We start from the raw sequence: 43422 nt of genomic DNA on the forward strand, positions 1-43422 counted from the left end.
GCGCATGATCGACGACGGCCTGTTCACGCGTTTCCCCATGGAAGCCGTGTTCGGCATGCACAACTGGCCCGGCATGAAGCCCGGCCAGTTCGGCCTGACGCCCGGCCCCATCATGGCGTCCAGCAACGAATTCTCGATCGTCGTGAAGGGCAAGGGCACGCACGCCGGCATGCCCAACCTGGGCATCGATCCGGTCATGGCAGCCGTGCAATTGGCCCAATCCCTGCAAACCATCATCACGCGCAACCGCAACCCCCTGGACGCGGCCGTGCTCAGCATTACGCAGATCCATGCCGGCAGCGCGGACAACGTCGTGCCCAACCACGCCGAATTGCGCGGCACCGTGCGCACGTTCACGCTGGAAGTGCTGGACCTGATCGAACGCCGTATGGAAGAGATCGCGCGGCACACCTGCGCGGCCATGGACTGCGAAGTGGAATTCACGTTCCAGCGCAACTATCCGCCCACCATCAACCACCCCGAGGAAGCCGCGTTCTGCGCCGATGTGCTGCGCGACATCGTGGGCGACGCCAATGTCAACGACCAGGTCCAGCCGACCATGGGCGCGGAGGACTTCGCCTTCATGCTGCAGGAGCTGCCGGGCTGCTACGTCTGGATCGGCAACGGCACGGGCGACCACCGCGACAGCGGCCACGGCCTGGGCCCCTGCACCCTGCACAACGGCAGCTACGACTTCAACGACGAGCTGCTGCCGCTGGGCGGCACCTACTGGGTCCAGCTGGCGCTCAAGCGCCTGGCCAAGGCCTGACGCCCCGCTGAGCGCTACACGCCGTCCGGCGCGCCGACCGCCAGGCACATCGCCAGGAAGCGTTCGGCGGCGCGGGCGGCGGCGTCCGCATGCGGCACCAGGATGCTCAGGGTGCGCGTCAGCGGCTTGGGCAGCAGGCGCAGGGCCGCCAGCGCCCCGTCCTCGTGCCGCATCGACATGACGGACACGAAGCCCACCCCCAGGCCCGCGCGCACGGCCTGCTTCACCCCCTCCACCCCGGCCAGTTCCAGCCCCACCGAAGGCGCAAGCCCCGCGTCGGCGAAGGCCCGCTCCACCAGCCGGCGCACCCCCGAGCCGGGTTCGCGCATGACCAGGGCCGACGCGGCGAGGTCGCGCAGGGTCACCGCGCCCTTGCCCGCCAGGGCGTGGTCCGCCCGCACGATCGCCACTACCTCGTCCTGCCGCCAGGCGTGCACCGCCGTGTCCGCGGGAAGGCCCGTGGGCACATCCCCTTCGATGAAGGCCAGGTCCAGGGCCGGCAGGCGCTCGACGATCTCGCGCGTGTTGCCGTCGGACAGATGCAGGCTGACCGCGGGAAAGGCATGGCGGAAATCCGCCACCAGGCTGGGCAATAGATAGCTGGCGGGCGTGGTGCTGGCCCCCAGCCGCAGGGCGCCCGTCTCCAGGCCGCGCCAGGACTCCCGAACGGCCTGCGCCTGCCGGTACACCTGGCGCAGCTGCCGGGCCTGCTCGGCCAGCCTCTCGCCGGCCTCGGTCAATGCAACGCCATGTCCGCTGCGCCGGTACAGGGGCTCGCCGAACCATTCCTGCAGCATGCGCAACTGCCCGGACACCGCGGGCTGGGACAGATTCAATGTCTGGGCGGCCCGGCTGATATTGCCGGTATCCGCCACACAGGCGAAGGTAAGCAGCTGGTCCGGGGTCATGTCGCGCCAAATATCTGAATCTCCGATATTACATATCCAAAATAACAATTTTTCAAATAACAGGGCGGAAATTAATATTTCGCCTAGTTATTTAGATATGCCCCAAGGCCAACCATGAGCAATTCCTCCAGCACCGCCGTCCCCCTGCCCGCCACGCCGGCCGCGCCCGCCGCGACGCCGGCGGCCACGCCCTGGCGGGACAAGCTCAATGGGGTGTTGTTCGTCGGGCTGATGGCCGGCGCCGTGATGCAGCTGGCCGACCTGCCGGCCATCAGGCAACTGGGCTTTTCGCCGCTGGTCGTGGGCATCGTCTGCGGCATGCTCTACGGCAACTTCCTGCGCGGCACCATGCCCGCCGATTGGGGCGTAGGCGTGAATTTCGCCGCAAGGCGCCTGCTGCGCATCGCGGTGGCCTTCTATGGCCTGAATATCAGCATCCAGCAGATCGCCGCCGTGGGCTTGCCGGGGCTGGCCGTCTCGGTGGCCGTGGTGGTGGGCACCCTGCTGATCGGCACCGTCGTCGGCCAGCGCCTGCTGGGCCTGGACCGCGACACCGCCATGCTTACCGCGGCCGGCAGCGCCATCTGCGGCGCCGCCGCCGTCCTGGCGTTCGAACCGACCCTGCGCGCCGCCCCGCACAAAAGCGCGGTGGCGGTCGCGACCGTCGTGCTGTTCGGCACCTTGTCCATGTTCCTGTACCCGGTGTTCTATCACGCGGGCTGGCTGAATTTCGACACGCAGGCGCTGGGTATCTACATCGGCGGCACGATTCACGAGGTGGCGCAGGTCGTCGGCGCCGCCAGCAATATCGATCCCGCCACCACCGAAGTCGCCACCATCGTGAAGATGACCCGCGTCGCCCTGCTGGTCCCGGTCCTGCTGGTGCTGGGCATGTACCTGCGCAGCGCGGCCTCCCACGCCAGCGGGCAATCCAAGGGCGCCAAGCTGCCCATTCCCTGGTTCGCGGTGGGCTTCCTGGCGCTGGCCATCGTCAATTCGCTGGACATCATTCCCGCCGACGCCGTGGCCGCCATCCGCCGCCTGGATGTCTTCGCGCTGACCATGGCCATGACGGCGCTGGGCATCGAAACCCGTTTCGCCCAGATCAGGAAGGCCGGCCCGCGCGTGATGGCGCTGGGTCTGATCCTGTACGGCTGGCTGCTGGTGGGCGGCTACGCCATCGTCAAGTTGGCCTACTGATTCCCCGCCCGTCGCGGCAAAGCGCCGCGGCGGGCCTGCCGCCCACGCGGGTGTCTCGTTTTTCCTGCATAATCGGCTGGTTCTCTAGCAGTGGAGTCAGCCGCATGACCTCCAGCAACAAAACCCCTTTCACGACTTTGCCCGCCGACCGCGATGCGGTATTGCGCGTCATGCCGATGCCGGCGGATGCCAATATCCACGGGGACGTTTTCGGCGGCTGGATCATGTCCCAAGTGGATATCGCCGGCTCGATTCCCGCCGCGCGCCGCGCCGCCGGCCGCGTGGCCACCGTCGCGGTCAATGCCTTCCAATTCAAGCAGCCCGTGTTCGTGGGCGACCTGCTCAGTTTCTACGCATCCATCGTCAAAACCGGCACCACCTCGATCACCGTGTCGGTAGAGGTCTACGCGGAACGCCAGCGCCTGGACGCCGAGATCGTCAAGGTGACGGAAGCCACGCTGACCTACGTCGCCACGGACGAAGCGCGGCGCGGCCGCCCCCTTCCTACCCTTTGAGCCGTAACGCATGACGCAGTCCGCCGCCGCGCAGAAACCGCCCGCGACGCCCCGCCGCCTAGACCCGGAAGACGCCCAGCACGCTTTGGCGGAGGTGCAGGAGCGCCTGCGCCGCCAGCAGCTCGTCGCCGACCTCGTGCATCGCCAGGAAGAAGGCGACTCGAAGGCATCCCTGGTCGAAGACCTGGTGCACCGCCAGCACGAAGCCGAACTCAAGACCCTGCTGGACGGCCTGCACCCCGCCGACATTGCCTTCATCCTGGAGTCGTTGCCCAAGGACGAGCGGCAGGCCATCTGGGCGCTGGTCAGCCCCGAGCACGACGCGGACGTCCTGCTGGAGGTCGAGGACTGGGTGCGGGAATCGCTCATCGAAGCGATGGACCGCCAGGACCTGGTCGCCGCCACCGGCAATATGGACGCCGACGAGCTGGCCGACCTGGCCCCCGACCTGCCGCCCGACGTGGTGGCCGAGGTCCAGAAGGGCCTGACCGAAGAAGAGCGCGCGCAACTGCTGGAAGCCATGGGCTATCCGGAAGACAGCGTGGGCGCGATCATGGACTTCGAGATGGTCCGGGTGCGCGAGGACGTGACGCTGGAGGTGGTGCTGCGTTATCTGCGCCGCCTGCACGAGCTCCCCGACCACACCGACCAGATCTTCGTGGTCGACCGCCAGGACAGGCTGCAAGGCATCCTGCCCCTGTCCCGCCTGCTGGTCAGCGAACCCGAAACCGAGGTTCGCGCGGTCATGAATGCCGACTTCCTGGCGTTGAACCCGCTGGACTCCGACGCCGACGCCGCCGGCGCGTTCGAGCGCTACGACCTGGTGTCCGCCCCCGTCATGGACGACCAGGGCCGGCTCATCGGCCGCGTCACCATCGCCGACGTGGTGGACGTGATGCGCGAAGACTCCCAGGAACAGGCGCTGTCGCGCGCGGGCCTGCAGGAAGAAGACATCTTCGCGCCGGTCGCCACCGCGCTGCGCAACCGGGCGCCCTGGCTGCTCTTCAACCTCTGTACGGCGGCCACGGCATCCTTCGTGGCCTCCCAGTTCGAAGGCACGGTCAGCCAGATCGTCATCCTGGCGTTCCTGATGTCGATCGTGGCGGGCATCGGAGGCAACTCCGGCAACCAGACCATGACGCTGATCATCCGGGCCCTGGCCATGGGCCGCATCACCGGGCGCAATCTCTGGCAACTGGTCAAGCGCGAACTCTTCGTGACCCTGATGGTAGGGCTGTGCGGCAGCCTGGTGGCCGCGCTATTCGCCTGGGTGATTTCGCATTCGGTGTCCATCGCCCTGGTGATGATGGCCGCCATGGTCTGCAATATGCTCGTGGGCGCCTCCGTGGGCGTGCTGGTGCCGATGGTGCGCGCCCGTTTCGGCAAGGATCCCGCGATGGGCTCCTCGGTGCTGCTCACGTTCGCCACGGATTCGCTGGGCTTCTTCATCTTCCTGGGCTTGGCGACGATCTTCCTGCTGTAGCCCTTCCGCAACAGATGCCGGCGCGCTGGTCCTGTTTCCCCCGGGGATGCGCCGCTTGACAGCTGGCTGACAGGGACGAAGGCGACTGTTCCATTACAGTAATGGGATTGTCATCTTCATCCCTTCCGTGCCCGCAATGACCGCCAGACTCCAGGCAGCGATCCTGTGCCTGCTGCTCTTCTTCCCCTTCGCCCCCGCCGTCCAAGCCTGTGAAAGCATGCCCTCGTGGGCGCAATCCGCCTGCAAGCGCCTGGACCAGATCTGGACCGAGGGCGGCAACGATCTCTACCTGACCGGCTACTCCTGGCATAACCGGGCCACCTACAGCAAGGAGAAGATCGACAGCTTCAACGAACTGGCCTGGGGCGGCGGCTACGGCCGCAGCATCTACGACGAGGACGGCGACTGGCAAGGCCTGTACGCCATGGCCTTCCTGGATTCGCACAGCAAGATCGAGCCCATCGCGGGCTACGGCTTCCTGAAGATCGGCCAGGTCAGCGAGAACTTCCGCCTGGGCGCGGGCTACACCATCTTCCTGACGGCGCGCCACGACATCATGAGCTATGTGCCCTTTCCCGGCATCCTGCCGCTGGTGAGCGCGGGCTACAAGGACGCCATGCTCTACGCGACCTACATCCCTGGCTCCAGCGGCGCGGGCAACGTGCTGTTCATGTTCGGCCGCTGGCAGTTCTGAGCGGCCCGGCGCCCGGCCTCAGCAGGCCATGCCCAGCCTGCGGACGAGGTCGCCCAGGCGCCAATCGTCGATGCCGTGCGCGCGCAACGCCCGCGCCGTTTCCACCACGTAATCCAGGCAAGGCCCCGATTGCCCCACGGCGTTGCGCACGGAGGCCAGCAGGCGGTCGTCGCTGATGCCCGCGGCGTATTCCTGGCAGGCCCGGTTCAGCAGAAACACCAGCCCGCGCACGGGCGCCGCCTCGGTGTGACAGGTGAGCCAGCGGGGCGAATACGCGCCCGTCACCATTTCCCGAAGCCAGAGCGCCCGGAATACCGCAGGCACGTCGCAAGCGGCCACCAGGAACGCCACTCCGCGGCAGCAGCCGCCGCGGTCCAGTCCAAAGACCAGGCCGGGGTTGTCCGGCGAACCGCGGTGATCATGGGACCACAGGCACAGGGACCGGTGATAGCCGCGCACGGTGGCCAGGCGGCGTTCGCGCCACGCGAAACCGGGATGCCAGATCAGGGAACCATAGGCGAACACCCATAGATCGTCGGAGCCATTCCAGCCGGCCAGCAGGTCGTCCACCGAAAGCGCGCGCCTCGTTTTTGCCGGGCCGGTGCAGCCGGCGGGTACTGCCAACGACATAAGGTCCTCTGATATTCCGTTCGTTCCATGCCTGGAATGCCGGATATCCTACGCCCTTGCCCGCGCAAAAGAATTGCGAGATGGGAGGCCTTGGCGGCCCCGGACGGAATTTGCATCCCCGGCGGCGGCCGCCCGGGAAATAAAATTGCGCCCCCGCCTACAGCGAGTCCAGCGGCAATTCGGTCGTGCTCTTGATGACCTCCATCGAGAAGCTGGCGCTGACGTCCAGCAGGTCCACGGCGCCGATCAGGCGGCGGTAGAAGCGGTCATAGGCCGCCATGTCCTCGACCACGACCTTGAGCAGGTAATCGACGTCGCCCGCCATGCGATGGAACTCCACCACATTGGGCAAGGCCGTCACGGCGTTGATCAGGCGCTGCGTCCACTTCTCGTTGTGCTGGCTGGTCCTGATGGACACGAAGACGGTCAGGCTCAGGCCCAGCGCGCGGGGATCCAGCAGGATGGCGTTGCGCGCGATGACTCCGTCATCCTTCAGTTTCTGGATGCGGCGCCAGCACGGCGTCACGGACAGGTGCACCTGTTCGGCGATCTCGGCGACCGAGCAGGCGGCGTCCTTTTGCAGCAAGGCCAGTATCTTGATGTCGGTCTGGTCCATGGAGAGTCCTTACGCGATCGGACCCAATCTTGCCTGTTCGGTCCGCCCGCGTCCAGCCATCCGGCCCTGCCGTCAATATGTGCCCGGGTAGCCGCCGCCATCGATCAGGATGTTCTGCCCCGTCATGTAGCCGGCATGGGCCGAACAGACGTAGGCGCAGAGCGCTCCCAGTTCCTCGGGCTGGCCGTAGCGGCCGGCCGGATTCGAGCGCCCGCGCTCGTCCCACAGCTGTTCGAAGCTCTTGCCGCCGGACTGTTCCAGCATGCCCTGTATGTGCCTGACCTGCGCGTCGGTGGCGAACGCCCCCGGCAGCAAATTATTGATGGTGACGTTGTGCCTCACGGTCTGCCGCGCCAGCCCGCCCACGAATCCGATGAGACCCGAGCGCGCGCCGTTGGACAGCCCGAGTTCGGCATGCGGCGCCTTCACGCTGCGGGAAACGATATTCACGATACGGCCGAAGCGCCGCTCGATCATCCCGTCCACGACGCGCCGGATCATGTCGATGGGCCCGAGCATCATGGCGTCCAGCGCGGCGATCCAGTCCTCGTGCGTCCAATCGCGGAAGTCCCCCGGCAGCGGGCCATCGGCGTTGTTGATCAGGATGTCGGGCTGCGGACAGGCGGCCATGGCCGCGTCCCGGCCGCGCGGCTGCGTCAGGTCGGCCGAGACCCAGCCCACGCCTATCCCGGTTTCCCGGGATATTTCCGCGGCGGCCTGCTCCAGGGTCGCCGGATTGCGGGCGGCGATCGTGACCGCCACGCCCTCCCGCGCCAATTGCAGCGCGCATGCCCGGCCCATGCCGCGGCTGCCGCCAAATACCAGTGCCGTCTTGCCGCCGATCCCCAGATCCATGCCTGACTCTCCTGTCTTTGCGGACGTTCCCCGGTGGCTCGCCCTGCCGAAGCGGTTCAGTATAGGTCTGGCGCCGCCCCGAAAGGCGGCGCCGCGCCGGCGCGGCCGGTCAGGTCAGCCCATCCACTGGCTGACGGGCGCCGCGGCGTCCTGCAGCGGTTGGGCCACCACGTCGATCAGCGCCGGGCCGTCGTGCTCCATCGCCGCCTTGATGGCGGCGTCCAGCTTGGCCGGATCCTCCACGCGCCATGCCTTCACGCCATAGGCCTCGGCGATGCGGGCATGGTCGGTACGCTCGAAATCCACGCTGTAGTAGCGCTTGTCGTAGCCCGCCTTCTGGCTGGCCTTGATCCAGCCGTAGACCGAATTCGAAAACACCACCATCAACAGCGGCGCCTTGTGCCTCACGATGGTTTCCAGCTCGCCCACGGTGAAGCCGAAGCTGCCATCCCCCATCACCGACACGCACTTGGACTGGGGCCTGCCCACCCATGCGCCCAGCGCGGCGGACATGGAAAAGCCCAGCGCGCCGTGCGCCCGGTTGGTGATGAAGTGGCGGCCGGGCCGCGACACATCGTAGTAGGCCGAAAAGTACGGGCAGGGCGTGCCGGGGTCCGCGCAGACGACCGCGTCGTCGGGCAGCAAACGGTTCAGCGACTGCACCACGCGCTCGGGGCGGATGGGCGTATCCAGGCTGCTGGCCAGCGGCTCCAGCTGGGCCTGGCGGGCCGCCTTCGCGCGGCCGGCCAGCACCGCGCCGTCGGTCGCGTCCGCGGGGCGATGCGCCAGGCGCTCCGCCACTTCCGCGCCCAGCGCTTCCAGCGTCAGCTTGGCGTCGCCGACCATGCCGACTTCGGTCAGGTAGTTGGCGCCGATCACCATCGGGTCGATATCGATGTGCAGGATCGGCACGCTGCGGTTGGGGAAGCGCCAGTGCTCCGTCGACGTCGATCCGGCCCGGCATCCCACGAACAGCACCACGTCCGCGGCCGCGACGACATCGCGCGTCGCCATCACGCCGCCATTGGAACCTACCACGCCCGCGTTCAGGGGATGGGTGTCGGCCAGGCTGCCCTGCCCGCTGACCGTCACGCAGACCGCGGCCTTGAGCGCCTCGGCCAGCTGCTGCAGGGCGCCGCTGGCGCCGGCGATGACCACGCCGCCGCCGCAGATGATCACCGGCGCGCGCGCGCCCACCAGGCGCTGCGCCGCGCGGGCGACATCGGCCGGGTCCGGCGCGAAGCGCATCGCCGGGAAATTGCCGTGCTCGGGCTGCGCCCAGATGTCCGACGCATCCACCTGCTGCTTCATGACGTCGTACGGAAAGCACAGATGGGCCGAACCGGGCTTGCCGGTCGTCATCGCGCGGAACGCGGCCCGCACCATGCCCGGAATCTGGTCCGCGCGGTCTATCGTGCGGTTCCATTTCGTCAGCGGGCGGTACAGCGCCTCCTGGTCCAGTTCGGTCAGGGGATACTTGCCGCGCGAGCCCACGGCCACGTCCGACGTGATGCCCAGTACGGGAACCGAAGATTCGTTGGCCTCAACCAGGCCGGGCAGCAGATAGGTCGCGCCGCCGCCGCTGGGGCCTTCGCACACGCCGACCTTGCCGGTCACGCGGGCATAGGCGTCCGCCATGTAGCCGGCGCTGCGCTCGTCGCGCGTCAGGATGTGCCGCATGCCGTGGTCCAGGCGGTACAGCGCATCGTAGAACGGCAGGCTGGTGTCGCCGCACAGGCCAAAAATATGTTTGACGCCGTTGTGCTGCAGCATCCGCACCATGGCTTCGGCGCCGGTCAGGTTTTCCATGTCATCTCCACGTGTTGCTCGCGCGCGGCCGGGATGTCCGGCCGCGCGTCGTTCAGTTGTCCAGATTGATGTTGCTGCTCTTGATGAAGGCGCTCCAGCGCTCGTATTCCGACTTCACGTAGGCGTCCAGCGCCGGGCCGTCGGAAGCCACGATCTCGAAGCCGGCCTCGGTCACCTTCTTCCTGATTTCGGGATCGGCCAGCACGGCCTGGAAATCCTTGGTCAGCTTTTTCACGGTGGCTTCGGGCGTGCCCTTGGGCGCGAACATGCCGCTCCAGGAGTAGGCGACGAAGCCGGGGAAACCGGATTCGGCCACCGTCGGCACGTTCGGCAGGTCGGGCAGGCGCTTGTCGCCCGCCACGGCCAGCGGCTTGATCTTGCCCGCCTGGATCTGGCCGCGCAGCGCGGCGAAGCTCAGCCAGGTCATGTTGGCCTGTCCGCCCACCACGGCCTGGATGGCCGGCCCGCCGCCGCCGTACGGCACGTGCAGGAGCTCCACCTTGGACAGCCGCTTCAGCTCCTCGGGCGCCAGATGGTTCAGCGAACCGACGCCGGTGGATGCGTAGTTGAATTTATTGGGCGGCTGCTTGGCGGCGGCCGCCAGGAATTCCTTCAGGTTGTTGCCGGGCACGCTCGGGTTCGCGCCGATCACCAGAGGAAAGCGCACCGTCTGCGAGATCGCCACGAAATCCTTGAAGGTGTCGTAGGGCAGCTTGGGTTTCACGGCGGGATTGATGCCGTGGTTGTCGAAGCTGACCAGCAGCGTGTTGCCGTCGGGCTCGGCGCGGGCCACGAACGCGGTCGCGATCTGGCTGGCCGCGCCGGGGCGGTTTTCGACGACGACCGCGCGCCCGCCCAGTTGCTCGGACAGGCGCGGCTGCAGGATGCGGGCCAGGATGTCGGTGCTGCCCCCGGGCGGATACGGCACGACCAGCACGAGCGGCCGTTCTTCTGCCATGGCGGGCGCGGCGGTGAATGCGCCCCCTGCGGCGGCCAGCATGCATAACGCCGCCAGACCGCGTTTCAACCTGTGGTTCATTGCTTTTCCCCTGCTGATATGGTGTTGGCCGGCACTGCCGAGGCGGGTTCGGCCTGATCCCGCATGTAAATCGTGGAAAAACCGGTGCGTATGACGTCGGTGATCTGGTCGAGCCGGCGGCCGATGTGCGCGTTCATGAGCCCCGGCAAGGCATCGATGTCGCGCCGCTGCAGCGCCTCGACGATGCGCAGGTGCTCGCCCTGGGTATGGCCGCGGCGCCCCTGCTGCATATCGATCCAGCGCACGAAGTGGATGCGGGCATTGACGCTTTCCAGCGCCCGCACGAATTCATCGTTCCGGGAATAGCGGGCAAGCATCAGGTGAAAGCCTTCGTCCAGCTCCAGCAGCCGCGTCGCCTCGCTGTCCTCCGGCACGTCCCGCGACCGCTCGACGAACGCCCGCAGGCTGGCCAGCTCCTCATCCGTGGCGCGCTCGCAGGCGGCGCGCACGATGCCGGCCTCCAGCACCGCGCGGTATTCGTACAGGCTATGGATCTGTTTCGCGTCGAGCAGGCGGGCGATGAAGCCCCGGTTCACCGAACGGGTCAGGAAGCCCTCGACCATCAGTTGGTTCAGCACCTCGCGCAATGGCGTGCGGCTGACGTTCAGCCTGCGGGCCAGCTCCACTTCGTTGATGCGTTCGCCGGGCTTGAATTCGAAGCGCACGGCCATCGCCTTGACGGCGCCGTACAGCTCGGCCTGGGCCGCCTGGGTGCGGGCGGCGGGACGGATCGCGTTGGAGGTATGCATCGTGCCGGATCGCTGGCTGCGATATGGTCGTCGGTATAAAAGTGCATACTAAAGTGCATACACTTCACGGGCAAGCAGGGTTTGCCCGGAATCCAGAGGACGAGTTGGGTAGGATGGGTATAGCGTGCGGGCAGTGCGCAAAAGAACCCTGCTCCTGAACGCGCGACACCCATCGGGCGGCGGTCAATGCATGGCTGGCTCAGCCTAGCGCCACGGCTGCTTGATGGGTGCCGCGCGTTGGGGACGCTATTCTTCTGCGCACTGTCCGCGCGCTATACCCATCCTACGAGCCGGTATCCAGCGTGTAGTGGGCGCCGTCCCGGTTTTCCAGGGTCAGCGTGGAAAGCGCGGGCGTCGTCGCCGCCGCGTCCTGGCGCACGTGGATGCGCAGGTTTGCAAGCGGCACGTCCCAGCCGTCGCCCGCGGGCTCGGCGGCCACGTCGGCGACCAGCGCGAGCCGTTCGGCAACGGCGCGGGCGTCGGATGCCCGGGCGTCGATGCGCAGCATGCTGCGCGCGCCGTTGGGATGCGCCATCAACTCGGGCGACCACACGCACTCCGGCGTCAGATGGCGGCAGAAATACATGCGGATGCCGGGCAATGGCTGCTCGGCGAACCGCAAGGTGTGGAAACGAGCCTGGACTTCCTCGCCGTCGAGCATCGCCGGCCGGGTCAGTTCCTGGACGGGATTGACGGCGAACCCCGCGGCGCGCAGCCGTTCGTAGGTAGCCTCGGCGTCATGGGTGCGGAACACCAGCGCCTCCAGCCCGAACGGCGAATCGGCGATCTCCTTGCGTGCGGGCGGCGCGCCCGGCGGCCAGCCCAGCAGCTCGACGTAGGTGCCTTCGAGCACGATCAGGCGGTTGCACGATCCCAGGTTGTGCACCGACTTGTCGCTCAGGTGAAAGCCCTGGCGTTCGAAATGCGGGGCCAGCGCATCCAGCCGGTCGCGCACCATGACCACGGCGTGATCGAATTCAGTACGGCCGACGGAATGCAGCATGATCATCTCTCCTGGCTCAGACGAGCTTGCCGTGGCACTGCTTGTACTTCTTGCCGCTGCCGCAGGGGCACGGATCGTTGCGGCCGACCTTGGGCACCACGTTGCGCACGGGTTGCGCGCCGCTCTGCGATTCCGATTGGGCCAGCGCCTCGTCGTAGTCGGAGTGGTGGTACTGCACGTTCTGCACGTGCGACTGCGCCGCTTCGGCCTCGGCCTGATCCACTTGTTCCTGGGACTGCACGCGCACCGTCATCAACACGCGGACCACGTCGTCGCGGATGCGGTCCAGCATGCCCGAGAACAGTTCGAAGGCTTCGCGCTTGTATTCCTGCTTGGGGTTCTTCTGCGCATAGCCGCGCAGGTGGATGCCCTGGCGCAGGTAGTCCAGCGCGGACAGGTGCTCGCGCCAGTGCGTATCGATCGCCTGCAGCATGATCGAACGCTCGAACTGCGACCACGATTCCAGGCCGACCTGGTCGACCTTGGCCTGGTAGGCGTCGCGCGCGGCGGCCACCACGCGTTCGCGCAGATCCTCGTCCGTCAGGCTGGTTTCCTTTTCCAGGATTTCCGTCAGCGGCAACTGCACGTGCCAGTCCGCCTCCAGCGCCTTCTGCAGCGCCGGAACATCCCACTGCTCTTCCACCGACTCCGGCGGAACATGCACGTTGAACATGTCGGTCACGGCGGCATCGCGCAGGTTCTGCACGGTCTCGCCCACGCTGGCGGCTTCCAGCACGTCATTGCGCTGCGAATACAGCACCTTGCGCTGGTCGTTCGCCACGTCGTCGTATTCCAGCAGCTGCTTGCGGATGTCGAAGTTGCGGCCTTCCACCTTGCGCTGCGCGGTCTCGATGGAGCGCGTCACCATGCCGGCTTCGATGGGCTCGCCCTCGGGCAGCTTCAAGCGCTCCATGATGGCGCGCACGCGGTCGCCCGCGAAGATGCGCATCAGCGAATCTTCCAGCGACAGATAGAAGCGGGACGAACCCGGGTCGCCCTGGCGGCCGGCGCGGCCCCGCAGCTGATTGTCGATGCGGCGCGATTCGTGGCGTTCGGTGCCGATGATGCGCAGGCCGCCGGCGGCCTTGACCTGCTCGTTCAGCGGCTTCCATTCGGCGCGCACCTTTTCGATGCAGGCTTCTTTTTCCGCCTCCGACAACGACTCGTCGGCACGGATCAGGTCGACCTGCTTGTCGACGCTGCCGCCCAGGACGATGTCGGTGCCACGGCCGGCCATGTTGGTGGCGATGGTGATGTGGCCCGGCTTGCCGGCCTCGGCCACGATCTCGGCTTCGCGGGCGTGCTGCTTGGCGTTCAGCACTTCGTGCGGCAGCTTCGCCTTCTTCAGCAGGCCCGACAGCAGTTCGGAGTTCTCGATGCTGGTGGTGCCCACCAGCACCGGCTGGCCGCGCTCGTGGCAGTCCCGGATGTCGTTCAGGATGGCGTTGTACTTTTCCTGGTCGGTCTTGAAGACCTGGTCGTTCTGGTCTTTGCGGACCATGGGCTTGTTGGTCGGGATGATGACCGTTTCAAGTCCGTAGATTTCCTGGAATTCATACGCTTCCGTGTCGGCCGTGCCGGTCATGCCGGACAGCTTTTCGTACATGCGGAAGTAATTCTGGAACGTGATCGAAGCCAGCGTCTGGTTCTCGTGCTGGATTTTCACGCCTTCCTTGGCCTCGACCGCCTGATGCAGGCCATCGGACCAGCGGCGGCCCACCATCAGGCGGCCGGTGAATTCGTCGACGATCACCACTTCGCCGTCCTGCACCACGTACTGCTGGTCGCGGAAGAACAGCGTGTTGGCGCGCAGCGCCACCATCAGGTGGTGCATCAGCGCGATATGGCGCGGGTCGTACAGCGATTCGCCCTCGGGCAGGATGCCCAGGCGAGCCAGGATGCCTTCGGCGTTCTCGTGCCCGGCCTCGGACAGGTAGACCTGCTGGCTCTTTTCGTCGACCCAGTAATCGCCTTCGGGTTCCGGCTCCTGCGGCTTGGGCTCGCTCGCCATGCGCTTGAGCAGCGGCGGCACCGCGTTCATGCGGATGTAGAGCTCGGTATGGTCTTCGGCCTGCCCGGAGATGATCAGCGGCGTGCGGGCCTCGTCGATCAGGATCGAGTCCACTTCGTCGACGATGGCGTAGAACAGGCCCCGCTGGCGGCGGTCTTCAACACGGTATTCCATGTTGTCGCGCAGATAGTCGAAGCCGAATTCGTTGTTGGTGCCGTAGGTGATGTCGGCGACGTAGGCGGCCTTCTTCTCCTCGTTGGGCTGCTGCGGCACCACCACGCCCGTGCTCATGCCCAGGAAGCGGTACAGGCGGCCCATCCATTCCGCGTCGCGGCGCGCCAGGTAGTCGTTCACCGTGACCACGTGCACGCCCTTGCCGGCGATCGCGTTCAGGTAGACGGGCAGCGTCGCCATGAGCGTCTTGCCTTCACCCGTGCGCATTTCGGCGATCTTGCCGTTGTGCAGGGCGATGCCGCCCAGGAGCTGCACGTCGAAGTGGCGCATGCCGAACACCCGCTTGCCGGCCTCGCGCACCACGGCGAAGGCTTCGGGCAGCAGGTCGTCCAGGGAGGTGCCCTGGGCGTGGCGGGAACGGAATTCCTCGGTTTTGGCCGCCAACTCCGAATCGGAGAGCGCGGAGATCTTGGGCTCCAGCCCGTTGATCTGGGTTACCAGCTTGCGATACTGCTTAAGCAGCCGGTCGTTGCGGCTGCCTATGAGTTTTTTGAGCAGAGAAACCATGCGTATGTCGGCCGCACGGGACACGCCGCCCTCGCGTAAGGGCTGGGCAGCGTCGCCCGTGACTTGATGTTATTGGTTGAGCGGGGGTCCGCTGGGAAACGAACCAGTTTAACGCACCTGGAGCGCAATAGCCTGGATCTATCACCAGGGTAGCACTGTTGGCCGGTTTGACCGACCTGCGCGCCGGCGGTTCAACGCGCGGCGTGGGCCACGGCGGGCGGCGCGTTCTGCTGGGGCCCCAGGAACAGGCGGGGGTCCAGGGGCTGCCCCGCAAGGCGCACCTCGAAATGCAGGTGCGGGCCGGTGGAGCGGCCGGAGCTTCCCACGCGGGCTATCGGCTGGCCCCGGTCGATCAGTTCCCCCTGCTTGACCAGCAGGGACGAGGCATGGGCATAGCGGGTGATCAGCCCGTCGCCATGATCGATCTCGACCATGTTGCCGTACCCCGGCTGGAACTTGGATTCCAGCACCACGCCGCCCGAGGCGGCCAGGATCGGCGTGCCGGGAGGCGCGGCGAAATCCAGCCCTTCGTGCATGGCGCTGCGGCCCGTCACCGGATTTCGGCGCCAGCCGTAGGAAGAGCTCAGATAGGGATAATCGGTGATGGGCATGGCGGTCGGCATGCGGGCCTGGTCGGCGGAACGCCGGGTCAGCGCCGCGTCCAGCAGTTTCAGATTGTCCGTCTGCTGCGACAGCCTGGCCTGGATGTCATCGAGCTGGCGGCCCAGGGCCTCGGCCGACGCAGCGCTGGGCGGCGGATGGTCGGTGAACAGGTCGTCCATGACCTGGGTGGCTTCCGGCTGGGTCAGCGCCTCCGGCTGCGCGATCGCCAGTTGCTTGGCCAATTCAGGGTCGGTATAGGCAACGCCGGCGACCTTGGCCACGCGCTGGCCCAGGCCATCGATGCTGACCAGCTTGGCCTGCAGGGCGCCCACCTTGGCGGCCAGCAGGTTCATGTTTCCGCGCAGGAAATCGGCGTCTCGCCCCGGCTGGTTCGACAAGGGCCAGCCCACGGTATGTACGGTCGGCAGGATGGGAGTAAGGTATCGTTGCAGCGCGGCGCCGAAGATGGCCGCCGTGATCAGGGCGAGCCCCAGCAACAGGGCCAGGTGCCCGCCGCCCAGGGTGAAATGCCCGTCCTGCCCGTCGCGGGCGTGCATAATCACGATTTTCAAGGTTTGCTTCCTAATTCTTAGAGCCGGGATGAATAGACCCACTTCATACCGTCAACGTTCCAGTTCCAGCCGGCGCGAAGAAAATACCGCCCTGGGATGGCTGGGTCATGACATGCGGGGAGCCGGCGTTCTGGCAACCGCCCGCAAGCACTTGCAAATCCAGTACGCGGTGGCGGCGATTCTGCCCGCCCCGCTGGGCGCCGTCTGCCAGGTGGGCAAGCTGGAAAACCAGTGCCTGCACCTGGTGGTGCCGAGTGCCGCTCATGCGGCCAAGATGCGTCAGTTGGCTCCGCGCATCGCGCGGACCTTGGCAGACCAAGGCTGGAACCTTAACGAAATCGCCGTCAAGGTACAAGCGGGTTTGCCCAAACCCGGCGCCCGCCAGCCGCGCCCTCCCAAAGAGGCGCAACCCCTGGGCGAAACCGCCCTGGGCGCCTTCGAGACGCTGCGTGGAAACCTGCGCCCCGGGCCGTTGGCCGATGCGGTCGCCAAACTCCTGAAACACCACAAGAGTAGCTGAAGCCACGGGGCTTGTCCGACGGAAAGCCCGTTCCGAAACGAAGCGAAACCAAGTTCTCGGACGGATCGATACTATGGTTTGCCGCCGGTTTGCGCCTTAGGCATGAGAGGATGACGACCGTCATCTCCTCGGAAAGTCCTCAGGACCTGGCCGCGCAAGATGCTGGCGCGGACGTCGCCCCCCTTGAGGGGGCCCGCGTCAGCGGGTAGGGGGTGGTCCTATCAGGCCAGCTTCCATTCGTGGCGGAACGCCTGCGGCGCCTCCGCCTGGGATTCATACGTGACCAGTTCCCAGGCATCGCGCTGCTCCAGCAACGCGCGGGCCAACTGGTTGTTCAGGCCGTGGCCCGACTTGCACGCGACGTAGCGCGCCACCAGAGGCTTGCCCAGCAGATACAGATCGCCGATGGCGTCCAGGATCTTGTGCTTGACGAATTCGTCGTCATAGCGCAGCCCGTCGCTGTTGAGCACGCGGTACTCATCCATGACGATGGCGTTGTCCAGGCTGCCGCCGCGGGCCAGGCCCATCGAGCGCAGGGCCTCGACTTCGTTGACGAAACCGAAGGTGCGCGCGCGCGCGATCTCGCGCACGTAGGAGTGCGTCGCGAAATCGATCTCGGCGAAATTGGCCGTGGAGTCGATCGCGGGATGCCTGAAGTCGATGGAGAACGCCAGGGCGAAGCCTTCATGCGGTTCCAGGCGGGCCCATTTTTCATTGCGGCCCTCGCCTTCGCGCACTTCCACGGGCTTCAGCACGCGGATGAACTGCTTGGGCGCGTTCTGTTCGACGATGCCTGCCGAGCGCAGCAGGTAGACGAACGTCGCCGCGCTGCCGTCCATGATCGGCACTTCTTCGGCGGTCAGGTCGATATGCAGGTTGTCGATCCCCAGGCCGGCCAGCGCCGACATGAGGTGTTCAACCGTGGACACGCGGACATTGCCCTGCTGCAGCACGGACGCCATGCGCGTGTCGCCCACGCCGGCCGCCTGGGCGGGCAGGTCCACGACCTGAGGCAGATCGACGCGGTGGAAAACGATACCCGTGTTGGGTTGTGCCGGGCGCAAGGTAAGCTCGACCCGCCGTCCGGAGTGGACGCCGACGCCTGTCGTGCGGACGAGATTCTGGATGCTGCGCTGTCGGAACATGAGACTTGGGTGATTTGAGCCAGGAAGCCGGCAAGATGCCAATAGATTGCCGGCGTAACTGACGTATTGTAACGCTGTCCGATCCCTGGCGCCATCGAGCGTCCGGGTCGGTCTATACCTCCGTCCCCTATTTTTACCGTGCAAGGGAAACACGGACCGCTCCGCCTCCGGCTCGCCCGAGGGGACAGGCGAGCCGGAGATGAGGGAGTGTTTTAGAGCCTGTGGCCGGCTCTTTGGTTCAATCCGCCTGCTTGCGCAGGAATGCCGGGATGTCGAAGTGATCCATGCCCGAGCTTTCCAGCGCGCGCACCTGGGCCGACGCCTGGCTGCGCGGGTTGCGCATGACCGAGGGCATGTCCAGGTTGCGGTAGTCGCCTTGACCGGCCGGCATCGCGCCCATGGGCATGTTGTCGGTACCGGTGCGCAGCACCTCAGCCGTGTTCTGCACCAGTTGCGGACGCGATTGCGCACGGCCCAGGCCGGTCGCGACCACGGTCACGCGCAGGTTCTCGCCCATGGATTCGTCGTAGGCGGTGCCGAAGATCACGGTAGCGTCGTCCGAAGCGTAGCTGCGGATCGTTTCCATGATTTCGCGCGTTTCGCGCATCTTCAGCGAGCGGCTGGCGGTGATGTTGACCAGCACGCCGCGAGCGCCGTTCAGGTCCACGCCTTCCAGCAGCGGGCAAGCGATGGCGTGCTCGGCGGCCACGCGGGCGCGGTCCGCGCCCGAAGCCGATGCCGTGCCCATCATGGCCTGGCCCTGCTCGCCCATGATCGTCTTGACGTCTTCGAAGTCGACGTTGACGTTGCCTTCGACGTTGATGATTTCGGCGATACCCGCGCACGCGTTGTGCAGGATGTCGTCGGCCGAACGGAAGCAGTCTTCCTGCGTCGCGTCCTCGTCCATCAGTTCATAGAGGTTCTCGTTGAGCACCACGATGAGCGAATGCACGTGCTTGGCCAGTTCCGCGATACCGTCCTCGGCCATCTTCAGGCGCTTGTTGCCTTCAAAGGTGAAGGGCTTGGTGACCACGCCCACGGTCAGGATGCCCAGTTCCTTCGCCACTTCGGCCACGACCGGGCCCGCGCCGGTGCCGGTGCCGCCGCCCATGCCGGCGGTGATGAAGACCATGTGCGCGCCGTTCAGGGCGGCACGGATCTCCTCGCGCGCGGTTTCAGCCGACGCACGGCCCTGCTCGGGCTTGGCGCCCGCGCCCAGGCCGGTGCGGCCCAGGCGGATCTGCACCGGGGCGTTGGTCGCCGCCAGTGCCTGCGCATCGGTGTTGGCGCAGATGAAATCCACGCCGTTCACGCCGCTGCGAATCATGTGCGCAACGGCATTGCCGCCCGCACCGCCCACACCAACGACCTTAATGACGGTCCCTTTGGTGGTGTTCTCAAGCATCTCAAAGTTCATCATGATGACTCCCTCACAAGTCCGATTTGCAAATCACAAAATTCCCCAACAACCTATTTTTTGTGAATCGCCTCAAACACGTCGCCGGCATGGCCCGCAACGGGTTTGAAGCGCCTCCCCTCTTCTGGCCCGGCCTGCGATACCGCCAGCCGACCGGACCAAGGAGCAGGCCCCAACCTGCCCCCCTCTACCTAATTCATGAACCATTCCTTCATGCGCGCCAGCAGGGTCTTGAAGTTGCCGGTCTGGGCGGCGACCTTGCGGCCGCGCACCCGTTGCATCCGCGCTTCCTGCAGCAGGCCCATCACCGTCGAGAAGCGCGGGTTGCGCATCACGTCGGCCAGGCTGCCTTCGTATTCGGGCACCGCCACGCGCACCGGCTTGAGGAACACATCCTCGGCCAGCTCGATCATGCCGGGCAATTGCGCCGAGCCCCCGGTCAGGACCACGCCGGAGGCCAGCAGATCCTCGTAGCCGGAGTCGCGCACGACCTGCTGCACCAGCGTGAACAGTTCCTCCACGCGCGGCTCGATCACGGCGCCCAGCGCCTGGCGCTTGACCTGGCGCGGGCCGCGGTCGCCCAGGCCCGGCACTTCCACGGACTCGTCCGGACTGGCCAGGACCTGCTTGGCCACGCCATAGCGCAGCTTGATTTCCTCGGCATCGGGCGTGGGCGTGCGCAGCATCGCGGCGATGTCGTTGGTGATCTGGTCGCCGGCGATGGGCAGCACGGCGGTGTGGCGGATCGCTCCGCCGGTGAAGATCGCCACGTCGGTGGTGCCTCCGCCGATGTCGACCAGCACGACGCCCAGCTCTTTCTCGTCGGCCGTCAGCACGGCCAGGCTGGAGGCCAGGGGCTGCAGGATCAGATCCTGCACTTCCAGGCCGCAGCGGCGCACGCACTTGACGATGTTCTGCGCGGCGCTGACGGCGCCGGTCACGATGTGCACGCGCACTTCCAGGCGCAGACCGCTCATGCCGATCGGCTCGCGGATGTCTTCCTGGCCATCGACGATGAACTCCTGCGTCAGCACGTGCAGCACCTGCTGGTCGGTGGGGATGTTCACCGCCTTGGCGGTTTCGATGACGCGGGCAACGTCGGTGGCGGTGACTTCCTTGTCCTTCACGGCGACCATGCCGCTGGAATTGAAGCTGCGGATATGGCTGCCGGCGATGCCGGTGTAGACGTCTCGAATCTTGCAATCTGCCATCAGCTCGGCTTCTTCAAGCGCGCGCTGGATGGAATTCACAGTGGTCTCGATATTGACGACCACGCCCTTGCGCATGCCGCGCGATTCGTGCTGGCCCAGGCCTAGCACTTCGAAGCGGCCTTCAGGCAGGATTTCAGCCACCACAGCCACCACCTTGCTGGTGCCGATATCGAGGGCGACGATAAGGTCCTTGATGTCACGGGTCATGGCGTTAGCGTTTCTTCGGAGGTTTCGGTGTGGATTTGGTTTTGGTTTCCGACGGTGGCAATGGAGCCAGCGCCAGGGCGAAACCATTCGGATAGCGCAGGTCGGCCTGCGTCACGGTGCGCCCTTCCAGGCGCCCCGCCACGGCGGGCCACGCCTGCACAAAGCGTTGAATACGGGCCGCGAACGGCAATGCGCCGGGCAAGCCATGCGGGTCGGGCGCATCGGCGCCCGGATCTCGTCCCAGGTCCAGCGACATGCCGTTGGACAGCACGACGCGCCAGGCATAGCGCGGGCTCAGTTCCAGCTGCTTGACGTGCATGTCCAGCGGGGCGAACCAGCGCGCCAGCTCGGCATAGCGCTGCACGACCAGCGACTCGGTGCCCTCGGGACCGAAGAATTGCGGCAGCACGGTCTCGTCGTCCACCTCGCCCGTGTTGGCCGTGAACGCCTCGCCCCAGGTGTTGATCATCTGGTTCTCGTTCCACAGCGCCAGGGGCTGCTGTTCCTCGATCCGCACGCGCAGCACGTTCGGCCAGATCCGCCGCACGGTCGCATGCCGGACCCACGGAACCGACTCGAAGATCTCCCGCGCGTCGTCCAGGTCCACCGTGAAGAAGTTGCCCTTGAAGCGGCCGGCGATCGCCGATCGCACCGCGCCCGGCGACACATAGTGCAGCTCGGTGTCCGGCATCGATTCCAGCTCGATGGCCGACAGCGTGAAGAACGGGCGCTGCGCTACCCACACCACACCCGCGACGAGCATGGCGCAAACCGCCAGCACGGCCAGCGTGTTGGCGATCAGGTTGGTAGTGCGAGCGTCGTTCCACACAGATTATCCAGGTCAAGCGTTGCGGGCCGGGCTGCGCACCTTGCACGCAGCCTCGGACAAAATTGCCACGCACAGATCGGCATAGCTGATTCCCACCGCCTTCGCGGCCATGGGAACGAGAGAGTGACTGGTCATGCCGGGCGAGGTATTCATTTCAAGCAGCCACGGCCGGTTGTCCCGGTCGAGGATGAAGTCGGCGCGGCCCCAGCCTTCGCAACCCAGCGCCTGGTATGCCTTGACGGCGATCCCGGCGACTTCCTCCGCCACTTCGGGAGGCAGGGCGGCCGGGCAGAAGTACTGCGTGTCGTCGGAGAAATACTTATGCTCGTAGTCGTAGTTGCCGCCGGGTGCGGCGATCTCGATCACGGGCAGCGCGCGCGCGGCCTTGCCGGAGCCCAGCACCGCCACGGTCAGTTCGCGGCCCGAAATGAACTGCTCGGCCAGCACCTCGCTGTCGAAGCGAGCCGCCGCGGCATAGGCTTCCTTCATGTCGGAATAGCCCACCACCTTGGTGATGCCGACCGTCGACCCCTCATGCGGCGGCTTGATGATGAGCGGCAGGCTCAGGCGATCGGGCACCAGGCGCAGCTCGGTGTCGGCGTCCAGGACTTCGAACCCGGGCGTGGGCAGGCCATGCTGCAGCCACACGCGCTTGGTCATGGTCTTGTCCATGGCCAGCGCGGAAGCCAGCGGACCGCTTCCGGTATAGGGAATGCCCAGCAGCTCCAGCGCGCCCTGGATCGTGCCATCCTCACCGTAGCGGCCGTGCAGGGCGATGAACACGCGGTCGAATCCCTGCTCCGCCAGTTCGGACAGGCTGCGCTCGCCGGTGTCGAACAGATGGGCGTCGACGCCGGCGCTGAGCAGCGCCTGATGCACGCCCGCCCCCGACATCAGCGACACCTCGCGCTCGGCGGAACGCCCGCCGTACAACACCCCCACCTTGCCGAATTGCGTGTTCATGCCAGCTCTCCTACTTGGGCGGGGACCTTGCTGATCGACCCCGCTCCCATGACAACCACGACGTCGCCGTCACGGACGAAGTCCACCACCGCTTGCGGTAGCTCCGTCACGTCTTCGACGAACACCGGTTCGACCTTGCCGGCCACCCGCAGCGCGCGCGACAGGGCCCGGCCGTCCGCCGCCACCAGCGGCGGCTCGCCCGCGGCGTAGACCTCGGTCAGCAGCACGGCGTCCGCCGTGCCCAGCACACGCACGAAATCCTCGAAACAATCCCGGGTTCGCGTGTAGCGGTGCGGCTGGAATGCCAGCACGATGCGGCGGTCGGGCCAGGCGCCACGCGCGGCAGCCAGCGTGGCCGCCATTTCCACGGGGTGGTGGCCGTAATCGTCGATCACCGTGAAGGTGCCGCCGCCATGGCTGGCGGGCACCGGGAACTCGCCGGTCTGGGTAAACCGCCGGCCGACGCCCTTGAACGACGCCAGCGCCTCGCGGATCGCGTCGTCGGACACGCCCAATTCGGTCGCCACGGCGATCGCCGCCAGCGCGTTGCGCACGTTGTGCAGGCCGGGCAGGTTCAGCTCCACTTCCAGCGGCGGCAAAAGCGTGTCCAGATAGGTGCGCTGCACGTTGAAACGCATGCTCGTGCCCGCCGGCTGCACTTCGTAGGCATGCACCTGCGCCTCGGGGTTGAGCCCGTAGGTGGTGATCGGCCGGGATACGAAGGGCATGATCTCCCGCACGTTCGCGTCATCCAGGCAAAGCACGGCGCTGCCGTAGAACGGCAGGCGCTGGGTGAACTCGATGAACGCGCTCTTCAGGCGCGCCACGTCGTGCCCGTAGGTATCCATGTGATCGGCATCGATATTGGTCACGATGGCCATCACGGGCAGCAGGTTCAGGAACGAGGCGTCGGATTCGTCGGCCTCGACCACGATGTAGTCGCCCTGGCCCAGCCGCGCATTGGCGCCGGCGGAATTCAGGCGGCCGCCGATCACGAAAGTGGGGTCGAGATCGCCTGCGGCGAGCACGCTGGCCACGAGGCTGGTCGTGGTCGTCTTGCCATGGGTTCCGGCAACGGCGATGCCGCGCTTCAGGCGCATCAGTTCGGCCAGCATGATGGCGCGCGGCACCACGGGAATGCGGGCCGAACGGGCCGCGATCACCTCGGGGTTGTCGCCAGCCACGGCCGTGGACGTCACGATGGCGCCGGCGCCGGTCACGTTGCTGGCCACATGGCCGATGGAGATCTTCACGCCCAGGGCGGCGAGGCGGCGCGTCACGGCCGATTCGTTCAGGTCGGAGCCGCTGATCGTGTAGCCCAGGTTGAGCAGCACTTCGGCAATGCCGCTCATGCCCGAGCCGCCGATGCCTACGAAATGGATATGTTGGATTCTGTGTTTCATGATGAACGCCCCGCTGCTTGTTCACAGGCGTCGGCGATATGGGCCGCCGCCTCGGGGCGCGCATGCGCACGGGCCCGTTCTGCGACGGCTTGGAGTTCCTGTCGGGTGCGCTGGCCCAGCCACTGCGCCAGCCACTCGGGCGTCAAGGCGGTCTGAGGCTGGAGCCAGGCGGCCTGCGCATCGCTCAGGAAGCGCGCGTTGGCGGTCTGATGGTCATCGATGGCATGCGGGAACGGCACGAACAGCGCCGCCACGCCCGCCGCGGCCACTTCGGACACCGTCATGGCGCCCGCGCGGCAGATGAGCAGGTCGGCCGCCCCCAGGGCGCCCGCCATGTCGTCGATGAACGCGCGGCAGTCGGCCGCCACGCCCGCCTGGGCGTAGGCCTGCTGCAGCGCGGGCAAATGCGGTTCGCCGGCCTGGTGGACGACCTCCGGCCTGCTTTCCTGCGGCAGGAGCGCCAGCGCCTGCGGCAGCGTGGTGTTCAAGGCTTGGGCGCCCAGGCTGCCGCCCACGACCAGCACGCGCAGCGCGCCGCTGCGGCCGGCATAGCGCGCTGCCGGATCCGGCAGCGCGCACATATCCGCCCTGACGGGGTTGCCCATGGCCTCGCCCTTGGGCAGCACGCCGGGAAAACCGCTGAGCACGCGGCGCGCCATCCTGGCCAGCCACTTGTTCGCGGTGCCTGCCACGGCGTTCTGTTCATGCACGACTAGCGGCGTCCCGCGCAGCGCGGCGACCACGCCGCCCGGAAAGGCCACGTAACCGCCCATGCCCAGCACCACGTCGGGGCGCACGTCTGCAAGACGCGACCACGCCTGCGCGAACGCGCGCAGCAGCAGGAACGGCAGCTTCAGAAGCGCCGACACGCCCTTGCCGCGCACGCCCTGGAAGCGCAGGGGCACCAGCTCGATGCCGCGCGGCGGCACCAGCCGACCTTCCATCTTTTCGGGATTGCCCAGCCACAGCACGCGCCAGCCGCGCTCGCGCAGCACGTCGGCCACCGCCAGCCCGGGCATGATGTGCCCGCCGGTGCCGCCGGCCATGATCAGGATGGTGCGGGACGCGGTCATACTCGTCCCCCCCGCATCATGATGCGGTTTTCGACGTCGACCCGGATCAGCATGGCCAATGCGCACAGGTTCATCACCACGCCCGAGCCGCCGTAGCTCATCAGCGGCAGGGTCAGGCCCTTGGTGGGCAGCAGGCCCAGGCAGACCCCCATGTTGATGAAGGCCTGCACGCCGAACCACATGGCGACGCCATGCGCCACCAGGCCCGCGAAAGTGCGTTCCATGGCGATGGCCTGGCGGCCGATATCGAAACCGCGGTACACGATGATGGCGAACAGGATGATGACCAGCATCACGCCCGCGAAGCCCAGCTCCTCGCCCACCACCGCCATCAGGAAGTCAGTGTGCGCCTCGGGCAGGTAATGCAGCTTCTCGACGCTGGCGCCCAGGCCCACGCCCAGCCATTCCCCGCGCCCCAGCGCGATCAGCGAATGCGACAGCTGGTAGGCGCTGCCGTAGGCGTTGTCTTCGTTCCAGGGATCCAGATAGGCGAACAGCCGCGCGCGGCGCCACGGCGACAGCCAGATCAGCATCAGGAAGGTGCTGACCAGCACCGCCAGCAGGCTGCTGAAATACTTGCCGTTGATACCGCCCAGGAACAGGATGCCGATGGCGATCGCCACGATCACCATGAAGGCGCCCAGGTCGGGCTCCAGCAGCAGCAGCATGCCCACGCCGCCCAGCGCGACGGCCATGGGCAGGAAGCCCCGGGCGAATGCCTGCATGTGTTCCTGCTTGCGCACCGTGTAGTCGGCGGCGTAGAGCAGCGCGGCCAGCTTCATCAGCTCGGACGGCTGGAAGTTGAGCGGGCCCAGCGGGATCCAGCGGTGGGCGCCGTTCACCTCCCGGCCGATGCCCGGGATCAGCACGGCGACCAGCAGTGCCATAGCCACCCCGAACAGCGGCACCGCCAGGCGCTGCCAGACGCGGATGGGGATCGCCAGCACCACGGCCGCGCCGACCAGGCCGGCGCTGATGAACAAGCCGTGGCGGATCACGAAATAGTAGCGCCCATAGGACGCGTAGCGCGGGCCGTCGGCCAGCGCGATCGACGCCGAATACACCATCAGCAGGCCGAGCAGCAGCAACGTCGATGCCGCGATGACCAGCGGCAGATCGAAATTGCGCATGCGGGTACGGCCGGGCCGTACGGCGTTGACGCTGGCGGTGAGGTCGGCGATCAGGCTCATGCCACCTCTCCTTGGTCGCGGGCGAGGTCTTCCACCTCTTCCACGAACACCTGCCCGCGGTGCGGATAGTTGCGGAACATGTCCATGCTGGCGCAGGCAGGCGACAGCAGCACGGCATCGCCCGGCTGAGCCAGTTCGGCCGCGCCGCGTACGGCGTCGCGCAGCGTCTCGACCGTAATGCACTGCACGCCGGTCGGCGCCAGCACGCGTCCGATCTCGGGGCCGTCCTGGCCGATCAGCATCACGGCGCGCGCATGGCGCGCCACGCCCGGAATCAGCGGCGAAAAATCCTGGCCCTTGCCCAGGCCGCCGGCGATCAGCACCACCTGCTGGCCCAGGCCCTCCAGCGCGGCGACGGTGGCGCCCACGTTGGTGCCCTTGCTGTCATTGATGTAGTCCACGCCCCCGATCGTGCGCACGAAGGCCGCGCGATGCGGCTCGCCCGTGTACTCGCGCAGCGCGCGCAGCATGGCGCCCCAGCCCAGGTCCAGGCAGCGCGCCAGCTGCAGCGCGGCCAGCGCGTTCAAGGCGTTGTGGATGCCGCGGATGCGCAGGGCGTCCACCGGCATCAGGCGGCTCATGCGACCCTTGGCGCGCACCGGTTCGGGCGCGTCCTTCTTGCGGCGCGGAGGCGGCGCGGGCTCATCGAAATCGTTGGGCTCGCAGGCCGCCAGCCAGGCCACGCCCTGGCCCAGCTCCAGGCCCATGTCGCCGACGAGTTCCGGCACCTCGCGGCCGAAACTGCGCACGTTCAGCGCATTCAGGGTGGCGACCATGCCGACGGTGTGGGGATCGTCGCGGTTGACGATGGCGATCCGGGCCATTGTCAGCAGACGCGCCTTGGCCTGCGCATAGGCTTCCATGCTGCCGTGCCAGTCCAGGTGATCCTGGGTGACGTTCAGCACGACGGCCGCGTCGGCCATCAGCGAGCGCGTGGTTTCCAGCTGGAAACTGGAAAGCTCCAGCACCCAGGCCTGCGGCAGCGTATCGGCGTCCAGCGCCGCCATCAGCGCGGCCAGCGCCGCGGGGCTGATGTTGCCCGCCGCCATGACCGACAGCCCGCTGGCTTCGATCAACTGCCGCGTCAGCGCGGTCACGGTGGTCTTGCCATTGGTGCCGGTCACGGCCAGCACGCGCGGCCGGTACTCGCGCGTTTCGGCCAGCTCGGCCAGCGCGCGCGCGAACAATTCGATCTCGCCGACGATCTCGATGCCGCGGGCCTCGGCCTCGCGCAGCAGATCGGCCGCCGGGGCCTGGGCGGGCGCCAGGCCGGGGCTCAGCACGACCTGGCTCACGCCATCGAGGAGCGCCGTCTCGAAGGACGCGTCGCAGCCCAGCCGGTATTCCACTTCGCTCTGCGCCAGCGACTCGCGCAGCGCAGCCAACCCGCCCGGCTCGGCGCGCGTGTCGGCCACGCGCAGGCGGGCGCCTTGGCGGGCGCACCAGCGAGCGGCGGCGACACCCGTCTCGCCCAATCCGAGGATCAGGACGAGCGGCGCGTCTGCGCGGGAGGTTTCCATCGTATTCATCGCAACTTCAGAGTAGAGAGGCCGATCAGCACCAGCATCATGCTGATGATCCAGAAACGCACGACCACCTGGGTTTCTTTCCAGCCACCCACTTCAAAGTGATGATGCAACGGGGCCATGCGGAAAATGCGTCTACCTGTTCCATAACGTCGCTTGGTGTACTTGAACCAAGTCACTTGCATCATCACGGAAAGGGTCTCGACCACGAAGACACCGCCCATGATGAACAGCACGATCTCCTGGCGCACGATGACCGCGATGGTGCCCAGCGCGCCGCCCAGCGCCAGCGCGCCGACGTCGCCCATGAAGACCTGCGCCGGATACGCGTTGAACCACAAAAATGCCAGGCCGGCGCCGCCGATCGCGGCGCACAGCACCATCAGTTCCGCCGCGCCCGGGATATAGGGAAACAACAGGTACTTGGAATAGTCCACGCGGCCGACCACATAGGCGAAGATGCCCAGCGCGCTGCCCACCATGACGGTAGGCATGATCGCCAGGCCGTCCAGGCCGTCGGTCAGGTTCACGGCGTTGCTGGTGCCGACGATGACCGCCCAGGTCAGCGCCACGAAACCGAGCACGCCCAGCGGGTAGCTCACGCTCTTGAAGAACGGCACGATCAGGTCGGCGCGCGTCGGCAGCGACATGGTGAAGCCGCTGCCCACCCATGCCTTGAAGAGGGGCCACAGTTCGGTGTTGGCGGGTGCCGATACGGCGAACGCCAGATACACCGCAGCCACCATGCCGATGGTGGCCTGCCAGAAGAACTTCTGCCGCGCGGGCATGCCTTCGGGATCGCGGTAGACCACCTTGCGGTAATCGTCCATCCAGCCGATCCAGCCGAAACCGAACGTCACCAGCAGCACCACCCACACGAAGCGGTTGGTCCAGTCCGCCCACAGCAGGGTGCTGATGGCGATCGAAATCAGGATCAGCACGCCGCCCATGGTGGGAGTGCCCGTCTTGACCAGGTGGGATTCCGGGCCGTAGGAGCGCACGGCCTGGCCGATCTTCATCTCGGTCAGCTTGCGGATGACGCGCGGGCCGGCCACCAGGCCGATCAGCAGCGCGGTCGCGCATGCCAGCACAGCGCGCAGGGTGATGTATTCGAACACGCCCAGTGCGCGCACATCGTCAGACAGCATGCGGGCGATTTCAAGCAGCATCGTGCTCTCCCTGCCCCTTGGCCGCCGTGTTTTCATTCGTGGAAAAAGCCGTCACTACCCGCTCCATGCGCATAAAGCGCGATCCCTTTACCAATACGCAGGACGGACGCAGGCCGCGCAAGGCGGCAACGACTTCGTCTACCGATGCGCAGGCGCGCGCCCCCGCACCGAATGCGGCGGATGCCGCCCGGCTGGCTTCGCCCAGCGTGATGAGCGCATCGAGCCCTTGCTCGCGCGCGTAATTCCCCACCTCTACATGCATGGCGGGGCCGTTGTCCCCGACCTCGCCCATGTCGCCCAGTACGAGGACACGCGTGCCGGCGATGCGCGCCAGCACGTCGATGGCCACGCGAACCGAGTCGGGGTTCGCATTGTAGGTGTCGTCGATGAGCAACGTACCGTCACTCATTTTCTTGTGCTGCATGCGGCCCGCGACGGGGCTGAAACCGGCCAGGGCGCGCACCGCGCTATCCAGCGGCGTCCCGGCCGCGACGGCGCTGGCGATGGCCGCCAAAGCGTTGCGCAGGTTGTGCAGGCCGGGCACCGGCAGCGCCAGGTCTGCGGTGCCGACCGGCGTCACCACGCGGCAGCGCGTTGCGTTCACGTCGGCCAGGATCTGCTCCGCATACACGTCCAGGCCCGGCTGCAGGCCGAAACGCAGCACGCGGCGCGGCTCGGCCAGGGCGTCCCAGATCTTCGAATACGGCTCATCGCCCGGATAGACGGCGACGCCGTCCTCGGGCAGCGCGGCGATGGCGGCGCCGTTCTCGTGCGCCACCGCTTCCACGCTATGCATGAATTCCTGGTGCTCGCGCTGGGCGTTCGTCACCAGCGCCACCGTGGGCGCGGCCATGGCCGCCAGCTGCGCGATTTCGCCGGGATGGTTCATGCCGAGCTCGAACACCGCGGCGCGATGCTCCGGGCGCAGCCGCAGCAGCGTCAGCGGCACGCCGATGTCGTTGTTCAGGTTGCCGGCGGTGGCCAGGCGGCCCGCCTCGCCACGCCAATCGGCGAGCATGGCCGAGATCATTTCCTTGGTCGTGGTCTTGCCGTTGCTGCCTGTCACCGCGACGACGGGCAGGGAAAACCGCGCGCGCCAGGCCGCGCCGATGCGCATCAAGGCCGCGCGGGTGTCACCCAGCACCAATTGCGGCAGGCGGGCGTCAGGCACGGCATGCGCCACCACGGCCGCGCACGCGCCGCGCTCCCCGGCCTGATCCAGGTAGTCGTGCGCGTCGAAATTCTCGCCCACCAGCGCCACGAACAACTCGCCCTCGCCGATGCGGCGCGTGTCCGTGGACACGCCCTTGACCTGCGGAAGCAGCATGGCCAGGCGCGCCCATTCGCGATCGTCGAAGGGCAGCTTCTCGCCTCCGATGTCCTGGTAGGTTTCATGCCCCTTGCCCGCCAGCAGCACCACGTCTTCGGGCGACGCTGCCCAGATGGTCTGCATGATGGCGCGCGCGCGGTCCACCTGCACGTCGGCGTGCGCCGACTCGGGAATGCCGCCAAGAATCTGTTGAACGATGGCTTCGGGCGATTCGGTGCGCGGATTGTCGCTGGACACGACCACATGGTCGGCCAGGTCGGCCGCGATGCGTCCCATCTCGGGGCGCTTGCCCGGATCCCGCTCGCCGCCGCAGCCGAACAGGCAGACCAGGCGGCCCGAACGCGCCGCCGCGACGGCGCACAAGGCCGCCAGCGCCCGCGACAGGGCGTCGGGCGTATGGGCGTAGTCCACCACCACCAGCGGCCCGCGGCCGGTGCCGGCCTGCGCGCCGCTGGAACCCAGCGGCTCCACGGTCTGCAGACGGCCGTCGACCGGGTCGGTCGCCGCCAGCTCGCGCGCGATCTGCGCAAACGGCAAGCCAAGCTGATACAGCACGCCCGCGACCAGCAGCAGGTTCGACACATTGTGCGCGCCCAGCAGACGCGTCACGATCTGGGCTTCGCCGTGCGGCGACACCAGGGTGAAGATCTGGCCCTGGGACGTGGCCTGGAGATCGCGCGCGCGCATCGCCGCGGGGATCCCGGCCTCATCGCTCAGGCTGTAGCCCATCGCCATGTCGGCGGGCAGGCTCGCCAGCAGGCGGCGTCCGGCTTCGTCGTCCGCATTGACCACGGCGGCCGTGAGGCCCGGCCAACGGAACAGGCGCGCCTTGGCCGCCTCGTACCGCGCCATCGTGCCGTGGTAATCGAGGTGGTCGCGCGTCAGGTTGGTGAAGGCCGCCAGCGCCACGCGCACGCCGTCCATCCGGCCCTGTTCGATGCCGATCGACGACGCCTCCATCGCGACGGCTTTGGCCCCCGCGTCGCGCATCGCGGCCAGCGTGCGGTGCACGGTCAGCACATCGGGCGTCGTCAGGTCGCCGCCCAGCGTGCGGCCGTCGGGCAGCACCGCGCCCAGCGTGCCGATGGTGCCGCAGGGCTTGTCATTGCGGCTCAGCGCGTGGGCGATCCATTGCACGGACGACGTCTTGCCGTTGGTGCCCGTCACGGCCACCACGGCAAGCGCGGCGGAAGGCCGGCCATACCAGGTGTCGCCCAGCTCGCCCAGCAAGGCGCGCAGGCCGGTCACCGGCAGCATCTGGGCCTGCGCAGCCGCGGCCTCGATGGCCTCGCTCGCGGGCGCTTCGAACAGTACCGCGCTGGCGCCCAACGCCAGCGCCTTCTCTATATAGAGGCGCCCATCGCTGGACAGGCCCGGGCAGGCGACGAACACGTCGCCCGGCTCGATCTCGCGGGAGTCCAGCTTGAGATGCGCCGTCAACGAAACGCGCGCATGCAACCACGCCACGATTTCGGCAACCGTGGCGACGGGGGAAGAAGGATGGAAGCCTTTGGCGTTCATCTGCCTGGCTCCTTGAGACCAGCAACAATAGTGGATTCGAAGGGTGCGTCAGGACGCACCCCCATCAACCGCAGGCTACCGCCCACGATCTGGGAGAACACTGGCGCGGCGATCGCGCCTCCGTAGTAGCCGCCGACCGTCGGCTCGTCGATGGACACGGCCACCACGATCTTCGGATCGGACACCGGCGCAAAGCCCACATACGAGCTCCGGTAGCGCTGCGTGCTGTACTTACCGTCGACGATCTTGCGCGCGGTGCCGCTCTTGCCGGCCACGCGGTAGCCCTGCACCTGGGCGGCCTTGGTGCCTTCGGGACCGGCGGCGGCTTCCAGCATGCCCCGCACCAGCTCGGTGGTTTTCGGCGTGTAGATCTTGACGCTGGTGGGATCGCTGTCGCGCTTGACCAGGGTCAGCGACACCATGTCGCCGTTGCGTGCAAAGACGGTATAGGCGCGCGCCACCTGCAGGAGCGACACCGACAGGCCGTAGCCATAGGCCATCGTGGCCTTTTCGATCAGGCGCCAGCGGTCCCAGGGACGCAGTCGGCCCGGAGCCGCGCCGGGGAATCCCACCTGAGGCGCCTGACCCAGGCCCAGCTCCGTGAAGCGGTCCCACATTTCGCGGGCTTCCAGCTTCTCCGAGATCATCGTCATGCCGATGTTGCTGGACTTGCGCAGCACGCCGGCCACGTCCAGCGTGCCGTTGCGGCTCACGTCGCTGATCGTGCTGCCCTGGTACTGGAAGCGGCCATTGCCGGTTTCGAACAGGGTTTTCGTGCTGATGCGGCCCAGGTCCAGCGCCAGCGCGGCGGTGAAGGGCTTCATGATCGAACCCGGCTCGAACGTGTCGGTGATCGCCTGGTTGCGCAGATTGGCGCCGTGAAAAGTCTCCCGCTTGTTGGGATCGAAGGTGGGAACGTTGGCCAGCGCCAGGATCTCGCCCGTATGCACGTCCACGACCACGGCGGTCGCGCCCTTGGCCTGGTGCTTGTCCATGGCGTCCTTCAACGCCTTGAACACCAGGTACTGCAGGCGGGTATCGATCGACAGGCGCAGGTCGCGGCCATCCACCGGCAAGGTCACGGCCTGCACGTCCTCGATCACCCGGCCCAGCCGGTCCTTGATGACACGGCGGCTGCCCGGGCGGCCGGAAAGCTGCTGGTTGAACGTGAGCTCGACGCCCTCCTGCCCCTGGTCCTCGACGCTGTTGAAGCCCACCACGTGGGCCATCACGTCCCCGTCCGGGTAGTAGCGGCGGGTTTCGGGCTGCTGATGCACGCCCGGCATGCCCAGCTGCTTGATCTTGTCGGCCACGTCCATGGAGACCTGGCGCTTCAGGTAGACGAAATTCTTGTCTTCGTCGACGAGGCGATGGCGCAGGTCGGCGACCGGCGTTTCCAGCAGCTTCGCCAAGGTATCCAGCTGGGCCGCGGTGGCCTGCTTGGTGTCTTCGGGAATCGCCCAGATCGCGCGCGCGGGCACGCTGGAGGCCAGCACGGCGCCATTGCGGTCCATGATCTTGCCGCGCGTGGCGGCCAGGGTCAGCGTGCGCTCATAGCGCCGCTCGCCCTGCTGTTGCAGGAATTCAGTGGACAGTCCCTGCAGGAACAGCGCGCGGCCGGCCAGCACGGTAAACCCGCCGAACAGCAGGATCAGCACCAGGCGCGCGCGCCACGTGGGCAATTGCCCGCGCAGCACGGGGTTGTCGAAGAAAGGAACGCGTTTCATTGCGCGCCTCCGCTGGCGGAGACGGGCGCCTGATTCATATACAGCGTGCGGTCCGGAACGATGGAGATCATCTTCAGGCCGTCACGCGCGATGGCGTCCACCCGCGCATTGCGGGCGAGTTCGGCGCGGTCGAGTTGCAGGCGCCGCCAATTGGTTTCCAGGTCGCGCGCCTGCGCCTGATCGCGTCCCAGCTCGACGAACAGCTGGCGCGACTGATACCGGCTGGTGACCAGGGAAATGGCCGACAGCATCAGCAAAGCCGCAACGATCAGATTGACGCGACCCATCAGCGGCGCCCTCCCTTGCCGCCGCGCCGGGGCGGCGGAGCCAGGTCGCTGCCGGGCAGGGAACCGATCTTCACGAACGCGAAGCCGCCCTCTGCGGGCAGCGGCGTTTCCGTGCGTTCGGCAACGCGCAGGATGGCGGAACGGGCGCGGGCATTGGACGAGACCTCCTCGTCTTCGGCCACCACGCGCCCGAGGGAACGCAGCACCGGCTGGGGCATTTCGCTTTCCCGCAGAGGCAGGCGCGCGTGCGCCGCAGCCGGACGAGCCGCCGCCGCGATGCACTGCTTGACCATGCGGTCCTCAAGCGAATGAAAGCTGATCACCGCCAATCTCCCCCCCGGAGCCAGCAGGTCTAGAGCTGCCGCGAGGGTGCGCGCGAGCTCTTCGAGTTCCCGATTGATGTAAATCCGTAAAGCTTGAAAGGTGCGTGTGGCCGGATGCTGCCCCTTTTCGCGCGTGCGGACGGCGCTGGCGACGCACTCGGCAAGCTCGAGCGTGGTGCGCAGCGGCCTTGTTGCGCGGCGAGCAGCAATCGCCTTTGCAACCTGAAAAGCAAACCGTTCTTCGCCATAATCCGCTATGACCTCCCGCATCTCATCCACACTGGCTTGCGCCAGCCAATCCGCCACCGTGGGACCACGAGTGGTGTCCATCCGCATGTCGAGCGGGCCATCTCGCATGAACGAGAAACCGCGCTCGGCATCATCGATCTGAGGCGACGACACGCCCAGATCCAGCATCACGCCATCGACCTTGCCGATGCCGAGCTGCTCCAACTCTTCGGCCATGGTGGCAAAGCCCCCATGCACCACGGTGACCCTCGGGTCCGCCGCCGCCAACGCATTGGCCACGGCGATCGCCTCCGGATCCTTGTCGAACACCACCAGCCGCGCGCCCGGCCCCAGACGGCCGAGCAGCTCGCGACTGTGCCCGCCACGCCCGAAGGTGCCGTCGACGAAGACGCCGCTCTCCGCTCGCGTAGCCGCAGCCGGCCCGTCTTGCTCTTGCGACCGTGCCGCGCCCTTGCCGCCGAATCCGGCCAGCAATAGCGCGTCCACCGTCGGCTCCAGCAAGACGGGCCGATGTTCGAATTCCATAACTTTTTCAGAACGAAAACTGATTCAACACATCCGGCATACCCTTGGCCAAGTCCTCAGCCTCGCGGCTGGCCAGGGTAGCGGCGTCCCACAGCTCGAAGTGCGCGCCCAAACCGAGCAGCATCACATCGCGCGTCATACCGGAAGCGTTGCGCAGTTCAGGAGCGATCAGGACCCGGCCGGAGCCGTCCAGTTCCACGTCCTGAGCGTTGCCCAGCAACAGCCGCTGCAGCGCGCGGGCCGTCATGGGAAAAGCGGCGATCTGCTCGCGCTTCTTTTCCCACTCGGGCCGCGGATACACCAGCAGGCAGCCGTCGGGGTGGCGGGTCAGGGTCAGCCGGCCTTCGGCCTGCGACATGAGCGCGTCACGATGCCGGGTCGGAATCGAGATCCGTCCCTTGGCATCCAGCGTGAGCGCGCTGCTTCCCTGAAACACCACTTTTACCCCACTTAATTGCACAATTTCCTACTATTTCCCACTCTACGGTATGGGACAGGGGCGGTCAAGCGCGTGGTTGCAATTTTTTCAATCACAACAAGGACTTAGATCAATATGTAAATGCGCAAAAACAAAAACCTCCCAATAAATCAGGAGGTTGCGACATTATCTAAAAGTCCTTCTTCAGAAGTGGCGCCTAACAATGACTTTGCATTGTTTTACGATCGGTCGTTCGCTCCTATTGGCGAGGCTTCCCGGCGAGCGCGGCGCCAGAGACCAGCCAAAAAAGGGCGCGAGCCGGTCCGCGCGGCGCCGGGGACCGGCCCGGCGGCCGCTCGTTTTGAGAATGAGTTGCAAGACGGATCTATAGGCCGGATTCTGTACACCAGGTTTCCCTGGCGGACGATCATTCCTCTGCGCGGACCATTGCTGGGCCGCTGTAGCCATCTACCCGCATACTCGGACGGAGCCGCCCTTCGCAGCCCGGAGGCCGCACGCATGCCTATTTGATGTTGCTCCGGATAGAGGTTGCCGCGTTTCACCCTGCGATGCCGCCGCCCGTTGCCGGACGGCGCGATACGGAGATGGCCGTACCTGTGCGCGCGATGCGCGCCCACCCCGCAGACTCGTCTCTGTGGCCCTATTCCTCAACCGCGCCCGAAGACGCGGCCGGACGGCCGTTAGCCGTTACCCTGCCCTGTGGAGTCCGGACCTTCCTCGATGGATTCGCATCCACCGCGATCGCCCGACCCGCCTTGCGGTTCGTATTCTAGTACAGGTGGCGGCTCCGTCCCCGAAGCCCCCCCCCACGGACGGTCCGAGCCAAACGGCCCCGCGCGTTCCTGCGACAATACGCCTTGATTCGCACAGACGCAGACGCTACCCACTACATGGCCCTCGCTACCCTCATCACTCTTACCGACATCCAGCTGGCCTACGGCCATCACCCGCTGCTGGACCACGCCGATTTCGCCATCCAGGCGGGCGAGCGCATCGGCCTCATCGGCCGCAACGGTGCCGGCAAGTCCTCCCTGCTGAGACTGCTGGACGGCAGGACGCTGCCCGACGACGGCGATATCGCGCGCAGTTCCGGCTTGCGCGTGGCCACCGTCGAGCAGGAACCCGAGCTCGACGAGAACGCCACCGTCTTCGACGTGGTCTGCAACGTGGAAGGCGACCACGAAGACTGGCAGCGCCCGTCGCGCGTGCGCGCCGTGCTCGAAAAGCTCGGCCTGCCTGCCGACGTGCAGATCGCCGGCCTGTCCGGAGGAACGCGCAAGCGCGTCGCGCTGGCCCGCGCGCTGGTCGACGAACCGGATCTGCTGCTGCTGGACGAGCCCACCAACCATCTCGACTTCGAAGGCATCGCCTGGCTGGAAGACATGCTGCGCGGCTGGAAAGGCGCCGCGGTCATCATCACCCACGACCGCCGCTTCCTGGACGCCATCGCCACGCGCATCGTCGAACTCGACCGCGGACGGCTGCTGAGCTTTCCCGGCAATTTCTCGCAATGGCAGGAGCGCAAGGCCCAATGGCTGGAATCCGAACGGCTTGAGCAGGCCCGCTTCGACAAGCTGCTGGCGCAGGAAGAAGTCTGGATACGCAAGGGCGTCGAGGCGCGCCGCACCCGCAACGAAGGCCGCGTGCGCCGCCTGGAGCGGCTGCGCGTCGAACGCGCCGAGCGCCGCGAGCGCGTCGGCAACGTTTCGCTGGCGCTGGCCGAAGGTCAGCGCTCGGGCAAGCTCGTGGCCGAGCTCGAGCACGTAGGCAAGGCCTTTGGCGAGAAGATCGTGGTGGACGATTACTCCACCACCATCCTGCGCGGCGACCGCATCGGCATCATCGGCCCCAATGGCGCCGGCAAGACCACCCTGCTCAAGCTGATCCTGGGCGAAATGCAGCCCGACAGCGGCGCTACTCGGATGGGCACCAATGTGTCGGTCGCCTATTTCGACCAGATGCGCGCGCAGCTGGACGAGAACGCCACGCTCGTCGACATCATCAGTCCGGGCAGCGAATGGGTCGAAATCGGCGGCACCCGCAAGCACGTGATGAGCTACCTGGGCGATTTCCTGTTCTCGCCTGCCCGCGCGGGCTCGCCCGTGCGCAGCCTGTCGGGCGGAGAGCGCGCCCGCCTGCTGCTGGCCCGCCTGTTCGCCCGTCCCGCCAACGTGCTGGTCCTGGACGAACCCACCAACGATCTCGATATCGAAACGCTGGAGCTGCTGGAAGAGCTGCTGCAGGAATACTCGGGCACCGTGCTGCTCGTCAGCCACGACCGCGCCTTCCTCAACAACGTGGTCACGCAGACCATCGCCTACGAAGGCAACGGGCGCTGGCGCGACTATGTCGGCGGCTACGATGAATGGGTCGCCCAACGCCCCGCGCCCGCCGCCCCGTCCGAAGACGCCGGCGCCGCCGCGCGGCCTGTCGATGACGGCGCGGCCCGCGCCAAGGCCGCTCGCCCCAAGCCCGCCCGATCCGCCAAGATGAACTCCTGGGAACTGCGCGAACTGGAGGGGCTGCCCGATGCCATCGCCGCGCTGGAAGCGCAGCAGGCCGAACTGGCTGGAAAGCTCGCGGATGGAAGCCTGTACCGCGACGCGCCGGCCGAGGTCGAACGCATCAACGGCGAGCTGGCCAAGCTGGAAAGCGAGCTGGAAGAACGGTTCGCCCGCTGGGAGCTGCTTGAAGCGCGCCGCGAGGGCACGCTGTGATTCGCGGCAGCCTCTATATATACATATAGGAAGGCAATAAAAGCGGGCTGTCTTGCGACAGCCCGTTTGAACATCTAGGCGTGCGCGCGCCAGGCCAGCGCTTCTCCCGCGGCCAGCGGCACCAGCGTCGTATCGCCGAAAGGCAGGTCGTCAGGCACCTGATAGGCTTCGCGCACCAGCGTCAGCGTGCCGGTATTGCGCGGCAGGCCGTAGAAATCGGGGCCATGGAAACTGGCGAAACCTTCCAGCTTGTCCAGCTTCCCGGCAGCCTCGAACGCGGTCGCGTACAGCTCCATCGCATGCAGCGCCGTGTAGCAGCCTGCGCAACCGCAGGCATGTTCCTTCAACCCTCGCGCATGCGGCGCGCTGTCGGTGCCCAGGAAAAAGCGCGGGCTGCCGCTGGTGGCCGCGTCGACCAGCGCCTGCCGGTGCGTCTCGCGCTTCAGGATCGGCAGGCAATACCAATGCGGCCGCACGCCGCCCTGGAAAATCGCGTTGCGGTTGTACAGCATGTGCTGCGGCGTGATCGTCGCGGCAATGGGGCCTTCGGCATCCCGGACGTACTCCGCGCCCTCTTTCGTCGTAATGTGCTCGAATACGACTTTCAAGGCGGGGAACGCGCGGCGCAACGGCTTCATGACGCGATCGACGAAAACCGCTTCGCGGTCGAACACGTCGATCGACGGATCCGTCACCTCTCCGTGCACCAGCAAGGGCATGCCGCATTTCTCCAGCGCCTCGAGCGCCTTCGTGCACTTGCCCAGCAGATCGGTCACGCCCGCGTCCGAGTTGGTGGTGGCGCCGGCGGGATACAGCTTCACCGCATATACCTGGCCCGATTCGTGCGCGCGGAAGATTTCCTCCGCGGACGTGTTGTCCGTCAGGTAGAGCGTCATCAGCGGGGTGAAGGTCGCGGGATTGCCGCCCGCCTTGCCCAATGCCTCGAGGATGCGACCGCGATAGGCCAGCGCCTGCTCGGTGTTGGTCACCGGCGGCTTCAGGTTCGGCATGATGATTGCGCGCGCGAACTGGCGCGCGGTATCCGCCACCACGGCTTCCAGCGCAGCGCCGTCGCGCAGGTGCAGGTGCCAGTCGTCGGGGCGGGTAATGGTGAGCTGAGTCGTATTCTGAGTAGACATGGAAAGGCTTCTTAATCTGCCAGCGGCATGCCCCGTTCGGCCAGCGCGCAGAACATTGCGCTGCCCAAGGGAATGACCGCATCGTTGAAATCGAAATGCGAGTTATGCAGCACGCAGCCGGAATCGGCGCCGCCCTGCCCCAGCCTGAAGTAAGCGCCCGGCTTGCTCTGCAGCATGAAGGAGAAATCCTCGGACCCCATCGACGGCACCAGGTCGCGCACCACATTCTCCTTGCCTATCATCTCGGTGGCGATGTCGGCCACCAGATTGGCATGCTGCGGCGTATTCAAGGTCGCGGGGTAAATGCGTTCGTAGATCACTTCGGCGGAGCCGCCGAAGGCGCCCGCAATGGCGGACACCAGTTCACGCATGCGCGCTTCCACCATTTCCTGCACGGACTTGCGGAACGTGCGCACCGTGCCCACCATCTTGGCTTCGCGCGGAATCACGCTCATCGCGCCCGGATGCCCCGCCTGCAGGGAGCCGATGGACACCACCGCCGAATCCAGGGGATTCACGTTACGCGACACGATAGTCTGCAAGGCAGTGATGATCTGGCCCGCGATGGTGACGGGATCGATGGTCTGGTACGGATGCGCGCCGTGTCCACCGCGTCCCGTGATCTGGATCTCGAAGCGGTCGGCGGCCGCCATCATCGGCCCGGGGTTGATCCCCACGGTGCCCGGCTTCAGGCCCGGCCAATTATGCAGCGCATAGATCGCGTCGCAAGGAAAAGTATCGAACAGGCCGTCTTCCAGCATGGCGCGCGCGCCGCCTCGCCCCTCTTCCGCGGGCTGGAAAATCAGCACGGCGGTGCCGTCGAAATTGCGCGTCTGCGCCAGATATTTCGCCGCGCCGATCAATATGGCCGTGTGGCCGTCATGGCCGCAACCGTGCATGAGGCCCGGCTTCGTGGACTTGTGGCCGAAATCGTTATCCTCGGTCATGGGCAATGCATCCATGTCGGCGCGCAGGCCGATCATGCGCCCGCTGTCGCAGCGTTTTCCACGAATGACGCCCACCACGCCCGTCTTGCCGATGCCGCGATGCACCTCGATACCCAGCGCTTCAAGCGAGCCCGCAACGATTCCGGACGTGCGCACCTCCTCGAATCCCAATTCCGGATGAGCATGCAAATCGCGCCGAAGCGCCGTCAATTCGTCGTGAAACAGTCGAATTGATTCCAATGGAGATCGTGCGTACATAGGAGGTTACAGAATGACGAGAAGGGGGGGACAATCTGTGCATTTTAGTTGCTACAGAGGATAAATGCCTTTGTCTTTACGGGAGAGACACGTTATGCTCCGGCCGCAGGACAATTTTTCCAACAGCCAGAGAAGGAGCGCCGCATTATGGCCACAACCTCCAAACCCGCGACCGCGCGCAAGCCGAACGCTGCATTCATGAAGCCCCTGACCCCCAGCGCCGAATTGGCCGCTGTCATCGGCTCGGAAGCCGTGCCGCGTACCGAGGTCACCAAGAAGATCTGGGAATACATCAAGAAGCACAACCTGCAAGATGCCAGCAACAAGCGCAACATCAACGCCGATGCCAAGCTGCGCCCGATCTTCGGCAAGGATCAGGTCACGATGTTCGAACTGACCAAGCTGGTCAACGCACATCTGAAGTAAGCAGGCAAAGGGCGTACCCCGTACGTCCCTGCCTCCAGCTCGCCTCGACGCCCTGGCTCAGTGCCGGGCGAGCCCGCCTCACCTGTGCCTAGCGCCATTCCCCCTCCGGCTGCGGCAACCGCGCCAACATCGCCTTACCCGCATCCCCCAGTCGTCAAGCCCGGCGCGCTTCTTCAAGCAGCCAGCGGCGAAATTCCACCAAGCCTGGACGCTGTGCGGCCGCGCGCGGATAGACGAGCCAGTAGCTGTAATCGTTCGGCAGGACCAGATCGAAGAGCCGCACCAGGCGCCCCTTGCGCAGGTCGTCCGCGGCCAGCGTCAAACGCCCCAACGCAACGCCCTGGCCTTCGACAGCGGCTTGCAGAACCAGCGCCGAGTCGTTGAATACCGGGCCTTGCGAGAGATCCAGCGAGACGTTCGCATGGCGGCACCACTGTTCCCATCCGGCGCGCGGCTGATCGTGCAACAGCGGAACCGAAGCCAGGTCGGCGGGCTCCGCGAGCAATGGCGGACCCAGCGCCAGCGCGGGGCTGCATACGGGAGACAGCGATTCGCGCGCCAACAGATCGGCCTTGAGGCCTGCCCAACGGCCCAGGCCCGAACGGATGCCGGCATCGAATTCGGCCCCGCCATCCCAAATCTCCAGCGAGCTCGTCACGCGCAGATCCACCTCCGGATGGCTGGCACGAAACGCCGGCAGGCGCGGCAGCAGCCAACGCGAGGCGAATGAGGGCAACACAGTAATGCGCAATGGGCCTTCCTCGGCCTCGCGCACTCGTCCGGTTGCCTCTGCAATGCGGTCGAAGGCTTGCGACAACGCCGCCAGATAAGACGCTCCCTTGCGGGTCAGCGTCAACGAATGCCCCCGGCGCGTAAACATGGGTTCTCCCAGCCAGTCTTCGAGCTGTCGCACCTGGTGGCTGATGGCGGCCTGCGTGACGCACAGCTCTTGCGCCGCGCGGGTGAAACTCAAATGGCGGGCCGCGGCCTCGAAGGCGCGCAGCGCCCCGAAAGGCGGCAGGCGTCGCATGGTCCTTGATTAGCTGGATTTATGAAACGTATGAGAATAGATCGTTTTGCTTCGGCCCGGTAGCGCTATCTACTAGAGCTCTTCCGGCCCAGCGGGCGCCAGGTGCCGCCGGGCCTACACCACGCAATAAAAGGGCGGCAGCGATGATAGCTTGGGAGATTTGGACGGTATTCCTCGGATATGCGGTGCCGATGATCGCCAGCCCGGGGCCTGGCAACACGCTGCTCGCCACCGCCGGCGGCCGTTACGGCCTGCGCGGTTCCCTCCCGTTCTGGATAGGCTTCGAAGCCGGCAACGCCGCGCTTTGCGCCCTCTACGGCTTGGGCCTGGGCGGCACGCTTCACGACTACCCGCAATTGCACCTCCTCCTGAAATGGGCGGGCGTAGCGTATCTACTGTATCTCGCATGGGGCTTCTTCCAGGCATCCGCCACGCCTGCGGACGCGCAAGCCGGCGGCAGGAGGCTAGGATTGCTGGACGGGTTCGTCTGCGTGATCCTCAACCCGAAGATCCATTCCATGATCATCGTGATGTTCGCGCAATTTCTCGCGCCGGAAGCCGGCCTGGCAAGCCAGGTTGCGCAGCTGAGCATCGCCTTCGTGGTCCTGGGCCTGCTCTGCCATTTCCCCTGGATCTACGGCGGACAGGTCATCCTGGGCCGCTTTACCTCTCCGCGAGCCTTGCGCCTCCAGGCCTTGGTGTTCGGCAGCGCCATGCTGGCCGTCGCCGCGTACGTGGTCCTGTCCTGAAGCCAGGGGAATGCGCGAATTGAAAAAGGCCGGCGAAAGCCGGCCTTTTGGGTGGGGATCGACGCGTTCAGGCGTATGTGGTCGGCGCAGAGCCTTCCAGCAGAGCCAGCCAGCCCTTGATCAAGCGGTACAGCACCCACACCACGGTGGCGGCCAGGCCGATCCAGCCGATGAAAATGAGCGTCGCGATACCGCTGATGGCCAGCCACAGCAGGGCCCACCAGAAGGTGCGCAGCAACCAGTCGAAATGGGAGGCATAGACCGTGCCAGCGGCATCCGAGCGCTTGACGTACATGAGCACGACCGCCGCCAGTGTCGCGATGCCCAGAAATCCACTCGTCAGGAAGCCCAGCGCGTACAGGCCGTAGGCAACGTGGGTCAGCGTGCGCAGATCTAAAGTCGTACCGGGCACGGGGGTCTGGGGATCACTCACGATAACGCTCCAACGAATTGACTCGGTCAATCTTACCGCACAAAGCTACCCCGCCCACGGCCGTTGTTATTTGGGCACATTCAATGCTGGCGCGGCTTGCAGCCGGGTGTGCGTCTGACAATCCGCAAAGAAAAACCCCACAGCTCGTGCTGTGGGGTTTCTGGATTGAAGCCTGGCAATGACCTACTTTCACGGACGTCCGTCCACTATCATCGGCGCAAAGGCGTTTCACTGTCCTGTTCGGGATGGGAAGGAGTGGGACCACCTTGCTATGGTTGTCAGGCATAACGGTTTGAACGCCCGCCTTGCGTGGCAAACGCTCCAATTCTGGATCTGGAGCCCGCCGGTGTCGCCTGGAGGTTGGCTCGACAGGCGCCGACAATGGGCTCTCACAAAAGACAAAACCCCACAGGGTTACCTGTGGGGTTTTGCGGAATAAAAGCCTGACGATGACCTACTTTCACAGACGTCC

Annotated in this window: 38 protein-coding genes, 1 rRNA gene and 1 other RNA gene (1 of these 40 cut by a window edge); 9 read left to right on the forward strand and 31 right to left on the reverse strand. The window is 66.5% G+C overall.

Annotated features, from left to right (window positions below):
• Positions 1-769, forward strand: partial view of a M20 aminoacylase family protein gene (locus ACN6PJ_RS07345; protein WP_427995216.1) — the 3' portion only. 428 nt of this gene lie to the left of the window's left edge; only the last 769 of its 1197 coding nucleotides appear in the window; its start codon lies beyond the left edge, outside the window; it ends in the stop codon at positions 767-769.
• A gap of 14 nt (positions 770-783) precedes the next feature.
• On the opposite strand, the gene ACN6PJ_RS07350 is transcribed toward ACN6PJ_RS07345, so the two are convergent.
• Complete coding sequence (locus tag ACN6PJ_RS07350) at positions 784-1677, reverse strand: LysR family transcriptional regulator (protein WP_427995217.1); 894 nt, start codon at positions 1675-1677, stop codon at positions 784-786.
• A 114-nt stretch (positions 1678-1791) separates the two neighbouring features.
• On the opposite strand from ACN6PJ_RS07350, the gene ACN6PJ_RS07355 reads away from it, so the two are divergent.
• The 4 genes from ACN6PJ_RS07355 (at position 1792) to pagP (ending at position 5569) form a co-directional block, all read left to right on the forward strand.
• A complete protein-coding gene (locus tag ACN6PJ_RS07355) occupies positions 1792-2877 on the forward strand; it encodes a YeiH family protein (RefSeq protein WP_427995218.1) in 1086 nt (361 codons plus the stop codon).
• A 104-nt stretch (positions 2878-2981) separates the two neighbouring features.
• On the forward strand, positions 2982-3392 hold the full coding sequence (locus tag ACN6PJ_RS07360) for an acyl-CoA thioesterase (protein ID WP_427995219.1): 411 nt from the start codon (positions 2982-2984) through the stop codon (positions 3390-3392).
• Positions 3393-3402: 10 nt separating this feature from the next.
• Entirely contained in the window at positions 3403-4875 is a 1473-nt protein-coding gene (mgtE, locus tag ACN6PJ_RS07365; RefSeq protein WP_427995220.1) for a magnesium transporter, read from the forward strand.
• 136 nt (positions 4876-5011) lie between these two features.
• Entirely contained in the window at positions 5012-5569 is a 558-nt protein-coding gene (gene pagP, locus ACN6PJ_RS07370; protein ID WP_427995221.1) for a lipid IV(A) palmitoyltransferase PagP, read from the forward strand.
• A gap of 18 nt (positions 5570-5587) precedes the next feature.
• Here the strand turns inward: pagP and ACN6PJ_RS07375 are convergent, their stop codons facing one another.
• The 9 genes from ACN6PJ_RS07375 to ACN6PJ_RS07415 all read right to left on the reverse strand — a co-directional run bounded on the left by ACN6PJ_RS07375 (position 5588) and on the right by ACN6PJ_RS07415 (position 16182).
• Positions 5588-6199, reverse strand: a complete 612-nt coding sequence (locus ACN6PJ_RS07375) for a gamma-glutamylcyclotransferase (protein ID WP_427995222.1) — start codon at positions 6197-6199, stop codon at positions 5588-5590.
• Between the two features lie 157 nt (positions 6200-6356).
• On the reverse strand, positions 6357-6815 hold the full coding sequence (locus tag ACN6PJ_RS07380) for an Lrp/AsnC family transcriptional regulator (protein WP_427995223.1): 459 nt from the start codon (positions 6813-6815) through the stop codon (positions 6357-6359).
• A 72-nt stretch (positions 6816-6887) separates the two neighbouring features.
• On the reverse strand, positions 6888-7670 hold the full coding sequence (locus tag ACN6PJ_RS07385) for an SDR family oxidoreductase (protein WP_427995224.1): 783 nt from the start codon (positions 7668-7670) through the stop codon (positions 6888-6890).
• A 114-nt stretch (positions 7671-7784) separates the two neighbouring features.
• Entirely contained in the window at positions 7785-9479 is a 1695-nt protein-coding gene (locus tag ACN6PJ_RS07390; protein WP_427995225.1) for a thiamine pyrophosphate-binding protein, read from the reverse strand.
• Positions 9480-9531: 52 nt separating this feature from the next.
• Positions 9532-10518 (reverse strand): tripartite tricarboxylate transporter substrate binding protein, encoded by a 987-nt coding sequence (locus tag ACN6PJ_RS07395; protein WP_427995226.1) that lies wholly within the window; start codon positions 10516-10518, stop codon positions 9532-9534.
• Positions 10515-11267 carry a GntR family transcriptional regulator gene (locus ACN6PJ_RS07400; RefSeq protein WP_427995227.1) on the reverse strand — a complete coding sequence of 251 codons (753 nt, stop codon included), beginning with the start codon at positions 11265-11267 and terminating at the stop codon, positions 10515-10517. The genes ACN6PJ_RS07395 and ACN6PJ_RS07400 overlap by 4 nt, the downstream gene beginning before the upstream one ends.
• Before the next feature lie 283 nt (positions 11268-11550).
• Positions 11551-12270: a VOC family protein gene (locus ACN6PJ_RS07405; protein WP_427995228.1), complete on the reverse strand. Its 720-nt coding sequence runs from the start codon at positions 12268-12270 to the stop codon at positions 11551-11553.
• A 16-nt stretch (positions 12271-12286) separates the two neighbouring features.
• The gene (gene secA / locus ACN6PJ_RS07410; RefSeq protein ID WP_427995229.1) at positions 12287-15022 is read right to left on the reverse strand and encodes a preprotein translocase subunit SecA; all 2736 of its coding nucleotides are present in this window, start codon (positions 15020-15022) and stop codon (positions 12287-12289) included.
• A 191-nt stretch (positions 15023-15213) separates the two neighbouring features.
• Positions 15214-16182, reverse strand: coding sequence for a M23 family metallopeptidase (locus ACN6PJ_RS07415; RefSeq protein WP_427995261.1), 969 nt, complete (start codon positions 16180-16182; stop codon positions 15214-15216).
• Between the two features lie 127 nt (positions 16183-16309).
• Between ACN6PJ_RS07415 and ACN6PJ_RS07420 the strand changes: the two genes are divergently transcribed.
• A complete protein-coding gene (locus ACN6PJ_RS07420) occupies positions 16310-16717 on the forward strand; it encodes a DciA family protein (protein ID WP_427995262.1) in 408 nt (135 codons plus the stop codon).
• Positions 16718-16938: 221 nt separating this feature from the next.
• On the opposite strand, the gene lpxC is transcribed toward ACN6PJ_RS07420, so the two are convergent.
• The 16 genes from lpxC to rnpB form a co-directional block, all read right to left on the reverse strand.
• Positions 16939-17862 carry a UDP-3-O-acyl-N-acetylglucosamine deacetylase gene (gene lpxC, locus ACN6PJ_RS07425; RefSeq protein ID WP_427995230.1) on the reverse strand — a complete coding sequence of 308 codons (924 nt, stop codon included), beginning with the start codon at positions 17860-17862 and terminating at the stop codon, positions 16939-16941.
• 238 nt (positions 17863-18100) lie between these two features.
• Entirely contained in the window at positions 18101-19282 is a 1182-nt protein-coding gene (gene ftsZ, locus ACN6PJ_RS07430; protein WP_427995231.1) for a cell division protein FtsZ, read from the reverse strand.
• A gap of 188 nt (positions 19283-19470) precedes the next feature.
• The gene (gene ftsA / locus ACN6PJ_RS07435) at positions 19471-20697 is read right to left on the reverse strand and encodes a cell division protein FtsA (RefSeq protein ID WP_043542559.1); all 1227 of its coding nucleotides are present in this window, start codon (positions 20695-20697) and stop codon (positions 19471-19473) included.
• A 4-nt stretch (positions 20698-20701) separates the two neighbouring features.
• Positions 20702-21526: a cell division protein FtsQ/DivIB gene (locus ACN6PJ_RS07440; protein ID WP_427995232.1), complete on the reverse strand. Its 825-nt coding sequence runs from the start codon at positions 21524-21526 to the stop codon at positions 20702-20704.
• Between the two features lie 12 nt (positions 21527-21538).
• Positions 21539-22489, reverse strand: coding sequence for a D-alanine--D-alanine ligase (locus ACN6PJ_RS07445; protein ID WP_427995233.1), 951 nt, complete (start codon positions 22487-22489; stop codon positions 21539-21541).
• A complete protein-coding gene (murC, locus tag ACN6PJ_RS07450; RefSeq protein WP_427995234.1) occupies positions 22486-23892 on the reverse strand; it encodes a UDP-N-acetylmuramate--L-alanine ligase in 1407 nt (468 codons plus the stop codon). Before murC ends, ACN6PJ_RS07445 begins: the two co-directional genes overlap by 4 nt.
• Positions 23889-24965 (reverse strand): undecaprenyldiphospho-muramoylpentapeptide beta-N-acetylglucosaminyltransferase, encoded by a 1077-nt coding sequence (murG, locus tag ACN6PJ_RS07455; RefSeq protein ID WP_427995235.1) that lies wholly within the window; start codon positions 24963-24965, stop codon positions 23889-23891. Before murG ends, murC begins: the two co-directional genes overlap by 4 nt.
• Entirely contained in the window at positions 24962-26155 is a 1194-nt protein-coding gene (ftsW, locus tag ACN6PJ_RS07460; RefSeq protein WP_427995236.1) for a putative lipid II flippase FtsW, read from the reverse strand. The genes murG and ftsW overlap by 4 nt, the downstream gene beginning before the upstream one ends.
• Positions 26152-27684 (reverse strand): UDP-N-acetylmuramoyl-L-alanine--D-glutamate ligase, encoded by a 1533-nt coding sequence (murD, locus tag ACN6PJ_RS07465; protein ID WP_427995237.1) that lies wholly within the window; start codon positions 27682-27684, stop codon positions 26152-26154. Before murD ends, ftsW begins: the two co-directional genes overlap by 4 nt.
• Positions 27681-28850 (reverse strand): phospho-N-acetylmuramoyl-pentapeptide-transferase, encoded by a 1170-nt coding sequence (mraY, locus tag ACN6PJ_RS07470; RefSeq protein ID WP_427995238.1) that lies wholly within the window; start codon positions 28848-28850, stop codon positions 27681-27683. Before mraY ends, murD begins: the two co-directional genes overlap by 4 nt.
• Positions 28840-31701, reverse strand: a complete 2862-nt coding sequence (gene murF, locus ACN6PJ_RS07475) for a bifunctional UDP-N-acetylmuramoyl-L-alanyl-D-glutamate--2,6-diaminopimelate ligase MurE/UDP-N-acetylmuramoyl-tripeptide--D-alanyl-D-alanine ligase MurF (RefSeq protein WP_427995239.1) — start codon at positions 31699-31701, stop codon at positions 28840-28842. The genes mraY and murF overlap by 11 nt, the downstream gene beginning before the upstream one ends.
• Entirely contained in the window at positions 31698-33428 is a 1731-nt protein-coding gene (locus ACN6PJ_RS07480; RefSeq protein WP_427995240.1) for a peptidoglycan D,D-transpeptidase FtsI family protein, read from the reverse strand. The genes murF and ACN6PJ_RS07480 overlap by 4 nt, the downstream gene beginning before the upstream one ends.
• Positions 33425-33715: a cell division protein FtsL gene (gene ftsL, locus ACN6PJ_RS07485; protein ID WP_129526747.1), complete on the reverse strand. Its 291-nt coding sequence runs from the start codon at positions 33713-33715 to the stop codon at positions 33425-33427. The genes ACN6PJ_RS07480 and ftsL overlap by 4 nt, the downstream gene beginning before the upstream one ends.
• On the reverse strand, positions 33715-34812 hold the full coding sequence (gene rsmH / locus ACN6PJ_RS07490) for a 16S rRNA (cytosine(1402)-N(4))-methyltransferase RsmH (protein WP_427995241.1): 1098 nt from the start codon (positions 34810-34812) through the stop codon (positions 33715-33717). Before rsmH ends, ftsL begins: the two co-directional genes overlap by 1 nt.
• A 7-nt stretch (positions 34813-34819) precedes the next feature.
• Positions 34820-35248, reverse strand: a complete 429-nt coding sequence (mraZ, locus tag ACN6PJ_RS07495; protein ID WP_199164365.1) for a division/cell wall cluster transcriptional repressor MraZ — start codon at positions 35246-35248, stop codon at positions 34820-34822.
• A 354-nt stretch (positions 35249-35602) separates the two neighbouring features.
• Positions 35603-36008: RNase P RNA component class A (gene rnpB, locus ACN6PJ_RS07500), an RNA gene on the reverse strand.
• A 133-nt stretch (positions 36009-36141) separates the two neighbouring features.
• On the opposite strand from rnpB, the gene ACN6PJ_RS07505 reads away from it, so the two are divergent.
• Positions 36142-37968, forward strand: coding sequence for an ATP-binding cassette domain-containing protein (locus ACN6PJ_RS07505; RefSeq protein WP_427995242.1), 1827 nt, complete (start codon positions 36142-36144; stop codon positions 37966-37968).
• Between the two features lie 74 nt (positions 37969-38042).
• On the opposite strand, the gene pyrC is transcribed toward ACN6PJ_RS07505, so the two are convergent.
• Together pyrC and ACN6PJ_RS07515 are read right to left on the reverse strand one after the other, a co-directional pair.
• The gene (pyrC, locus tag ACN6PJ_RS07510) at positions 38043-39107 is read right to left on the reverse strand and encodes a dihydroorotase (protein WP_427995243.1); all 1065 of its coding nucleotides are present in this window, start codon (positions 39105-39107) and stop codon (positions 38043-38045) included.
• 11 nt (positions 39108-39118) lie between these two features.
• The gene (locus ACN6PJ_RS07515) at positions 39119-40312 is read right to left on the reverse strand and encodes a M20 aminoacylase family protein (RefSeq protein ID WP_427995244.1); all 1194 of its coding nucleotides are present in this window, start codon (positions 40310-40312) and stop codon (positions 39119-39121) included.
• A 147-nt stretch (positions 40313-40459) separates the two neighbouring features.
• On the opposite strand from ACN6PJ_RS07515, the gene ACN6PJ_RS07520 reads away from it, so the two are divergent.
• Entirely contained in the window at positions 40460-40738 is a 279-nt protein-coding gene (locus tag ACN6PJ_RS07520; RefSeq protein WP_006217453.1) for an SWIB/MDM2 domain-containing protein, read from the forward strand.
• Between the two features lie 154 nt (positions 40739-40892).
• Here ACN6PJ_RS07520 and gcvA read toward each other — a convergent pair whose 3' ends face one another.
• Positions 40893-41768, reverse strand: coding sequence for a transcriptional regulator GcvA (gcvA, locus tag ACN6PJ_RS07525; RefSeq protein ID WP_427995245.1), 876 nt, complete (start codon positions 41766-41768; stop codon positions 40893-40895).
• Between the two features lie 191 nt (positions 41769-41959).
• On the opposite strand from gcvA, the gene ACN6PJ_RS07530 reads away from it, so the two are divergent.
• A complete protein-coding gene (locus ACN6PJ_RS07530) occupies positions 41960-42517 on the forward strand; it encodes a LysE family translocator (RefSeq protein ID WP_427995246.1) in 558 nt (185 codons plus the stop codon).
• A gap of 67 nt (positions 42518-42584) precedes the next feature.
• Here ACN6PJ_RS07530 and ACN6PJ_RS07535 read toward each other — a convergent pair whose 3' ends face one another.
• Both ACN6PJ_RS07535 and rrf read right to left on the reverse strand, forming a co-directional pair.
• Complete coding sequence (locus ACN6PJ_RS07535) at positions 42585-42950, reverse strand: DUF4870 family protein (protein ID WP_427995247.1); 366 nt, start codon at positions 42948-42950, stop codon at positions 42585-42587.
• A 170-nt stretch (positions 42951-43120) separates the two neighbouring features.
• Positions 43121-43233: ribosomal RNA gene (gene rrf / locus ACN6PJ_RS07540) — 5S ribosomal RNA — on the reverse strand.
• Positions 43234-43422: the final 189 nt, after the last annotated feature.

It is taken from the genome of Achromobacter sp. (assembly GCF_050285585.1).
Classification (GTDB): Bacteria; Pseudomonadota; Gammaproteobacteria; order Burkholderiales; family Burkholderiaceae_B; genus Achromobacter.

Excerpts from the sequence above, each read along its gene's own strand:
- ACN6PJ_RS07350 (WP_427995217.1), bottom strand. The coding sequence starts at position 1,677 with ATGACCCCGGACCAGCTGCTTACCTTCGCCTGTGTGGCGGATACCGGC.
- ACN6PJ_RS07355 (WP_427995218.1), top strand. The coding sequence starts at position 1,792 with ATGAGCAATTCCTCCAGCACCGCCGTCCCCCTGCCCGCCACGCCGGCC.
- ACN6PJ_RS07360 (WP_427995219.1), top strand. The coding sequence starts at position 2,982 with ATGACCTCCAGCAACAAAACCCCTTTCACGACTTTGCCCGCCGACCGC.
- mgtE (WP_427995220.1), top strand. The coding sequence starts at position 3,403 with ATGACGCAGTCCGCCGCCGCGCAGAAACCGCCCGCGACGCCCCGCCGC.
- pagP (WP_427995221.1), top strand. The coding sequence starts at position 5,012 with ATGACCGCCAGACTCCAGGCAGCGATCCTGTGCCTGCTGCTCTTCTTC.
- ACN6PJ_RS07375 (WP_427995222.1), bottom strand. The coding sequence starts at position 6,199 with ATGTCGTTGGCAGTACCCGCCGGCTGCACCGGCCCGGCAAAAACGAGG.
- ACN6PJ_RS07380 (WP_427995223.1), bottom strand. The coding sequence starts at position 6,815 with ATGGACCAGACCGACATCAAGATACTGGCCTTGCTGCAAAAGGACGCC.
- ACN6PJ_RS07385 (WP_427995224.1), bottom strand. The coding sequence starts at position 7,670 with ATGGATCTGGGGATCGGCGGCAAGACGGCACTGGTATTTGGCGGCAGC.
- ACN6PJ_RS07390 (WP_427995225.1), bottom strand. The coding sequence starts at position 9,479 with ATGGAAAACCTGACCGGCGCCGAAGCCATGGTGCGGATGCTGCAGCAC.
- ACN6PJ_RS07395 (WP_427995226.1), bottom strand. The coding sequence starts at position 10,518 with ATGAACCACAGGTTGAAACGCGGTCTGGCGGCGTTATGCATGCTGGCC.
- ACN6PJ_RS07400 (WP_427995227.1), bottom strand. The coding sequence starts at position 11,267 with ATGCATACCTCCAACGCGATCCGTCCCGCCGCCCGCACCCAGGCGGCC.
- ACN6PJ_RS07405 (WP_427995228.1), bottom strand. The coding sequence starts at position 12,270 with ATGCTGCATTCCGTCGGCCGTACTGAATTCGATCACGCCGTGGTCATG.
- secA (WP_427995229.1), bottom strand. The coding sequence starts at position 15,022 with ATGGTTTCTCTGCTCAAAAAACTCATAGGCAGCCGCAACGACCGGCTG.
- ACN6PJ_RS07415 (WP_427995261.1), bottom strand. The coding sequence starts at position 16,182 with ATGCACGCCCGCGACGGGCAGGACGGGCATTTCACCCTGGGCGGCGGG.
- ACN6PJ_RS07420 (WP_427995262.1), top strand. The coding sequence starts at position 16,310 with ATGCGGGGAGCCGGCGTTCTGGCAACCGCCCGCAAGCACTTGCAAATC.
- lpxC (WP_427995230.1), bottom strand. The coding sequence starts at position 17,862 with ATGTTCCGACAGCGCAGCATCCAGAATCTCGTCCGCACGACAGGCGTC.
- ftsZ (WP_427995231.1), bottom strand. The coding sequence starts at position 19,282 with ATGATGAACTTTGAGATGCTTGAGAACACCACCAAAGGGACCGTCATT.
- ftsA (WP_043542559.1), bottom strand. The coding sequence starts at position 20,697 with ATGACCCGTGACATCAAGGACCTTATCGTCGCCCTCGATATCGGCACC.
- ACN6PJ_RS07445 (WP_427995233.1), bottom strand. The coding sequence starts at position 22,489 with ATGAACACGCAATTCGGCAAGGTGGGGGTGTTGTACGGCGGGCGTTCC.
- murC (WP_427995234.1), bottom strand. The coding sequence starts at position 23,892 with ATGAAACACAGAATCCAACATATCCATTTCGTAGGCATCGGCGGCTCG.
- murG (WP_427995235.1), bottom strand. The coding sequence starts at position 24,965 with ATGACCGCGTCCCGCACCATCCTGATCATGGCCGGCGGCACCGGCGGG.
- ftsW (WP_427995236.1), bottom strand. The coding sequence starts at position 26,155 with ATGAGCCTGATCGCCGACCTCACCGCCAGCGTCAACGCCGTACGGCCC.
- murD (WP_427995237.1), bottom strand. The coding sequence starts at position 27,684 with ATGAATACGATGGAAACCTCCCGCGCAGACGCGCCGCTCGTCCTGATC.
- mraY (WP_427995238.1), bottom strand. The coding sequence starts at position 28,850 with ATGCTGCTTGAAATCGCCCGCATGCTGTCTGACGATGTGCGCGCACTG.
- murF (WP_427995239.1), bottom strand. The coding sequence starts at position 31,701 with ATGAACGCCAAAGGCTTCCATCCTTCTTCCCCCGTCGCCACGGTTGCC.
- ACN6PJ_RS07480 (WP_427995240.1), bottom strand. The coding sequence starts at position 33,428 with ATGAAACGCGTTCCTTTCTTCGACAACCCCGTGCTGCGCGGGCAATTG.
- ftsL (WP_129526747.1), bottom strand. The coding sequence starts at position 33,715 with ATGGGTCGCGTCAATCTGATCGTTGCGGCTTTGCTGATGCTGTCGGCC.
- rsmH (WP_427995241.1), bottom strand. The coding sequence starts at position 34,812 with ATGGAATTCGAACATCGGCCCGTCTTGCTGGAGCCGACGGTGGACGCG.
- ACN6PJ_RS07505 (WP_427995242.1), top strand. The coding sequence starts at position 36,142 with ATGGCCCTCGCTACCCTCATCACTCTTACCGACATCCAGCTGGCCTAC.
- pyrC (WP_427995243.1), bottom strand. The coding sequence starts at position 39,107 with ATGTCTACTCAGAATACGACTCAGCTCACCATTACCCGCCCCGACGAC.
- ACN6PJ_RS07515 (WP_427995244.1), bottom strand. The coding sequence starts at position 40,312 with ATGTACGCACGATCTCCATTGGAATCAATTCGACTGTTTCACGACGAA.
- ACN6PJ_RS07520 (WP_006217453.1), top strand. The coding sequence starts at position 40,460 with ATGGCCACAACCTCCAAACCCGCGACCGCGCGCAAGCCGAACGCTGCA.
- gcvA (WP_427995245.1), bottom strand. The coding sequence starts at position 41,768 with ATGCGACGCCTGCCGCCTTTCGGGGCGCTGCGCGCCTTCGAGGCCGCG.
- ACN6PJ_RS07530 (WP_427995246.1), top strand. The coding sequence starts at position 41,960 with ATGATCGCCAGCCCGGGGCCTGGCAACACGCTGCTCGCCACCGCCGGC.